Source organism: Streptomyces thermovulgaris, from assembly GCF_002155915.1.
GTDB lineage: Bacteria > Actinomycetota > Actinomycetes > Streptomycetales > Streptomycetaceae > Streptomyces > Streptomyces thermovulgaris.
In genome coordinates, this window is record NZ_MUME01000009.1 from 1 (window position 1) to 54,311 (window position 54,311).

At 70.2% G+C, this 54,311-nt stretch carries 41 protein-coding genes and 1 tRNA gene; 22 read left to right on the forward strand and 20 right to left on the reverse strand.

Going from position 1 to position 54,311, the window contains the following annotated elements; translation table 11 throughout:
* Nucleotides 1–122: 122 nt before the first annotated feature.
* The 4 genes from CCN35_RS00600 to CCN35_RS00615 all read left to right on the forward strand — a co-directional run bounded on the left by CCN35_RS00600 (nucleotide 123) and on the right by CCN35_RS00615 (nucleotide 3,086).
* The gene (locus tag CCN35_RS00600) at nucleotides 123–467 is read left to right on the forward strand and encodes a hypothetical protein (RefSeq protein ID WP_067397438.1); all 345 of its coding nucleotides are present in this window, start codon (nucleotides 123–125) and stop codon (nucleotides 465–467) included.
* Between the two features lie 58 nt (nucleotides 468–525).
* Nucleotides 526–600, forward strand: a tRNA-Val gene (locus tag CCN35_RS00605).
* Between the two features lie 205 nt (nucleotides 601–805).
* Nucleotides 806–1,576, forward strand: a complete 771-nt coding sequence (locus tag CCN35_RS00610; RefSeq protein WP_067397466.1) for a DUF4097 family beta strand repeat-containing protein — start codon at nucleotides 806–808, stop codon at nucleotides 1,574–1,576.
* Nucleotides 1,577–1,610: 34 nt separating this feature from the next.
* Nucleotides 1,611–3,086: a hypothetical protein gene (locus CCN35_RS00615; protein ID WP_067397437.1), complete on the forward strand. Its 1,476-nt coding sequence runs from the start codon at nucleotides 1,611–1,613 to the stop codon at nucleotides 3,084–3,086.
* A 63-nt stretch (nucleotides 3,087–3,149) separates the two neighbouring features.
* Here CCN35_RS00615 and CCN35_RS29085 read toward each other — a convergent pair whose 3' ends face one another.
* From CCN35_RS29085 to CCN35_RS00630, 3 genes are all read right to left on the reverse strand, one after another.
* Entirely contained in the window at nucleotides 3,150–4,403 is a 1,254-nt protein-coding gene (locus CCN35_RS29085) for an amidase domain-containing protein (RefSeq protein WP_067397436.1), read from the reverse strand.
* Between the two features lie 200 nt (nucleotides 4,404–4,603).
* On the reverse strand, nucleotides 4,604–5,905 hold the full coding sequence (locus CCN35_RS00625) for a polysaccharide deacetylase family protein (protein WP_086791158.1): 1,302 nt from the start codon (nucleotides 5,903–5,905) through the stop codon (nucleotides 4,604–4,606).
* A 56-nt stretch (nucleotides 5,906–5,961) separates the two neighbouring features.
* Nucleotides 5,962–8,280 carry a transglycosylase domain-containing protein gene (locus CCN35_RS00630; protein WP_425444271.1) on the reverse strand — a complete coding sequence of 773 codons (2,319 nt, stop codon included), beginning with the start codon at nucleotides 8,278–8,280 and terminating at the stop codon, nucleotides 5,962–5,964.
* Between CCN35_RS00630 and CCN35_RS29090 the strand changes: the two genes are divergently transcribed.
* The gene (locus tag CCN35_RS29090; RefSeq protein WP_160161956.1) at nucleotides 8,216–8,371 is read left to right on the forward strand and encodes a hypothetical protein; all 156 of its coding nucleotides are present in this window, start codon (nucleotides 8,216–8,218) and stop codon (nucleotides 8,369–8,371) included. The two genes, CCN35_RS00630 and CCN35_RS29090, sit on opposite strands and share 65 nt — an antisense overlap.
* A gap of 348 nt (nucleotides 8,372–8,719) precedes the next feature.
* Nucleotides 8,720–8,941: an FmdB family zinc ribbon protein gene (locus CCN35_RS00635; RefSeq protein ID WP_067397434.1), complete on the forward strand. Its 222-nt coding sequence runs from the start codon at nucleotides 8,720–8,722 to the stop codon at nucleotides 8,939–8,941.
* 64 nt (nucleotides 8,942–9,005) lie between these two features.
* On the opposite strand, the gene CCN35_RS00640 is transcribed toward CCN35_RS00635, so the two are convergent.
* From CCN35_RS00640 to CCN35_RS00650, 3 genes are read right to left on the reverse strand one after another with little or no spacing between them, the layout of a single operon-like run.
* The gene (locus tag CCN35_RS00640; RefSeq protein WP_086791162.1) at nucleotides 9,006–9,839 is read right to left on the reverse strand and encodes an HAD family hydrolase; all 834 of its coding nucleotides are present in this window, start codon (nucleotides 9,837–9,839) and stop codon (nucleotides 9,006–9,008) included.
* Nucleotides 9,839–12,322, reverse strand: coding sequence for a phosphoribosyltransferase (locus CCN35_RS00645; protein WP_086791164.1), 2,484 nt, complete (start codon nucleotides 12,320–12,322; stop codon nucleotides 9,839–9,841). The genes CCN35_RS00640 and CCN35_RS00645 overlap by 1 nt, the downstream gene beginning before the upstream one ends.
* A 37-nt stretch (nucleotides 12,323–12,359) precedes the next feature.
* On the reverse strand, nucleotides 12,360–13,526 hold the full coding sequence (locus CCN35_RS00650; RefSeq protein ID WP_067397431.1) for an HpcH/HpaI aldolase/citrate lyase family protein: 1,167 nt from the start codon (nucleotides 13,524–13,526) through the stop codon (nucleotides 12,360–12,362).
* A 172-nt stretch (nucleotides 13,527–13,698) separates the two neighbouring features.
* Here CCN35_RS00650 and CCN35_RS00655 point away from each other — a divergent pair, with 172 nt between their 5' ends.
* Entirely contained in the window at nucleotides 13,699–14,592 is an 894-nt protein-coding gene (locus CCN35_RS00655; RefSeq protein ID WP_067397430.1) for a TerD family protein, read from the forward strand.
* Between the two features lie 69 nt (nucleotides 14,593–14,661).
* Here CCN35_RS00655 and CCN35_RS00660 read toward each other — a convergent pair whose 3' ends face one another.
* The 6 genes from CCN35_RS00660 to CCN35_RS00685 all read right to left on the reverse strand — a co-directional run bounded on the left by CCN35_RS00660 (nucleotide 14,662) and on the right by CCN35_RS00685 (nucleotide 19,281).
* Nucleotides 14,662–15,399, reverse strand: coding sequence for a TerD family protein (locus CCN35_RS00660; RefSeq protein ID WP_067397429.1), 738 nt, complete (start codon nucleotides 15,397–15,399; stop codon nucleotides 14,662–14,664).
* A 156-nt stretch (nucleotides 15,400–15,555) separates the two neighbouring features.
* The gene (locus CCN35_RS00665; protein ID WP_067397428.1) at nucleotides 15,556–16,701 is read right to left on the reverse strand and encodes a DUF475 domain-containing protein; all 1,146 of its coding nucleotides are present in this window, start codon (nucleotides 16,699–16,701) and stop codon (nucleotides 15,556–15,558) included.
* Nucleotides 16,702–16,752: 51 nt separating this feature from the next.
* A complete protein-coding gene (locus CCN35_RS00670) occupies nucleotides 16,753–17,331 on the reverse strand; it encodes a TerD family protein (RefSeq protein ID WP_086791166.1) in 579 nt (192 codons plus the stop codon).
* Nucleotides 17,332–17,452: 121 nt separating this feature from the next.
* Nucleotides 17,453–18,028: a TerD family protein gene (locus CCN35_RS00675; RefSeq protein ID WP_086791168.1), complete on the reverse strand. Its 576-nt coding sequence runs from the start codon at nucleotides 18,026–18,028 to the stop codon at nucleotides 17,453–17,455.
* A gap of 136 nt (nucleotides 18,029–18,164) precedes the next feature.
* Complete coding sequence (locus CCN35_RS00680; RefSeq protein ID WP_086791170.1) at nucleotides 18,165–18,623, reverse strand: peroxiredoxin; 459 nt, start codon at nucleotides 18,621–18,623, stop codon at nucleotides 18,165–18,167.
* A gap of 220 nt (nucleotides 18,624–18,843) precedes the next feature.
* The gene (locus CCN35_RS00685) at nucleotides 18,844–19,281 is read right to left on the reverse strand and encodes a DUF3052 domain-containing protein (RefSeq protein WP_067397424.1); all 438 of its coding nucleotides are present in this window, start codon (nucleotides 19,279–19,281) and stop codon (nucleotides 18,844–18,846) included.
* 457 nt (nucleotides 19,282–19,738) lie between these two features.
* Between CCN35_RS00685 and aceE the strand changes: the two genes are divergently transcribed.
* On the forward strand, nucleotides 19,739–22,486 hold the full coding sequence (gene aceE / locus CCN35_RS00690; RefSeq protein WP_086791172.1) for a pyruvate dehydrogenase (acetyl-transferring), homodimeric type: 2,748 nt from the start codon (nucleotides 19,739–19,741) through the stop codon (nucleotides 22,484–22,486).
* Between the two features lie 415 nt (nucleotides 22,487–22,901).
* On the opposite strand, the gene CCN35_RS00695 is transcribed toward aceE, so the two are convergent.
* Entirely contained in the window at nucleotides 22,902–24,521 is a 1,620-nt protein-coding gene (locus tag CCN35_RS00695) for an MFS transporter (protein ID WP_067397422.1), read from the reverse strand.
* Between the two features lie 129 nt (nucleotides 24,522–24,650).
* Here CCN35_RS00695 and CCN35_RS00700 point away from each other — a divergent pair, with 129 nt between their 5' ends.
* The 3 genes from CCN35_RS00700 (at nucleotide 24,651) to CCN35_RS00710 (ending at nucleotide 27,589) form a co-directional block, all read left to right on the forward strand.
* The gene (locus tag CCN35_RS00700) at nucleotides 24,651–25,334 is read left to right on the forward strand and encodes a TetR family transcriptional regulator (protein WP_067397421.1); all 684 of its coding nucleotides are present in this window, start codon (nucleotides 24,651–24,653) and stop codon (nucleotides 25,332–25,334) included.
* Between the two features lie 109 nt (nucleotides 25,335–25,443).
* Complete coding sequence (locus tag CCN35_RS00705; protein WP_067397420.1) at nucleotides 25,444–26,661, forward strand: alpha/beta hydrolase; 1,218 nt, start codon at nucleotides 25,444–25,446, stop codon at nucleotides 26,659–26,661.
* A 67-nt stretch (nucleotides 26,662–26,728) separates the two neighbouring features.
* A complete protein-coding gene (locus tag CCN35_RS00710) occupies nucleotides 26,729–27,589 on the forward strand; it encodes a DUF4429 domain-containing protein (RefSeq protein ID WP_086791174.1) in 861 nt (286 codons plus the stop codon).
* Nucleotides 27,590–27,617: 28 nt separating this feature from the next.
* Here the strand turns inward: CCN35_RS00710 and CCN35_RS00715 are convergent, their stop codons facing one another.
* Together CCN35_RS00715 and CCN35_RS00720 are read right to left on the reverse strand one after the other, a co-directional pair.
* The gene (locus tag CCN35_RS00715) at nucleotides 27,618–28,634 is read right to left on the reverse strand and encodes an aldo/keto reductase (RefSeq protein ID WP_067397418.1); all 1,017 of its coding nucleotides are present in this window, start codon (nucleotides 28,632–28,634) and stop codon (nucleotides 27,618–27,620) included.
* The gene (locus tag CCN35_RS00720) at nucleotides 28,631–29,158 is read right to left on the reverse strand and encodes a MerR family transcriptional regulator (RefSeq protein ID WP_086791176.1); all 528 of its coding nucleotides are present in this window, start codon (nucleotides 29,156–29,158) and stop codon (nucleotides 28,631–28,633) included. Before CCN35_RS00720 ends, CCN35_RS00715 begins: the two co-directional genes overlap by 4 nt.
* Nucleotides 29,159–29,261: 103 nt before the next feature.
* Between CCN35_RS00720 and CCN35_RS00725 the strand changes: the two genes are divergently transcribed.
* Complete coding sequence (locus tag CCN35_RS00725; RefSeq protein WP_086791178.1) at nucleotides 29,262–29,732, forward strand: GNAT family N-acetyltransferase; 471 nt, start codon at nucleotides 29,262–29,264, stop codon at nucleotides 29,730–29,732.
* 18 nt (nucleotides 29,733–29,750) lie between these two features.
* Nucleotides 29,751–30,569: a serine hydrolase domain-containing protein gene (locus CCN35_RS00730; protein ID WP_067397417.1), complete on the forward strand. Its 819-nt coding sequence runs from the start codon at nucleotides 29,751–29,753 to the stop codon at nucleotides 30,567–30,569.
* 167 nt (nucleotides 30,570–30,736) lie between these two features.
* Here the strand turns inward: CCN35_RS00730 and CCN35_RS00735 are convergent, their stop codons facing one another.
* Nucleotides 30,737–31,399: a pirin family protein gene (locus tag CCN35_RS00735; protein WP_067397416.1), complete on the reverse strand. Its 663-nt coding sequence runs from the start codon at nucleotides 31,397–31,399 to the stop codon at nucleotides 30,737–30,739.
* Nucleotides 31,400–31,495: 96 nt separating this feature from the next.
* On the opposite strand from CCN35_RS00735, the gene CCN35_RS00740 reads away from it, so the two are divergent.
* The 5 genes from CCN35_RS00740 (at nucleotide 31,496) to fabF (ending at nucleotide 36,488) form a co-directional block, all read left to right on the forward strand.
* Entirely contained in the window at nucleotides 31,496–32,701 is a 1,206-nt protein-coding gene (locus CCN35_RS00740; RefSeq protein ID WP_067397415.1) for a PucR family transcriptional regulator, read from the forward strand.
* A gap of 89 nt (nucleotides 32,702–32,790) precedes the next feature.
* The gene (locus CCN35_RS00745; RefSeq protein ID WP_086791180.1) at nucleotides 32,791–33,702 is read left to right on the forward strand and encodes an ACP S-malonyltransferase; all 912 of its coding nucleotides are present in this window, start codon (nucleotides 32,791–32,793) and stop codon (nucleotides 33,700–33,702) included.
* Between the two features lie 23 nt (nucleotides 33,703–33,725).
* Nucleotides 33,726–34,757 (forward strand): ketoacyl-ACP synthase III, encoded by a 1,032-nt coding sequence (locus CCN35_RS00750; protein WP_067397413.1) that lies wholly within the window; start codon nucleotides 33,726–33,728, stop codon nucleotides 34,755–34,757.
* Nucleotides 34,758–34,858: 101 nt separating this feature from the next.
* On the forward strand, nucleotides 34,859–35,107 hold the full coding sequence (locus CCN35_RS00755; protein ID WP_067397412.1) for an acyl carrier protein: 249 nt from the start codon (nucleotides 34,859–34,861) through the stop codon (nucleotides 35,105–35,107).
* A 109-nt stretch (nucleotides 35,108–35,216) separates the two neighbouring features.
* Complete coding sequence (gene fabF / locus CCN35_RS00760) at nucleotides 35,217–36,488, forward strand: beta-ketoacyl-ACP synthase II (protein ID WP_067397411.1); 1,272 nt, start codon at nucleotides 35,217–35,219, stop codon at nucleotides 36,486–36,488.
* 261 nt (nucleotides 36,489–36,749) lie between these two features.
* On the opposite strand, the gene CCN35_RS00765 is transcribed toward fabF, so the two are convergent.
* Nucleotides 36,750–37,244, reverse strand: a complete 495-nt coding sequence (locus tag CCN35_RS00765) for a DUF3145 domain-containing protein (protein ID WP_067397410.1) — start codon at nucleotides 37,242–37,244, stop codon at nucleotides 36,750–36,752.
* A gap of 254 nt (nucleotides 37,245–37,498) precedes the next feature.
* Between CCN35_RS00765 and CCN35_RS00770 the strand changes: the two genes are divergently transcribed.
* Nucleotides 37,499–38,395 carry an SGNH/GDSL hydrolase family protein gene (locus tag CCN35_RS00770; RefSeq protein ID WP_067397409.1) on the forward strand — a complete coding sequence of 299 codons (897 nt, stop codon included), beginning with the start codon at nucleotides 37,499–37,501 and terminating at the stop codon, nucleotides 38,393–38,395.
* Between the two features lie 8 nt (nucleotides 38,396–38,403).
* Nucleotides 38,404–39,402 (forward strand): aldose epimerase family protein, encoded by a 999-nt coding sequence (locus CCN35_RS00775; protein WP_067397408.1) that lies wholly within the window; start codon nucleotides 38,404–38,406, stop codon nucleotides 39,400–39,402.
* Nucleotides 39,403–39,571: 169 nt separating this feature from the next.
* Here the strand turns inward: CCN35_RS00775 and CCN35_RS00780 are convergent, their stop codons facing one another.
* Nucleotides 39,572–40,366, reverse strand: coding sequence for an EI24 domain-containing protein (locus tag CCN35_RS00780; protein WP_067397407.1), 795 nt, complete (start codon nucleotides 40,364–40,366; stop codon nucleotides 39,572–39,574).
* A gap of 152 nt (nucleotides 40,367–40,518) precedes the next feature.
* Between CCN35_RS00780 and CCN35_RS00785 the strand changes: the two genes are divergently transcribed.
* Nucleotides 40,519–41,676 (forward strand): serine hydrolase domain-containing protein, encoded by a 1,158-nt coding sequence (locus tag CCN35_RS00785; protein ID WP_067397406.1) that lies wholly within the window; start codon nucleotides 40,519–40,521, stop codon nucleotides 41,674–41,676.
* Nucleotides 41,677–41,721: 45 nt separating this feature from the next.
* Here the strand turns inward: CCN35_RS00785 and CCN35_RS00790 are convergent, their stop codons facing one another.
* Nucleotides 41,722–44,898: a DNRLRE domain-containing protein gene (locus tag CCN35_RS00790; RefSeq protein ID WP_067397405.1), complete on the reverse strand. Its 3,177-nt coding sequence runs from the start codon at nucleotides 44,896–44,898 to the stop codon at nucleotides 41,722–41,724.
* Between the two features lie 598 nt (nucleotides 44,899–45,496).
* On the opposite strand from CCN35_RS00790, the gene CCN35_RS00795 reads away from it, so the two are divergent.
* Nucleotides 45,497–53,242 carry a ricin-type beta-trefoil lectin domain protein gene (locus tag CCN35_RS00795; protein WP_086791182.1) on the forward strand — a complete coding sequence of 2,582 codons (7,746 nt, stop codon included), beginning with the start codon at nucleotides 45,497–45,499 and terminating at the stop codon, nucleotides 53,240–53,242.
* A gap of 85 nt (nucleotides 53,243–53,327) precedes the next feature.
* On the opposite strand, the gene CCN35_RS00800 is transcribed toward CCN35_RS00795, so the two are convergent.
* A complete protein-coding gene (locus CCN35_RS00800; RefSeq protein WP_143631338.1) occupies nucleotides 53,328–54,023 on the reverse strand; it encodes a hypothetical protein in 696 nt (231 codons plus the stop codon).
* Nucleotides 54,024–54,311: the final 288 nt, after the last annotated feature.

Sequence of the window (54,311 nt, forward strand, 5' to 3'; positions counted from 1 at the left end):
TTCGCTCACTGTGCGTAGCGGACCGCCCCCGGCGGCCCGCTACGCACAGTGAGCGAATTTCGAACACATGATCCCATCGCAACAAGTCGCGACTCGGATTCGAACAGGCATAGCATTGTGCCGTGGCTGAGTCCTATGACTTCCCGAGTGACCTCCTGGACGCTCAGGAGGAGTTGCATCAGGTCCGAGCCGAACTGTCCGCCCTGCTCAAGCGGCTGCCCTGGTCGGTCGAGCCGCTGGACGGGTTCAGCGACGACGCCGGCTGGCGCAAGGTGGAGCGCCCGGCCTCGCCGGGGTGGACCGACGACGAACAGGCCGAGGTCGAGAAGCTCCGGCGGCGCGAGCGCGAACTCGCGGTGTTCATCACCACCCACCGCTACTGGTCGGAGCTGTCCGGCCCGGACAGCGTCAAGGCCCGCAGCCGGCTGAAGCACGTCCACGAGCCCCGGCGCGAGGAGGAGGCCTGACGCACGTGACGGGTTTGTGCGGCACTCCCCCCGACAAGGTAGGCTGTCGACTCGCCGCGGGTGCGTAGCTCAGGGGTAGAGCGCCTGCCTTACAAGCAGGATGTCGGCGGTTCGAAACCGTCCGCGCCCACCAGTGCGGAAACCTCAGCGAAAGCCCGGGCCGACGGGTGTCCCCGCCGGCCCGGGCTTTCGTCGTGTCAGAAGACCGCGGGGGCGGGGGTTTTCCCCACCCCGACCTCGGTGGTGCTCCGGATTCAGCGGACCGGCGCTTCCTCGTACGGTCGTCGTGAAGCCGCAGGGGCTCACCGTCCGTAACCCCAGGGGAGATGGAGATCGTCATGTCCCGTACCGTTCCTGTCCGTGCCGCCGCTCTCGGTGGTGCCGTCGCCGTCCTGCTCGCCACGGTCACCGCCTGCGGCAGCTCCGCGGAGGAGGACAGGAGCCCCGAACACCGTTCCTTCGCCCTGCGCGGGCACACCCTGACCATCGACGCCGACGACTCGGCGCTGGAGGTCGTCGCCGGGTCGCAGCAGGCGGGCAGCATCCGGGTCACGCAGTGGTTCACGGGGTCGGTGCTGCTGGGCGAGGACCCCCGGGCGACCTGGGACATGCGGGACGGCAACCGGCTGGTGCTGCGGGTGCGGTGCCGCGGGCTCTTCCCCGACTGCGACGCCAGGCACCGCGTCGAGGTCCCGCACGGGGTCACCGTGAAGGTCGAGGACGAGAACGGCCGGGTGCGGGCCCGCGGGTTCAAGGACGCGCTGGACATCCGGACGCGCAACGGCTCCGTGCACGTCACCGACACCAGCGGTCCCCTGGAGCTGCACTCCGACAACGGCTCGGTGCGGGCGGAGGTGTCCTCGCGGCGGGTGCGGGCCGGCACCCTGAACGGGGCGGTCCGCCTGCGCCTGGACGCCGTACCGGACAAGGTGGGCGCGACCTCCGAGAACGGCTCCGTCGGCATCACGCTGCCGCGCGCCGCGTACCGGGTGACGACGAGGAGCGACAACGGCCCCGTGGACGTCTCCGTGCCGCGCGACGACTCCAGCCCCCACACGGTGTCCGCGACCACCAGCAACGGAAGGATCACGGTTCGTACGACGGGCTGACCGCCCCCTGTGCCCGCGGTCCGTGAATGGGACAATGGTCCCAGGGACCGCGATCACAGCACGGGAGAGGGATGTGACGGCGACACCGGCGACACCCGCACAGCCGCACTCGCCGCCTGCACGGCCCCGGGGCACCCGTCCGGCCTGCGAACCCTCCCGCTTCGTCCCCGTCCGGGCCGCGCGCACCCTCCGGGCCGCGCACGACGTCCTCCTCCTGACGGGCCTGCCCGTGCTCGCCGCGTTCGCGCTGCCCGCCGTCTTCGCCGGCGGCGGGACCCGGCGCTGGTTCGGCGGGCGGGCCGAGACCCAGCGGGCCCAGGCGCAGGCCGCCAAGGACGCCGCCGCAGCCGCCTTCTACGAGCTGGACACCGCCCAGCGGGACCTGCGGATCTCCGTCGAGACGATCACGGCCGTCGACGACTCCCCCGCCGCCCGCCGCGCGGTCGCCGGCTTCGAGGCGCTCAGCCGGCGTGTCGACGAGGCCAGTCACCGCTACATCCAGGCGGTCGACGCGCAGGACCTGGACCGGGACGACCTGGACGCCTCCACCGCCGACCGGGCGCGCATCGCCCTGACGGCCGCCAAGGACGAACTGTGCGACGTCAAGCGGGAGCTGGATCGATTTGCCCGCAGTCTCGGCCCGCTGCTCGACAAGGCCGAGACCCAGCTGGCCCGGGTGGCCCCCGCGGTGGAGCGCGCCCGGCAGGCCCTGGGCGCCGCGGCCGCCGCACTGGACGGTGCGCGGGCCTCGGGGCTCAGGGCGGACGACCTGGCCGCCCGGCTCGCCGCGCTCTCCCCCGACCTGACCAAGCTGAACCAGGGCGCGGGACAGCACGGTGTGCGGCAGACGCTGGAGCGCGCCGAGCGGGTCACACGGGAGGCGGAGGCGATCCGGGCGGAGGCCGCACGGCTGCCGGAGAGGGCCGCCGAGATCGACCGCCGGCTGGTGTCGCTGCGCACCCGCGCCCAGGCGCTGCACACCCGCACCGAACAGGTGGAGCCGCAGCTCAGCGAGTTGCGGCGGCGGTTCGCGCTCGCCTGCTGGCAGGACCTGCAACGGGTGCCGGAGCAGGCCGCCGACCATGTCCGGCAGGCGGAGCTGCGGCTGAAGGAGGCACAGGCCGCACGGGAGGAGCAGCGCTGGCCGGACGCGACCGCGCTGCTGTCGACGGTACGGGCGCTGCTGAACAGCGCCGACGAGGCGGTCTCGGCCGTCGGGGACCGGCTGCGGCGGCTGAACGAGGTGCGGAAGGATCCGCAGGCGGAGATCGAGAGGACCCGGTTCGCGATCCGGGACGCGCAGCGGCTGGCCATGGCGGGCCGTACGACGCCGGACCCGCGGCACGCCGGCCCGCTGGACGCGTCGGTGGCCCGGCTGGAGCGCGCGGCCGCCACGCTGACCGGCCACCACCCGGACTACTGGCACTTCCTGACGGAGACCGAGGCGATCCGGCGGACGGTCGCCGATGTGGTCGCCCTGATACGCGAGGAGCGGGGAGCCGGCCGCTGAGGACCGGCTCCCCGCTCCCACGGGGTGTCCGCGCCGCCGCTCAGGTGCGGCGGACGCCACCGCTCAGGTGCGGTAGGCGTAGTAGTACGCGTTCGGGTACGACGCGATGATGCTCGCCACCGACCGGTTGTAGGTGTTGGTCGAGTGGTACGACAGATACGGCACGCCCTGCGGACTGCGGTACGTGACGATCATCGTGTGGTCCTTGGCCCCGTCCCGGTTGAAGTCCATCTGCAGCACGTCGCCGAGGTCCATCTGGTAGACGTTGTCGAGGCTGCTGACCCGACCGGAGTGCAGGGCGAACCAGGAGAACTCGTTGACCCCGATGAACGAGTGCGACTGGATCTCGGAGTTGCCGAACCACTTGGTGTAGTCGTACACGTAGCCCGGAACGTGCTTCCAGCCGCCCGCCTTCAGGGCCTGGCTGACGAAGTTGGTGCAGTCACCGCCGGCACCCGCCCCGTCGAAGCTCGGGTACTCGGGGTTGTAGTTGTTCCAGTGCTTCGTCGCGTAGTCCACCATGGCCTTGTAGTCGTAGCCGGAGGCGGAGAAGTTCTTCGGCGCGGCGGGCGGGTTCGGGGTGATGGCCGCACGGGGCGCCGCCGGCGGGTTGCCGCTGTTGGGCGTGGTCGCCGTGGTCGACGGAGCCGGAGCCGAGGTGGACGGGGCCGGCGCCGTGGTCGACGGAGCCGGAGCCGAGGTGGACGGGGCCGGCGCCGTGGTCGACGGAGCCGGAGCCGAGGTGGACGGAGCCGGCGCCGAGGTCGTCGGAACCGCGGTGGGCTCCGGGACGACGGGCGGGGGCTCGATCTGGTTGACCGCCACACCGTCGTCGGTGTTGCGGATGTCGGTCAGCTGCCAGTTGCCCTTGCGGTCGGCCTTGAACGTCAGCTCGTGGTGGGCCTGGAAGCCGGTGGTCTTCGGCTCGTTGCCGCGGATCTTGCGGTACGTCAGGGTCGTGGTCTCGGTGACGGAGACCTTGGCGGTGCGGCCCTTCACCTGCGTGGCGTTCAGCTTGACGCTGGTCTTGGCCGAGCTGTACTTCTCCCCCAGCCTGGCGAGCCGGGCCTTGCGTCCGCGCAGCTCGGACAGAGCGGAGCTCTCCTCGCGCGACTGCGCGTCGGACAGCCGGACCTTGCCGGAGAAGCCGGACGTCCGGCGGCGGTCCTTGTCCCCGTCCTTGCCGTCCACCAGCGCCTGCGTGCGGTCGGTCAGCACCGCGGTGGCCAGCTTCTGGAAGGTGGCCCTGGTGGCCGCGTCCACCGTGGGGTCGTCGGTGATGGCGGCGCCCGCGCTCCAGCTGGGCACCAGCGCCACACCGGCGACCACAGAAGCGGCAGCGGCCGAGACTATGGCGACGCGACGCCGTTTATGGCTCAGTCTTCTTGATTTCAATGATGTTCCCCTCTACGCCGGTACATCTACCGGGCGACCGCATCTTCGCATGGCGTGTGTGGCCCTTGTGAAGGGGGTAGTACAAGACTCTTTGTCCTGTCAGGGATTGGCCCGCCGGGGCGTCACTTGATCACCGTCGACCAGTCGGGCGACTGGGCCGGGTCGAGCGAGCGCAGCCGCTGCAGGTTCTCGGGCTTCTGGACGTCCAGCCAGTCGGCGAGCTCCTTGAAGGACACGCACTTGACGTCCTTTTTGGTGCATACGCTCTGAACGACCCGGTCCACGGCCTTCATATAGATACCGCCGTTCCACTGCTCGAAGTGGTTGCCGATGAACAGCGGGGCCCGGCTGCCGTAGTAGACCCGGTTGAAGCCGGCCATGTAGGTGTTGACGGTCTCCTCCTCCCACTGCGGGTACTTGGCCGGATCGCCCTTGGTGTCCCCGTCCGACTGGTTGTAGAGGAAGTTGAAGTCCATGGACAGGCCCTGGTACTTGCCGTTCTCGTACGGAAGCATCTGCAGCGGGAAGTCCCAGATGCCGTTCTTCTTCGTCGGCCAGATCTGGAAGTCACCGGGCGAACTGGCGTCGTAGCGCCAGTTGTAGTCCTTGGCGGCCTTCAGCAGGTTGGGCTGTCCCTCCAGGCAGGGCGCGCGTCCGCCGACGACCTCCTTGCGGATGTCGAAGGGCAGCGGCGGGATGTCGGTGAAACCGGTGTTGGTCTTCCATTTCTCCACGAGGGAGAAGAACTGGTCGATCTCCTGCTTCCACTCCTCCACGCTCCAGTCGCCGCCGCCCTTGGGGCCGCAGAAGTGGCCGTTGAAGTGGGTGCCGATCTCGTGGCCGTCCTCGTAGGCCTTGCGGAGCTGCTCCAGGGTGGTGCGTATGTGGTGCTCGGTGGGGTAGTCGATCGCCGCGGCGCCCCGCGGGTACTTCGGCGGGTCGTAGAGGTGCTTCTTCTCCTTGGGCAGCAGGTAGATGCCCGTGAGGAAGAAGGTCATGTGGGCGTTGTACTGCTTGGCCAGCTGCCGGTAGTGCGAGAACAGCTGATCGCTGCCCTCCAGGGCGCCGTCCCAGGAGAAGACGACGAACTGGGGCGGCTTCTCCCCGGGCTTGAGCGGCTCGGGCTTCAGCCGGCCCTTCTGCGGCCCGGTGTAGGAGGTGGAGCCGTCCCCGATGATGCGGACCTTGCCGTCCCACTCGGGTTCCTGATCGGACCGGCCCGAGGCTCCCTTGGAGTCCGAGCCGGACCTGGAGCCGTGCTGGGCACCGGTGGACGCGATCGGCTCGGCGGAGTCGGAGCGGGTCAGCGCCAGGGAGCCCGCCACCACCGAGGCGACCACCAGCAGGGCGGCCAGGGTCACGAACTCGGGACGAATGCTGCGACGGCGTGCACTGGCCTTGCGACGTCGACCGGTTGACTTCATGAGCGGCTCATTCTGCGAGTGAGGTTCGGTGGGCGGGAGCGGCCGGGGAGCCGGGATCAGCCGAGCGGCCCCACGGCCTCGGCCCAGATGGTGTACGGAACACTGTCCTCGCGCGTTCCGGCGAGCCCCTTCAGGGGCAGCGGTTCGAGGCTCTTGGCCAGGTCCATGCGGTAGACCACGACGGCCGTGGACACCGACTCGACGGTACCGACGTACCAGGCGGCGGTGTCGTCCTGGGTGGTGCCGATCTTGCCCACCACCGAGTCCGCGGCGGGTGCCGCGGTGGGGTGGGCGGTGCGGAAGGCGTCGCCGAGCGCCTGGGTGACCTCGTCGGCCACCTCCGTGCGCATCGCACGCCGCGTGGCCGGGGCGTCGAGCTTCACGGTGGCGCCGTTGCGGGTGATCCGGCGCACCGAGTACGGCTCGGTGTGCATGCCGCGGGCGGCGAAGGTGGCGTAGCCGTTGGCCATGCGGATCGCGCTCGGAGTGGTGGAGGTGCCCGTGGACAGGGAGGGCACCTGCGGGCCCAGGCTGGAGGGAAGCAGTCCGGCCGCCTGGGCGGTCTGCTTCACCTTGTCCAGGCCGGTGTCCATGCCGAGCTGCATGAACGGGGTGTTGACGGAGTTCGCGAGGGCCTTGCGCAGCGTGATCTGCCCCCAGGACTTGCCGTCGTCGTTGCGGGAGGTCACCTTGCGGCCGCTGCGGTCCCAGTAGGGGCCCTCGGGAGTGGTGACGGGGATGTCGTCGTCGCCGTTGTAGACGGTCTGCGGGGTGACCGGCTGCCGGGGGACGTCGCGCTGCTTGATCACGCCGTGCTCGAGCCCGGCCGCGTAGACGAACGGCTGGAAGGCCGAACCGGCGGGCACGGTGGTGGCATTGGACTCGTTGAAGCCCTGTTTGCGGTGGTCGGGACCGCCGTAGACGGCGAGGATCCGGCCGTCGGCGGCGACGGACGCGGCGCCGTAGTGCACGGTCCTGGCCGGACCGGGGGCGGTCTTCTGCGCCTTCTTGCGGGCCTTGGTGACCGCCTTGGTGAGCTTGTCCTCCAGCGCGCGGTCGAAGGTCGTGTAGATCTGGTAGCCGCCCAGGTCGAAGTCCTTGTCGGAGATGTGCGCGGCCTTCTTGGCGTACTGGGCGGCCAGTTCGACCAGGTAGTCGCTCTGCTTGCCGGTGGCGTAGAGCGGGTTGCGCTCGAGCGGCTCGGGGAAGGTCCGGTACTTGGCGCGCTCGGCCTTCGACAGCTTGCCGATCTTGACCATGCGGTCGAGGATCCAGCTCCAGCGCTCCACCGCGCGGTCGTGGTTGGCCTTGCTGAGGGTGGGGTCGTACAGGCCGGCCCCCTTGAGCAGGGAGGCGAGGAAGGCGGCCTCGCTCGCGTTCAGGTCGTCGACCTCCTTGCCGTAGTAGGCCTGGGCGGCGCGCTGGATGCCGTAGGTGCCGCGGCCGAACCAGCTGGTGTTGAGGTAGCCCTCGAGGATCTTGTCCTTGCTCATCTGGTTGTCCAGCTTGAGCGCGATCATCGCCTCGGTGAACTTGCGGCCGAGGGTCCGGTCCTGCGACAGGTAGACGTTCTTGACGTACTGCTGGGTGATGGTGGAGCCGCCCTGGGTGTCCCCCCTGCCGAGCGTGCGCCACACGGCCCGGGTGATGCCCTTGAAGGAGATGCCGGGGTCGGTGTAGAAGCTCTCGTTCTCGGCCGCGAGCACCGCCCAGCGGACGTCCTCGGGTATGTCCTCCAGCGGCATGGCCTGCCGCTGCACCCAGCCGGTACGGGCCATGGGGGTGCCGTCGGCCCAGAAGTAGACGTTGTCCTGCTGAGTGGCGTAGCTGTTCAGGTTCTGGGGGACGTCGGTCGCGGCGTAGGCGACGGCGAAGAAGACGGTGGACAGGCCGAAGGCCGAGAGCACGGCACCGAGCCACTGGCGCCCGGAGGGCAGCCAGCGGCGCCAGCCCACGCGGTCCGGACGCGGATAGGCGGGCTTGAGCCTGCGGGCGTACGGCGCGACCGCCGCGACGAGGGGGGCCAGACGCTCGGCGAGCGGGGAGCGGGCGCGCGGCTTGCGACGGGCGGCGCGCCGGGAGGACGCTCTTCTCGGGCTGCCCGATTCCGCTGATTCCGCCGGTTCCGCCGGTTCCGCCGATTCCACCGATTCCGTCGAGGCGGCGGAATTGACGGAATCATCCGAATCAGTCGAATCGGCTGAACCGGACGGGACGGCCGATTCGGGTGAAAGGGCGCGCAACTGCATGGTCTCGTGCGCCTGCCGGCCGGCCGCGCTCCGTTCTCGGAGAGCGTCGACCTTCAGCTGCATGGTTTCGTCCGCCGCGCGCGCCGTGTCGGCCTTTGCCCGCGCCTTTTTGTCCGATGCGCGCAGGGCGTCGACCTTCAATTGCATGGTTTCGTCCGGCTTGCGCGGTGCGCCCGCCGCCGAGGAAGCCTCGGAGGAAGCGGCCTCGCCCGATTGATGCGCTGCGCCGGTCCCCTTCTGCGCGGCCGCATTCTGTTTCCGGAGGGAGTCGACCTTCAGCTGCATGGTCTCGTCCGCACGGCGACCTTCCTCCGGAAGGCCTTCCCCCTGCCCTGCCCTGGTCACGACCGCGTCTCCCTCCGCACTCCGTGTTGCTCGCGCGGGTCGGCACAGCTACCGCAGTCGCGGCTGCCATCCCCCGTGGTCCACAGCCGCCACGCGGCCCTCGCGGCACTACAAAATTATCAGCCGTCTTTTCAATTCCTCCGCACAAGATCCGGACAGAAACCCAGACATAAGAAACACGGAGTCCTGTGCATCCGGTCACTCCCGTTAATCTGGACACATGCCTCGTTACGAGTACCGCTGCCGGAGCTGCGGCGACACCTTCGAACTGAGCCGTCCGATGGCGGAGTCGTCCGCCCCGGCGACCTGCCCCGCCGGTCACGAGGACACCGTCAAGCTGCTGTCCACGGTCGCCGTGGGCGGCTCGGCCGCCGCGCCGTCGTCCGCACCGCGGACCGGCTCGGGCGGCGGCGGGTGCTGCGGCGGGGGCTGCTGCGGCTGACGTCTTCGGCGCGGGCCCGCTCCGGACAGGCCGAACCTGCCGGGGCGGGCCCGACGGCATCCGCCTACCGGGCCTTTCGTACCGCCCCGAGGAACTCACGGGCGATCCTCTCCCCGGCGAGCACACCGCGTTCGGGCAGGGCGACGACCCCGGGGGCCGTCCATCCGGTGTCGGCCAGTTCGCCGTGACCGGGCCGCCAGCCGCGGTCCACGGCCAGCAGCAGCTCGGCGTCCAGCAGCGAGTCACCGGCCCCGAGGACGAGGCCGGCGCCGGTGCGACGGGCCACCTCGCGCACCGCCGCGCCCTTGGTGAGCGGCCCCGGCACGACATAGAGCTTGCGGCCCTGCAGGGAGACCGTCCAGCCGCGGCTCCCCGCCCATGCGGTGAGCTCCTTCACCCAGCCGTGGGGCAGCAGTTCGCGTTCGACGACGAGGTAGACGAACAGGTCCTCGGCGACACGGTGCTTGCGCACCCAGGCCGGGTCGGCGGTCCGCAGCAGATGCTCCCGCACCTCGGCGAGCGGAGCGCACTCCACGGCCAGCCGGCCGGTGACCTGCCGGTGCCAGTCGGCGTCCGGGACGCCGTCCACCAGCAGATGCCCGCCGTTGGCACAGACGACGTACGCCGGCGCCGGGCCCGGCAGCTCGACGCGCAGATACTGCTCGGGGGTGCGGGTCGTGGCCGGCACGAAGACCGCGGTCCGGGCGAGTTCGGCCAGCAGCCGGGCCGCCGTCTCGGTCATGTAGGACAGCGGCTCGCCCTCGTACGTCTCCACGCACAGCAGCCGCGGCGGGGGCTCCTGCCGCGCGGGCGGGGAGGCGTCCGGCGAGGACAGCGCCAGGGCGGCGGAGGAGTAGATGAGCGTACGGTCCAGGTCGCTCGCCACCAGCACCGGCATCAGCGGCTCACCGCCCTGCCGTCGGCGCCGGTCGCCCCGCGGGTGTAGCGGGGGTGGATCAGCCCCACGCAGCGGTACGGCAGTTCGTCGACCTCCTCGACCGGGACCCCTCTCTGCTCGGCCAGCAGGCGCACATGGTCCAGGTCGGGGCCCGCGTCGGCCCGTGCCAGGACCTTCCACGGGACACGGCGCAGCAGCACGCGCGTGGTCTCGCCGACGCCCGGCTTGACGAGGTTCACGTCGTGGATGCCGTACTCCTCGCTGATCCGCTCGACGGCCGCCCAGCCCGCCCAGGTGGGGGTGCGGTCGGCGGACAGCAGCTCCTTGGAGGCGGTGTCGACGGCGTCGGCGACCTCGGCGAAGCGGGAGGAGACGGTGTCGAGGAAGAGGTTCGAGACGTCGGAGCCGGCGAGCTCGCGGTAGAACTTCGCGCCGTGGTAGTCGTGCGGGCCGACCAGGTCCGCGCGCAGGACGGTCCGTGAGACCAGGCCGGAGACGGTGGAGTTGAGGCAGGCGGAGGGGATGAGGAAGTCCTCCCGGGTGCCGTAGGTGCGCACGCACGAGCCGGGGTCGGCCAGCACCGCGATCTCCGGGTCGAACCCGACGATGCCCTCCTTCTCCTCGAACTCACTTATCGCCTGGGTGAGTTCGCGTGTGATGGCGCCCTTGCCGGTCCAGCCGTCGACGAAGACGACGTCGGCCGGGTCGTGGTGGGCGGCCAGCCAGCGCAGCGCATTGGCGTCGATGCCGCGGCCGCGCACGATCGACACCGCGTAGTGCGGCAGGTCCAGGCCGTGCCGGAACCGGGCCCAGCGGCGCATCAGCACCCCGATCGGTGTGCCGGCGCGGGCGAGCGAGACGAGGACGGGCCTCGGCGTCCGCTCGGCGAGGACCGTCTCGGTGACCACGCCGACGGCCTGGGCGATCCGCACGGCGGAGGTCTTCAGGGCCGCGTGGAACAGCTCCTGGTACCGCTCGCTCGGCTGGTACTCCACCGGCAGCGACTCCGCGTAGTGCGCGCCGCCGCTCTGGATCGCCTCCTCGCGTTCCTCGGTCGGCGCCTCCAGCGCCACGTCCGACAGGTCCTGCAGCAGCCAGCCGACCTCGTCGGGCGCGTACGAGGAGAAGGCGGGGCCGCGGAGGGGCTCGGGCAGCATCGAGGACCTTGACCTTTCGGGGACGTACGAGGGCACGACCGCGAGCAGGACGTGCGGGACGTGCGCGGCGAGCCGGGCCAGCAGACCGGTGGGCGCGTGCAGTTCGGGGGTGTCGGCCACGGAGTCGACGACGGCGACCACGGTGTCGAAGCCGCCGCCGGCCACGTTGTAGGCGTAGCGCTCGCCGGGGCCGTCGGCCGGGTCGTCGTGCGCGTCGAAGACCAGCCGGGTGCGGATCGCGTAGCCGGGGTCGTCCACGGCCAGCACGGGCGAGCGGGTGGTGGAGGAGTAGCGCACCTCGGCCGCCACGGTCCGCTCGAGCTCCCGGGCCAGCCTGAGCGGTGCGTACATCAGCTCCTCGAACCCGAGCACCAGCACCCGCCGCGCCCCGTCGGGCAGCGCCTCGGCCACCCGGGCGGCCATGGCGGGCAGCGCCTGCTCCAGCCGCTGCCGGTGAGCGGGCGTGAAACCGTGCCGCCCTCCGTCCGGAAGCCCCCGCGGCCAGCCCAGCTCGACCCGGCCGACCCGGCCCCGGGCGCGCTCCTTCGGCGCCTCGGCGGCACCGCGCGGCCCGGCGGCCTTCCCCGGACGTTCCTCGGCCGCTCCGGCCTCGTGGCGGGCGACCAGTCGCCGGCCCCTCTCCAGGACGTCCGCCGGAAGACGGACCGTGCCCGAGGCGGTGGCGATCAGGTCGACGCGGGCGCCGATCTCCCGGGCGAAGGCGTCCAGGCGGGCGGCGTCGGAGGGGGCGCGCATGTCGACCAGGGCGGCCACGACGTACCGCCGCCGCGGATGGCGGGCGTGCAGGGCGCGGATGGTGTTCAGGACCGTGTTGCCGGTGGAGAACTCGTCGTCCACCAGGACCAGCGGCCCGGGGGAGGCCAGCAGGCCCGGGTCCTCGGGCAGCAGGAGGTGGGAGGTGGCGTGCGAGTGGGACTCCTCGAAGCCGCCCGCCGGGGCGATGCCGGGGACGGGGCGGCGCGTGGAGTGGAGGTACGGCGCGGTGCCCAGGCCGTCGGCGACCGCGTGGCCGAGTCCGGTCGCGGTCTCCGCGTAGCCGAGGACCACGGCTCTCTCCGCCTCCTCGCGGCCCAGCAGGTCCCGTATCCGCCGGCCGAGGACGAGCCCGTGGTCGTACACCACCGACGGCGACTGCGGCACGTGCTTGCCCAGCACGTGGGACACCAGCAGATGCGCCCGCTTGGGGTTGCGGCGCAGGGCGAGTCCCAGCAGGTCCGTCAGCCCGTCGTCGCCCACGAGTTCGACCCCGAGCCGCTCGGCGACCCAGGTGCCGGACCAGACCCCGTCGTTCACTGGCGTGTTCATGCGTTCCTTGTGCGAGCCCTCGCGGTGAGCGGTGCGGTCAGTCGGGAATGGCGGCGGCGAGCAGTTCCACGAAGCCGACGTCCTCCCGGGCGACGCCGAAGACCTCGGCGCGCAGCAGGGTCCGCTCGGCCCATGCGCGGTGCGGCTTCACCTCGTTCATCTTGTTCGTGTACGCCGATCTCAGCACGCCCCCGCCGCAGCGCTCCGGCCGCAGGATGTCCACCGCGTCGCTGAACTCCTCGTGGCTGACCACCGACAGCGCGTGCACCGGCAGGGTGTGGGAGGGATGGATGCAGGTCTTGCCGAGCAGTCCGTTGGCGTGGTCCAGGGAGATCTCCCGCAGCAGCCCGTCCATCGCGTGCTCGATCAGCTTCGCGCGCAGATCGGCCGCCCGCACCTCCAGGAAGGGGCTCTGCCGCAGCTGCGGCTTGAACATGCGCTCCTGTGTCCGGAAGTACTCCCACACCGGCCCGGTCACCGTGAAGCCGGTGCCGTCGGCCCGCCCCAGCATGTTCACCACGTCGGCGATCACGGAGGCGACGACCTGGACGTCGTAGGCCGTCATGTCGGGGGCCCTGCGCAGCCCGTAGGAGGAGCAGAAGTCCGTCACGCCGAGACGCAGCGCGAGCACCCGGTCCCGGTACTTGTCGACCACGCGGAAGATCCCCTCCAGGGTCTCCACCCGCGACTCCCGGTACAGCAGCTCGGGCGACTCCAGGACCGGCATCGCGAACAGCCGCCGTCCGCTCGCCGCCTCGGCGGCCTCCAGCGCCTCCAGGAACGGCAGGCCCCGCTCCCCGGTGAACTTCGGCAGGACGAACCCGGACAGCAGCCGCACCGCGGGGCCGAGCCGCCGCACCAGGTCCGGTATCTGCTCGGGGAAGCGGACCCGGACGAACAGCAGGGGAAGGTCACCGGCGGGCTCCCCGGCCAGCGCGGTGAGCTGCCGGATCAGGTTCTCCTCGCCGCACTCCACCTCCGCGTCGTCGATCGAGTCCTCCAGGCACAGCACCATCGAGACCACACCGCGTCCGGCCTGCTTGACGATGTCCTGGGCCAGCCGCGGCCGGGTGGCCGGGCTGTAGAGCGTGCCGCCCAGGGCCGCGGAGAGCAGCCGGGCCGGGGAGTCTGCGGTGAACTCGCACGGTTCCTGATGGAAAAGGCGCCGCCGCACCTCAGGGGCAAGATGCCCGAAATGACGCATGTGGCTCCCCGTTGCGATATCGATGGTCTGCGAAAGAAAACTGTCAAAGGTGGCCGATAATAGTACGTACGATCCCGCGTCTACGGTTCCTACCTGGGGTGAACTTCCCGTTGCCCCCTTGTGTACGTGGCCCGCGTTGTCGTGATCAGGACGGAGAAGGCAGGATGGCCGCATGACGCACGCGATGCTGAAGGGGTCGAACGTCCCGGTGGAGGCCGGCACGGTACGGGCCGTGGTGCGCTGGGCGCCCGGGCAGGAGCTCCCGGACGTGGACGCCTCGGCACTGCTCCTGGGTCCCGACGACCGGGTGCGCTCCGACGAGGACTTCGTCTTCTACAACCAGCCCCGGCATCCCTCCGGGGCGGTGTGGCGGCTCGGCAAGAAGCGGGTCGCCGACGGTCTGACGGACAGCATCCAGACCGATCTCACCGGCGTCGATCCGGAGGTCAACCGGATCCTGCTGGTCGCCTCGGCGGACGGCGTCACCTTCGACCGCGTACACGCCCTGCGCATCCTGCTGTACGACGCGGCGGTCCCCGAGGGCGAGCCGCTGGCGTATTTCGACGTCAAGCCGGAGACCGGTCAGGAGACCGCGTTGATCTGCGGCGAGCTGTACCGGCGGGGGGACGGCTGGAAGTTCCGGGCACTCGGTGAGGGCTACACCGACGGCCTGAAGGGCCTTGCGACCGACTTCGGCATCTCGGTGGACGAGTCGGAGGAGGCGCAGCCGGCCTCGCAGCCGCTGCCTCCCGAGCAGCCCGCACCGGCGGCCCCGACGGCGACCGTGGCTCCGCCGCCCACGGCGGCACCGGCGGCCCCGGCGACGCCGCCCACGGCTCCGCCGCCGCCCCCGACGGCTCCTCCCTCGGCTCCCACGGCCCCGGTGCCCGCGGTGGGGGTTCCGGCGGCTCCCGCGGCGGGGTACGGGTACCCGTACCCGACCAGTCAGCCGGCCTACGGCTACCCTCCGGCGCCGCCGGCCCCGGCGGCCGGGTACGGGTATCCGCCCGTGCCCGACCCGGAGTTCCGGCTGCCGCCGCAGGGGCCGCAGTTCATCGGACGGTGAGGGGGCGCCCGCCCGGGGCGCCCCTGCCCCGAGGGGCAGGGGCGGACGCGTCCGCCCGCGGCCGGGGCGTCACCGGCCGGTCCTGGACTTGTAGGCCCTGCCCCACTGGAGCCCCCAGCCGTAGAGGTGGTCCAGCTCCGACTGGAAGCCGTAGACGAACCTCACCTCGCGGTGGACGATCACCTCGCCCTTGACGTTCTCGAGGAGCACGACCGCGCAGGACCGGGCCTGCGGCTGGCGCTCGTCCAGGCCGATCTCGATCCGGGGGCCGCTGCTCGGGTACAGCGTGACGACCGCCTGGGTGCGGTCGAAGGCCGGGGTCTGGTCGTAGATGTAGACGAAGACCAGCAGCCGCTTGATGGCGTCCCACTGGTCGAGGTTGATGTAGAGGGTCTCACCCGACCCCGATCCGAACCGGTCGTCGCCGCTGAGCTTGACGTACGGCGGTGCGTTCACGTCGCCCAGGAAGTTGCCGAGGGGCTGCACGACCCCCTTGGTGCCGTCGGCCAGCTCGTACATGCAGCCGAGGTCGAGGTCGACGTCGACCATGCTCTGGCCGTGCCCGAGCACCTCCGGCGGCTTGAGCGCCTTGAGGGGGTGCCGCAGCAGGCTCTGGCGGGCGGGGCCGCCGATGTCGGAGGTCCGCATCCGCCAGGACAGGTTGATGCGCAGATGCCCGGTGGCCGCGCCCTGCTTGGTCAGTGAGATCCGGGAACGCCGTTTGGTCAGCTCGATCGCGGTGGTCGCCGCGTTGCCCGAGTCGAACTGGTTCGCGCGGCCCCCCAGCAGGCCGTCGAAGAGCCCCATGTCCCGTAACCACCCCCTGGGGCCGCTCATCGGCCCCGTCCACGCGCATACGTCGGCGGGGCGGCCCCGAGGACCCGGCTCACGACGCCGTCGTCCACGTCGGACCGCCCCGCCCAGAAGCGTTCCTCACCGCGGGGGCCGTCACACCCCCGGCGGTCACGCCTGCGACGAGACCGCGGCCTTCTCGCCCGGGCCCGCCGCCTCCTCGGCCGCCGCCAGCGCGCGGTTGCGGCGCACGGAGGACCAGAAGGACCAGGCGATCAGCACCACGCCGATCAGGCCGGTGATGATCTCGTGGATCTGGTACTGAATGGTGATCATGAGGATCACGGCCAGCGCGCCGATCGCGTAGTGCGCCCCGTGCTCCAGGTAGACGTACTCGTCGAGGGTGCCCTGGCGGACCAGGTAGACCGTGAGCGAACGGACGTACATGGCGCCGATGCCCAGGCCGAGGGCCATCATGATGATGTCGTTGGTGATGGCGAAGGCGCCGATCACGCCGTCGAAGGAGAACGACGCGTCCAGGACCTCCAGGTAGAGGAACAGGAAGAACGCGGCCTTGCCGGCCAGGGCCACGGCCGAACGTTTCCTGCCGGTGCGCGCGGCCTCCTCCTCCGCCTCGTGCTCGCGCTCCTCCTCTTCCTCGAGCTTGTTCTCGAAGTAGCCGGAAAGACCGCCGACGACCATGTACGTGATCAGGCCGGCGACACCGGCGATCAGCACCGTCTCCGTCTTGTCGGCGTGACCGCCGCCGTGCTGGTGGGCCTGGGTGGCGACGGTGAAGGAGCTGATCAGCAGGACCACCAGGGCGATGCAGGCCGACAGCATGTCGACCTTGCCCAGCTTGGCCAGCGGCCGCTCGATCCAGTGCAGCCACTTGATCTCCCGGTCCTCGAAGATGAAGTCCAGGAAGATCATCAACAGGAACATGCCGCCGAAGGCGGCGATCGCCGGATGGGCGTCGGTCACCAGCTCCTGGTAGCGGTCCTTGTCGGTGAGCGCGAGATCGACGGCCTCGAGGGGCCCCATGCCGGCGCTGACGGCGACGATCACGACCGGGAAGACCAGCCGCATGCCGAAGACCGCGATGAGAATGCCGATCGTGAGGAAGATCTTCTGCCAGAAGGCATTCATCTTCTTCAGGATCCCGGCGTTGACGACCGCGTTGTCGAAGGACAGCGAGATCTCGAGGACGGACAGGATCGCCACGACGCCGAAGGCGACCCATCCCCCGTAGAAGAACGCGGCGACCAGGCCGAGCGCGGTGACCGCGAACGACCACCCGAAGGTTTTCAGAACCACTGGTTACCCAATCCGTACGTGTACGGGTCTCCCCCGCGCCGCACTACGGCTTCACGAAACATTGACTCCGAAGTCTAGAGCGATTCCCCGCAGCCCCGACGCGTACCCCTGTCCCACGGCCCGGAACTTCCATTCGCCCCGGTAGCGGTAGAGCTCGCCGAAGATCATGGCGGTCTCGGTGGAGGCGTCCTCGCTCAGGTCGTAGCGGGCGAGTTCCTGGCCGTCGGTCTGGTTGACGACCCGGATGAAGGCATTGGAGACCTGGCCGAAGGACTGGCCCCGCTCGTCGGCCAGGTGGATCGAGACGGGAAAAACGATCTTTTCGCACTGCGGCGGCACCTTGCCGAGGTCCACGAGGATCACCTCGTCGTCGCCCTCGCCCTCACCGGTGAGATTGTCACCGGTGTGCTCCACCGACCCGTCCGGGCTCCTGAGATTGTTGTAGAAGACGAACCACTCGTCGCCCAGCACCCGGTTGTTGCCGGCGCACAGCAGGGCGCTGGCATCGAGGTCGAAGGGTGCTCCGGTGGTGGAGCGCGCGTCCCAGCCGAGCCCCACCATGACATGGGTCAGGTTGGGTGCGGCCTTGGAGAGGGAGACATTGCCCCCCTTGGCGAGCGTGACGCCCATGTGCGGATCCTCCCCGTGACGGTGCCGGTGTGGTTGTCCTGCACGTCCGGCGCCGCGCTGAAACGCGCGGCGCCGGATGTACGGGATCGCGATCGGGATTTCCGGTGGTCCGGACCCGTGCTCAGACGTTCACACCGAAGTCCTGGGCGATGCCGCGCAGACCCGAGGCGTAGCCCTGGCCGATGGCGCGGAACTTCCACTCCGCGCCGTGGCGGTAGAGCTCGCCGAAGATCATGGCGGTCTCGGTGGAGGCGTCCTCGCTCAGGTCGTAGCGGGCGATCTCCGCACCGCCCGCCTGGTTCACCACGCGGATGTAGGCGTTGCGGACCTGTCCGAAGGACTGCTGGCGGTTCTCGGCGTCGTAGATCGACACCGGGAAGACGATCTTCTCGACGTCGGCCGGGACGGCAGCGAGGTTCACCTTGATCACCTCGTCGTCGCCCTCGCCCTCACCGGTGAGGTTGTCACCGGTGTGCTCGACCGAGCCGTCGGGGCTCTTGAGGTTGTTGAAGAAGACGAAGTGCTGGTCGCTGACGACCTTGCCGGAGCTGTTCAGCAGCAGCGCACTGGCGTCGAGGTCGAAGTCGGCGCCCGTCGTGGTGCGGGCGTCCCAGCCCAGGCCGACGAGGACCGCGGTCAGGCCCGGGGCCTCCTTCGTCAGCGATACGTTGCCGCCCTTGCTGAGGCTGACTCCCACGAGTCCTCCATTGGTTGTCCGGGGGCGGGGAGCCCCGTCGTGCATCGGATGTCGGGTCAACGACTCGATCGTAGTGACGGGTTCCCGGCCCATGCAGACCTTCAGGACGTCGAGTCGCCGGTGTCGGGTTCCCGGATCACAGGGCCTCGAGCGCCTTGACGTAGTCGTTCAGGTCACGGGCGTCCGGCAGGTCGTTGACCACGGTCCAGCGCACGACGCCCTCCTTGTCGATGATGAAGGTGCCGCGCAGGGCGCAGCCCTTGTTCCCGTCGAAGACGCCGTAGGCGCGGGACGTGTCGCCGTGCGGCCAGAAGTCGCTCAGCAGCGGGTACTCCAGGTTCTCCTGCTCGGCGAAGACACGCAGGGTGTGGATGGAGTCGTTGGAGACGGCCAGCAGCTGGGTGTCGTCGTTGACGAACTTCGGCAGGTTGTCGCGCAGCGCGCACAGCTCACCGGTGCACACGCCGGTGAAGGCGAACGGGTAGAAGAGCAGCACCACGTTCTTCTCGCCGCGGAAGTCGGACAGCCTCACGGTGCGGCCGTGGTTGTCCTTGAGCTCGAAGTCGGGTGCCTTGTCGCCGACCTGGATCGCCATCGTCCTGCTTTTCCCTTCGGTGGACTGTTCGGGTGGAACCACCCTACGCAGTGATCACCTCGGGCCGTCGGACGGGCCGGGCACGGGCCGGCCCGTCCGGCGCTCGGACGAAGAGCCGTCGGGCCGGCGAAAGGGGATTCTCCGGGGCGCGCGGCCCCCGGGCCGGCCGCGCCGGCCGAGGTCACCGCACGGTCGCCGAGCGGTCGCCGAAGGGGAACGGTCACCGCTTCGACTTCGCCGCCTTCGGCGTCACCAGACGGCTGCCGCTCCAGTCCTTGCCCACGCTGACGCTCTTGCTCGCCGTCAGGCCCGCCGTGGTCGCGGCTTCGGAGATGTCGCTCGGCTCCACGTACCCCGCACGGCCGGTCTTCGGCGTGAGAAGCAGGATCGCACCACCTTCTTCGATGTACGTGGTGGCGTCCACCAACGCATCCGTCAGGTCGCCGTCCTCGTCGCGGAACCACAGCACCACGGCGTCGGCCACGTCGTCGTAGTCCTCGTCCACGAGCTCGCCGCCGATCGCGTCCTCGATGGCGTCACGGAGCTCCTGGTCGACGTCGTCGTCGTAGCCGATCTCCTGGACCACCTGCCCGGGCCGGAACCCCAGCCTGACGGCCGGGTTCGTCCGCTCCTCCGCGTGGTCCGCGGTCGCGCTCACGGGTTGCCTCCTGATGATGTTGCGATATAGGTCTTCTAGCCACGCGCGTGCGCGAAGCATTGGCCGTAGTCCACACGGGCGGGCCGGATCGCGCAAGTACCCAACGGTTCGGACCGTCGAAACGGTGACGATCCCGGCGGTGTCGCCGCAACTCCTGACACGGTATCGCGGTCGGCGGTGACACACACCACACCCTTCTGCCCGGTTTGCGCGTCCGGGAACCGGGCGCGGGCAGGAGACGCACGGGGGCGCTTTTGTTACCTCGGGGTAGAGATGACGCCCGGCTCCCGCGAGGTACACGATGGGGAACGATGCGGGCGCGGGCAGGCGAACCGGCCCGAACCCGGGAAAAATCCAGAACAGCTCCAGAACAGCCCCTAGAACACCTTTTCGAACACCCCAGACATGTCAGCAGCACGTCCCAGGTATGTCAGCCCTCTGACAGGTGAGGAACACCGTGGCTTCCGGACCCGATCGAAACCCGATCATCATCGGCGGTCTTCCGAGTCAGGTTCCTGACTTCGACCCCGAGGAGACCCAGGAGTGGCTCGACTCTCTCGACGCCGCCATCAAGGAGCGGGGCCGGGAGAGGGCCCGCTACCTCATGCTCCGGCTGATCGAGCGCGCCCGCGAGAAGCGCGTGGCCGTGCCCGAGATGCGCAGCACGGACTACGTCAACACCATCCCCACCAAGAACGAGCCGTTCTTCCCCGGCAATGAGGAGATCGAACGCAGGATCCTCAACGCCACCCGCTGGAACGCGGCGGTGATGGTCTCCCGCGCCCAGCGCCCGGGCATCAGCGTCGGCGGCCACATCGCCACCTTCGCCTCCTCCGCCTCTCTCTACGACGTCGGCTTCAACCACTTCTTCCGCGGCAAGGACGACGGCCGCGGCGGCGACCAGATCTTCTTCCAGGGACACGCCTCACCGGGCATCTACGCGCGCGCGTACCTGCTGGACCGGCTCACCGAGGAGCATCTGGACGGCTTCCGCCAGGAGAAGTCCAAGGCGCCCTACGGACTGCCCAGCTATCCCCATCCGCGCTCGATGCCGGACTTCTGGGAGTTCCCGACCGTCTCCATGGGCCTCGGGCCGATCAGCGCGATCTACCAGGCCCGGATGAACCGCTACCTGCACGCGCGCGGGATCGCGGACACCTCCGAGTCGCATGTGTGGGCGTTCCTCGGCGACGGCGAGATGGACGAGCCGGAGTCGATCGGCCAGCTGTCCCTCGCCGCCCGTGAGGGCCTGGACAACCTGACCTTCGTGGTCAACTGCAATCTGCAGCGCCTGGACGGCCCGGTGCGGGGCAACGGCAAGATCATCCAGGAGCTGGAGTCGATCTTCCGCGGCGCCGGCTGGAACGTGATCAAGCTGATCTGGGACCGCTCCTGGGACCCGCTGCTGGCCCAGGACCGCGACGGCGTGCTGGTCAACAAGATGAACACCACGCCGGACGGCCAGTTCCAGACCTACGCCACCGAGTCCGGCGCGTACATCCGCGAGCACTTCTTCGGCGACGACCACCGGCTGCGCAAGATGGTCGAGAACATGACCGACCACCAGATCCTGATGCTGGGGCGCGGCGGTCACGACCACCGCAAGATCTACGCGGCGTACAAGGCGGCCCTGGAGCACAAGGGCCAGCCGACGGTGATCCTGGCCAAGACGATCAAGGGCTGGACGCTCGGCCCGAACTTCGAGGGCCGCAACGCCACCCACCAGATGAAGAAGCTGACGGTCGCCGACCTCAAGCACTTCCGCGACCGTCTGCACCTGCCGATCCCCGACAAGGCGCTGGAGTCCGGCCTGCCGCCGTACTACCACCCGGGCCGCGACAGCGAGGAGATCCAGTACATGCACGACCGCCGCAGGAGCTGCGGCGGCTATGTGCCGACCCGGATCGTGCGCTCCAAGCCCCTGCGCCTGCCGGACGACAAGACGTACGCGTCCGTGAAGAAGGGCTCGGGCCAGCAGCCCATCGCCACCACCATGGCCTTCGTCCGGCTGCTGAAGGACCTCATCCGGGACAAGGAGATCGGCCGGCGGTTCGTACTGATCGCGCCCGACGAGTACCGCACCTTCGGCATGGACTCCTTCTTCCCGAGCGCGAAGATCTACAACCCGCTGGGCCAGCAGTACGAGTCGGTGGACCGGGATCTGCTGCTCGCCTACAAGGAGTCGCCGACCGGGCAGATGCTGCACGACGGCATCTCCGAGGCCGGCTGCGTGGCCTCGCTGATCGCGGCGGGCTCCGCGTACGCCACGCACGGCGAACCGCTGATCCCGGTGTACGTCTTCTACTCGATGTTCGGCTTCCAGCGCACCGGCGACCAGTTCTGGCAGATGGCCGACCAGATGGCGCGCGGTTTCGTCCTGGGAGCGACCGCCGGCCGCACGACCCTGACCGGCGAGGGGTTGCAGCACGCCGACGGCCACTCGCATCTGCTCGCCTCGACCAACCCGGCGTGCGTGGCGTACGACCCGGCGTACGCGTACGAGATCGCGCACATCGTGCAGGAGGGGCTGCGCCGGATGTACGGCGGCGACGAGCAGCACCCGCACGGCGAGGACGTCTTCTACTACCTCACCGTCTACAACGAGCCGATCCCGCAGCCGGCCGAGCCGGCGGACGTGGACGTCGAGGGCATCCTCAAGGGCCTGCACCGGATCGGCCGGGGCACCGCGGGCGAGATCCCGGCGCAGATCCTGGCGTCGGGCGTGGCGGTCCCGTGGGCGCTCGAGGCGCAGCAGATCCTCGCCCGGGAGTGGAACGTCAGGGCCGACGTCTGGTCGGCGACCTCCTGGAACGAGCTGCGGCGCGAGGCCGTGGCGTGCGAGGAGCACAACCTGCTGCACCCGGAGGAGGAGCAGCGGGTGCCGTGGGTGACGCGGAAGCTGAGCGGGGCCGAGGGGCCGTTCGTGGCCGTCTCCGACTGGATGCGCTCGGTGCCGGACCAGATCGCCCGCTGGGTGCCGGGGACCTACCAGTCGCTGGGCACCGACGGCTTCGGCTTCTCCGACACCCGGGGAGCGGCCCGGCGGTTCTTCCACGTCGACGCGCAGTCGATCGTGGTGGCCGTGCTGACGGAGCTGGCCCGCGAGGGCAAGGTCGACCGGTCGGTGCTGAAGCAGGCCATCGACCGCTACCGGCTCCTCGATGTGACGGCGGTCGTTCCGGGGACGGCGGGCGGGGACGCGTAGGCGCCGCGGCTCCTTCCCGAAGACTCGGTCCCCGCGGACTTCTCCGCCCCGCCCGGGTGTCCCCGCCGCATCCGGGCCGGGGCCCGCCGTGCCCAAAACGGCCGTGCGCCCCGGGGCACGGCCCGGACGTGCGGTCCGGCCGGACGGCCCGGGGCGCCCGCGCGCTGTGCACCCGGGGCCCGCCGTCGTCGGCCTCCGTCCCGTCACCGGGCCGGAGCCGCCCCGGGTGCGGGGCTCGGGCGCCCCGGTTCCGTACCGGGAAGCCGCCCGCGCGCTGCCCCCCTCCAGCAGCGCGCGGCAGCCGCCCGTCCCCCGTTTTCATTCCCTGCGGAGGACTTGACCCACTGTCACCTGTGGTATGCACCGAAGGCGAGGGATCTTCGCCACGCTCACTCTGATGGGCGAATTCCGCCGGTCAGATGTGGCCGATTCCCGCGCCCGCCTCCGCGTTCTCCCCGCGCTTGGTGAGCAGTGCCACCAGAACGGCCACGGCCGCGATGCCGGCGGCGATGAGGGAGGCGAGGCTCATGCCGGAGATGAAGGTGTCGTGCGCGACGGAGGCGACCTTCGCGACGATCTCCTCGGGCGTTCCCTCCGGCATCGGCGGCACCACACCGACCTGGACCGCCTCGGAGGCCCCCTCCAGCTGAGCGGGAGTGAGCGGCGGAAGTCCCGCCTTCTCCCAGTTGTCCCCCAGGGTGTTGTTCACCCGGGAGGCCATCACGGCGCCCAGCACGGCCGTACCGAGGCTGCCGCCGATCTGCATGGCGGACTGCTGCAGCCCGCCGGCCACACCGGACAGCTCCAGGGGTGCGTTGCCGACGATGACCTCGGTGGCACCGACCATGACGGGGGCCAGACCGATGCCGAGCACGACGAACCAGAGCGACATGATCCCGCTGCCCGTGTCCACCTCCAGCGTGGACAGGCCGTACATGGCGAGCGCGGTGGCGGCCATGCCGCCGGCCAGCGGAATGCGCGGGCCCAGCTTGGTGATCATGAATCCCGCGAGCGGGGAGCCGACGATCATCGCGCCGGTGAGCGGGAGAAGGTGCATGCCCGCCTCGACCGGGGTCATCCGGTGCACGTTCTGCAGATAGAAGGTGATGAAGAACAGGCCGCCCATGAACGCGATGGCCATCAGGACCATGAGGGCCACGCCCGCGGACAGCGGTACCGAGCGGAACAGCGTCAGCGGGATCAGCGGTTCCCTCACCTTCTTCTCCCAGAGGGCGAAGCCGCCGAAGCCGATGAGCGACAGGACGATGAACAGCCATGTCGCCCTGTCGCCCCAGCCCCACTCCGGTGCCTTGATCAGGGCCCAGACCAGGAAGAACACGGCGACTGTGAGCAGGGCGATGCCGAGGAGGTCGAAGGAGCGCGGCGCGTTCTCGGCACGGTGGTCGAGCAGGATCAGCACCCCCAGGGCCACGGCGAGGACGCCGACGGGCACGTTGATGAAGAACACCGACTGCCAGTTGACGTGCTCGACGAGGACCCCGCCGAGGATCGGGCCGCCGGCGGTGGAGGCACCGATGACCATGCCCCAGATGCCGAGGGCCATGTTGAGCTTCTCGGCCGGGAAGGTGGCCCGCAGCAGACCGAGCGCGGCCGGCATCAGCAGCGCGCCGAACAGTCCCTGGAAGACCCGGAAGACGATGACCATGGCGATGGTGCCGGACAGTCCGATCGCCCCGGAGGCGGCGGCGAAGCCGGCCACCCCGACGAGGAAGGTCTGCCGGTGCCCGAAGCGGTCACCGAGCTTGCCCGCGGTGATCAGGGAGACCGCGAGGGCGAGAAAGTAGGAGTTGGTGATCCACTGGACGTCCGCGAGATTGGCGTTCAGGTCCTCGGCGATGGCCGGGTTGGCGATGGCCACGATGGTGCCGTCGAGGGCCACCATCATGACGCCCACGGCGACGGTGATCAGGGTGGCCCACGGGCGTCCGCGCAGTCCTCGGGACGGCGCGGGACCCGCCGGAGATGCCGGAACGCTGTCTTCCGCTCCGGTCGATTCGATGGTCTGACTAGTCATAATTTGAAGCTAATGACAGTCACTGACAATCGACAAACGCTTTCATCCGTCAGTAACTGACTGATCACTCCCCTGTAGTCTGAGCGGGGGAACCGGTGAGCAGTGCGGGGAAAGGGGCCGGGGAGCTCCATGAGGACGGCGGAGACCGCCGGGAAGGCGTCACGGACGCTGTCGTCGCGTCCGGGGCTGCGCGAGCGCAAGAAACAGCGCACCAGGGACGCGCTGCTGCGGTCCGCCCTCGAGCTGTTCACCACCCAGGGATACGAACGCACGACGGTCGACGAGATCGCCGAGGCCGTCGACGTCTCCCCGCGCACCTTCTTCCGCTACTTCGGCGGCAAGGAGGACGCCGCCCTCGCCGTGCACGGGATGGCGGAGGAGCACTTCGTCGCATCGCTGCGCGCCCGCCCGCCCGAGGAGCCCCCGCTGGAGGCGCTGCGCCGGGCGGTGCTGGAGAGCTGGGACACCATCAGCGACGCCGTGGTGGCCGTCGTCCCCGTGGAGCTGTTCCTGCGCATGTTCCGGGTGATCGAGTCGACGCCGGTCCTGCTGGCCGCGTATCTGCGCCGCTCGGCGGAGACCGAGGAGCAGATCGCGCGCCTGCTCGCCGAGCGCGAGGGCCTGGACGTGGACGCCGATCCCCGGCCGCGGCTGGCGGTGGCCGTCTTCGGCGCGGTGATGCGGGTGACGACCCGTCAGTGGAGCGCGGACGAGAACGGCGGCCTGGAGGCGATACGGGAACTCGCCGCCGCACATCTCGACCAGGTGGGGCCGGCGCTCACCGGGAACTGGCGTACACCCGCCCGGTCCTGAGCAGGCGTACGGACGGCGCACGGTCCAGGACGCCCCCGCGCGATCCCAAACGTGATTCCTGCCACTCGGCCGTCCCGAGACCGTCTCGTTCTCCTAATGTGTCCTCCCAGTGATTTCCTTCGAGACCTCCCCCCACCTCACCGTCTGGCGTGCCCTGCTCGCGCTGGCCGTGGTCTTCGTGATGCTGGCCACCACCGGCTGGAGCGCCGTGCGCGGCCACCGCGCGACCACCGCCCTGCAGGCGTCCCTGTCCGCATGGGAGAACGGCCGGCTGCACGGCCACCGGCTGCCCGCCCCGGACTCGTCCCCCGCCCGGCTGAGCCGCTTCTTCGCCTCGCTCAGCGCGCAGGACCGCAGCCGGCTCGCCCGCCGCTATCCGCTCGCGGTCGGCAATATGAACGGCGCTCCGGTCAAGCTGCGTTACCAGGCCAACCGCATCGCGCTCCGCCAGGCGCGCGAGGCCGAGCTGAGGCGCATGCGCGACAGCCGGCTCACCCCGGCCGGGCTGCAGGAGGCCGGCCGCCGTGTGCACCGCTACACGATGCTGATGGCGAAGGACCGGCAGATCCTCGCCTTCGACCCCGAGGGCACCGGCCGCGTCGCCGAGGTCTTCGGCGATCTGCGCACGGCGGAGCGGATCTCCGTCGTCGTCCCCGGCGTCGACACCGATCTGCTCACCTTCCAGAGGACCTACCGGCCGTACTCGGCACCGCACGGCATGGCGAAGGCGCTGTACTCGGCCGAGCGCACGGCGGCCCCCGGCATGCGCACGGCCGTGATCGCCTGGGCCGACTACACCGCGCCCAGCGGGATCGGCATGGACGCGGCCACGGCGATGCGCGCCAAGGAGGGCGCCGTCCGGCTGAACAGGCTGCTGCACGGGCTGCCCGGCGTCTCCCCCGTGGCGCTGTTCTGCCACAGCTACGGCTCGGTGGTGTGCGGCCTCGCCGCGCGCGGGCTGCCGCACCGGGTGTCCGACATAGCGGTGGCCGCCAGCCCCGGCATGCGGGTGGACAAGGTCTCCCAACTGCGCACCTCCGCCCGGGTGTGGGCGATGCGGGACGCCACCGACTGGATCCGGGACGTGCCCTACCTGGAGTTCGGCGGGCTCGGCCACGGCGCCGACCCGGTCTCCCCGGCGTTCGGGGCACGGGTGCTGTCGGCACGGGGCGCGAAGGGCCACGCCGGCTATTTCGAGCCGGGCACCGACAGCCTGACCAACCTCGCCGGGATCGGGGTCGGCGCCTACGACTCGGTGCGGTGCGCCCATGGCGACGACAGGTGCCGGGCGGATTTGTCCGGTGCATCGGCGGCCGGACGCGCTTGAGGACAGCAGGAAGTGCGGTCCGTGCGGGGAGGGACGAAGCGGCCCGCACCCCCCTACGATGAGCCGTATGGGTGACGTACTGGCCGGATTTCACGCTGCCTGGGAGTTCGAGTCCGACTCCGTGCTCATCCGCTACGAACGGGGGATTCGAACGCCAAAGCTCTTCCAGGTCCTCGGCACCCGCCGGATTCCGCTGGCGGCGCTCGAGGGCGTGACGCTCACCGCGGGCAGACGCGGCACGGTGGTCCTGCGCGCCGAGCCCAGGCCCGGCGCCGATCCGCTGATGGAGGCGGCCGACGGGCAGCTCAAGGAGAACCACGACCCGTACCGCCTGGTGCTGCCGGCCGAACGGGAGACGCTCGCCGAGTACTACGCCGACGAGCTGCGCGCGCGTCTCACCGAGAGCGGTCCGGCCGACCGCCACCTGGTGGCGCCGCCCGCGGCACCGCTCCAGTTCAAGGCATACGACGGGAAGGCGTCCTTCGACGGGACGACGGTGAGCTTCCGCTGGTTCTGGACGGGGGCGTCCTCGGCCAAGTGGAAGGCCGGCGACCAGAGGTTCTCCGTGGCCGAACTGGGCGGGGTGGAGTGGCGCTCGCCGGAGCTGTTCGAGGGACATCTGCGGCTGCTGCCCCGTGACGCCGACGCCGCCGCACGGCCGGCGCAGCCGGACCAGGACCCGGCCTCGGTGGTGTTCGGCCTCGGCTACGGCGCGGTCCACGAGTCCCTGCCGTTCGCGGCGGCCGTCCTGGCCGCGATCCGGTCGGCGAGCCCCCCGGCCCCGGTCACGGCCGCGGTCACGGCTCCGCGCCGCGACCCCGCGGACATCGCGGAACGCATCCGCCGTCTGGGAGAGCTCCACCAGGCGGGGCTGGTGACGGACGAGGAGTTCTCGGTGAAGAAGGCGGAACTGCTCGCCGAGCTGTGACCGGGGCGGCGCGGGCCGGGCGGTTCTCCTACTCCCGTCCCGCCGAGGTCAGCGACATGTCGGGATACCGGTCGCCGACCACCCGCCCGGCGATCGGCTCCAGCAAGGACAGCTCCTCCTCGGTCAGGACGATCCGCGTCGCCGCCACGTTCTCCTCCACCCGGCTCGGCCTGCGCGTGCCCGGAATCTGGACGACCGGCAGCCCGTGCACGGAGGCCCGCTGCTGCACCCAGGCCAGCGCGATCTGCGCGAGCGAGGCCCCGTGGGCGGAGGCGACCGCACGGATCGGCTCCAGCAGCGCCGCGTTGGCGGCCGCGTTCTCCCCCCGGTAGCGGGGCATGGTGCGCCGGAAGTCGTCGCCGGTCAGCTCCTTCTCCGCGTGGACGAAGCCCCCGGTCAAAAACCCTCGCCCCAGCGGTGAGTACGGCACCAGCGCCACTCCCAGCTCGGCCGCCGCCGGCACCACGTGCGCCTCGATGTCCCGGCTGAACAGCGACCACTCCGACTGCACGGCGGCGATCGGGTGCACGGCGTGCGCGGCCCGCAGTTCCTCGGCGGTGACCTCGCTCAGCCCCAGGTGCTTGACCTTCCCCTCGCGCACCAGGTCGGCCATGATCCCGACGGTCTCCTCGATCGGGACGTTCACGTCGCGCCGGTGCATGTAGTAGAGGTCGATCACGTCGACGTCCAGGCGCTTCAGGCTCGCCTCGACGGCCTGCCGGATGTACGGCGGGTCGTTCCGGATGATCCGCCTGGTCGGGTCGTCCGGCGGGACCACCAGCCCGAACTTGGTGGCGATCACGACCTCGTCCCGGTGCGCCTTGAGGAACGGTGCGAGGAACCGCTCGTTCTCGCCGTTCCCGTAGGCGTCCGCGGTGTCGTAGAGCGTGACGCCCAGTTCCAGGGCCCGCTCCAGGGTGGCACGGGACTCCTCGGCGTCCGAGGGGCCGTAGGCGAAGCTCATGCCCATGCAGCCGAGGCCCTGGATGCCGACCTCGGGTCCGCTCTCGCCCAGCCGTACCGTCGGAATCCTGCTGTCGGTCATCGCGTCGCGTTCCTCTTCTCTTTTTCCTTCTCTTCGTGGTGACGTACGGCGTCCGCGCAGGAACCGATCTTGCGGTCCAGTACCGCGAGCGTGTCCTGGAGTTCGCCGATCCGGGCCAGGACGTCCCGGCGGGTCGCCTGGAGCAGCGCGTACCGCTCGGCGTAGGTGCTCTCGCCCTCGCGCACCAGCTCCGCGTACCTGACCATGTCGGCGACCGGCATCCCGGTCAGCCGCAGCTTGCCGACGAGGTCCAGCCAGTCCAGGTCGCGGTTGGTGTAGCGGCGCTGCCCGGTGTGCGAACGGTCGACGTGGGCCAACAGGCCGATCCGCTCGTACCAGCGCAGGGTGTGGGCCGTCAGACCGGTGAGAGCGGCGACCTCGCTGATGGTGTAGCTGTCCTGCCCGTCGGGGCGCGGGAGCCGCGGTGGTCTGAAGCAGAGGCCGGTACGGGCGGGGGCCTGCTCGGTCTCCTCGGTGGTCACGGTCTCCTCGGTGGTCACGGCCGTGCTCTGCGTCGCCGTCATGGCCTTCACGCTAGGAAGTTGGAGTGCACTCCAAGCAAGCCGAATCCGGGAGGTGGCCGAAAAGCAGGGGTGCGGGGCGGGCGCGGTGGCTACCGTGCAGGCCATGGGTCTCGTACGACGTGCGGAGTCCGAGGACGCCGAGGAAGTGCTGCGGCTGCGCCAGGTGATGCTCGACTCGGTGCCCGGTGCGGACACCTCCACGCACTGGCAGACCGATGCCCTGCCCGCCCTGCGCGCGAAGCTGGCCGAGAAGGACGGGGACTTCGTGGCGTACGTCGTGGACCACCCGGAGCGGCCGGGGGCGCTGGCCGCTGTGGCGGCGGGCACGATCGAGTACCGGATCGGCTGGCCGGGCAATCCCCTCGGCGCGGTCGGGTACGTCTTCAGCGTCGCGACGGACCCCGGCGCCCGCCGCCGCGGGTATGCGCGCGCGTGCATGGAGACGCTGCTCGACTGGTTCCGCAAGCGCGGCGCCGACCGGGTGCGGCTCACCGCGTCCGCCGAGGGCGCACCGCTGTACGCCTCCCTCGGCTTCCGGCCCAAGCCCGACCCGCTGCTGGAGCTGCACCTGTGAGCGCTTAGGCTCGATGCCATGTCGTTGAAGAGTCTGGCGTCGATCGAGAACTGGCCGGTCCCCACCGCCGCGGCGGGCGTGGTCCGCGCGGACGGCACGGTCCTGGGCACCCACGGACCCACCGACCGGCGTTTCCCCCTCGCCTCGGTCACCAAGCCACTGGCGGCCTACGCCGTGCTCGTGGCGTACGAGGAGGGCGCGATCGACCTGGACGAGCCGGCCGGCCCGCCCGGCGCGACCGTCCGCCATCTGCTCGCCCACACCTCGGGCCTGGCCTTCGACGAGCACCGGGTGGTGGCCCCGCCCGGCGAGCGGCGGCTGTACTCCAACGCCGGCATCGAACAGCTCGGCGACCATGTGGCGAAGGCGACGGACATCCCGTTCGCGGAGTACCTGCGCCAGGCGGTCCTGGAGCCGCTGGGCATGACCCGGACGACCCTGGACGGCTCCCCGGCCAAGGACGCGGTCTCGACGGTCGACGACCTGCTCCGCTTCGCCGCCGAGGTCCAGGCCCCGCGCCTGCTGGACCCCCGCACGGTCGCCGAGGCGATGACGGTCCAGTTCCCCGGCACCAAGGGCGTCCTGCCGGGCTACGGCCACCAGAACCCCAACGACTGGGGTCTCGGCTTCGAGATCCGCGGCTCCAAGTCCCCTCACTGGACCGGTGCTTCCTCCTCCCCCCGCACCTTCGGCCACTTCGGCCAGTCGGGCACGTTCCTGTGGATCGACCCGGACGCGAGGGCGGCCTGCGTGGCACTGACGGACCGCGCGTTCGGCCCGTGGGCGGTCGAGGCATGGCCGCCGTTCACGGACGGGGTCCTGGCGGAGCTGCGCTGAGACCGCCGGCCGGGCATGCGCACCGCCCGTGTCCCCGCCCCGCCGGGCGGACGGTGACGCCCCGGCAGCGGCTTCCGGCCGCCCCTCGAGCCGGACGGACGTACCGGCCGGCGCGCCGCGACAGCCTCACGGGCAAACCGGACAACCCGGTCGCGGGACCGGCCCGTTCACCCGGCCCGCATCTCCCACATCAGCAGCTCCGCGGCCGTCACGCCCACCGCCTCCAGGCCCTGGGCGCCGGTGATCCGCGCCGCGTCCCCCGGGCCCAACCGGTCCTCGCCCAGGCGCACTTCGCCCCGTACGACATGGATGTACACATATGCCGCATCCGGTACCGCCGTCCGCTCCCCCGCCGCCGGACGGCGGACATGGAGCCGGGCACCGGCCTCGGGGACGTCGTACGGGGCGGAGTCGCCGACACCGCGGACGAGTTCGTAGCGGGGGGCGCCGCCGGGCCGCAGCGGGGTGAGCCACATCTGGACGAAGGTCACCGGCGCGCCGGTGCCGTTGCGTTCCACGTGGCGGACGCCGTCCGCCGCGCTCAGGTGCTGGAGGTCGCCGGGGCGGACCACTGTCTCGTGGCCCGTGGAGTCGCGGTGGGTCAGTTCGCCCTCGACGACCCAGGTGACGATCTCCGTGTGGCTGTGCGGATGCTCGTCGAAGCCCGCACCGGGGGCCAGTCGCTCCTCGTTGCAGGCGATGAGGGCGCCGAAGCGAAGATTGTCCGGATCGTAGTGGGGGCCGAAGGAGAAGGCGTGCCAGGAGGTGATCCCGGCCGCCGCGTCACCGCCCCGGTAACGCTCTGCCGCGCGCCGTACTTCCGTCGTCACACGAACCACCGTAGCCCCCGGCCCCGAAGCCCCGAGGAGGCCCCAGTGGCGACCCGGCGGCACGCGCACGCATCCGGATGAGGCAGGCTTGTCACCGTGCCCGAACCCGAATCCCACCAGAGCCGCGCCGCAGACCACCGTGTCCATCCGCACGCCGCGACCCTGAAACGGCTGGAGAAGTCCTCCGGATCGCTGGCCGCACAGGCCATCGCCCGCATGGACGAGACGCTGCCGTGGTACCGGGCGATGCCGCCGGAGAACCGTTCCTGGATCGGACTGGTGGCCCAGGCGGGCATCGCCGCCTTCACCGAGTGGTTCCGGCGGCCCGACGCGCCCCAGGCCATCTCCACCGATGTGTTCGGGACCGCACCGCGCGAGCTGACCCGGGCGATCACGCTGCGGCAGACCGTGGAGATGGTGCGCACCACGATCGAGGTCATGGAGTCCGCCATCGACGAGGTGGCGGCACCCGGGGACGAGGCCGTGCTGCGCGAGGCACTGCTCGTGTACGCGCGCGAGATCGCCTTCGCCACCGCCCAGGTGTACGCCCAGGCCGCCGAGGCGCGCGGCGCCTGGGACGCCCGGCTGGAGTCCCTGGTCGTCAATGCCGTGCTCAGCGGGGAGGCCGACGAGGGCGCGGTGTCCCGGGCCGCCGCCCTGGGATGGAACGCGCCCGAGCATGTGTGCGTGGTGCTCGGGACCGCGCCCGACGGGGACTCCGAGCTGACCGTCGAGGCCATCCGGCGGGCCGCCCGGCACGCCAAGCTCCAGGTGCTCACCGGGGTGCTCGGGAACCGGCTGGTGGTGATCGCGGGCGGGAGCGACAATCCGCTGGCGGTGGCCAAGTCGCTGATCGGCCCCTTCGCCCCCGGGCCCGTGGTCGCCGGCCCGGTCGTGCCCGACCTGCTCACCGCCACCCGGTCCGCCCAGGCCGCCGCGGCCGGGCTGAAGGCGTGCTCCGCCTGGCAGGACGCGCCGCGGCCGGTGCTGGCCGACGACCTGCTGCCGGAGCGCGCCATCGCCGGCGATCCGAGTGCGCGCGAGCAGTTGGTAGAGGAGATCTACAGACCGCTGAAGGAGGCCGGATCGGCCCTGCTGGAAACCCTCAGCGTCTATCTGGAACAGGCGAGCAGTCTCGAAGGCGCGGCGAGAATGCTCTTCGTTCACCCGAACACCGTGCGCTACCGGCTCCGACGTGTGACTGACGTCACCGGCTGGTCGCCCTCCGATGTACGATCCGCGTTCACACTACGAATCGCGCTGATCCTGGGGCGTCTGGCTGATGGAGATCCCCAGGCCTAGGCTTTTGTCGGGGGTCCACAAAACCCCTCCGTGTTCTTCGTCCCTGTCCTCACGGGCGGCTCCGGCCGTCCCCAAGAGAGAGTGTGAGAGTGCTCGTACTCGTCGCTCCTGGCCAAGGCGCCCAGACGCCCGGCTTCCTGACTCCCTGGCTCGAACTGCCCGGTGCCACCGACCGTGTGAACGCCTGGTCGGACGCCATCGGACTGGACCTCGTCCACTACGGGACGCAGGCCGACGCGGACGCGATCCGCGACACCGCGGTGGCCCAGCCGCTGCTGGTGGCCGCCGGCCTGCTGTCGGCCTCGGCACTGGGTGACATCAACGCGGACGTGGTCGCGGGCCACAGCGTCGGTGAGATCACCGCCGCGGCGTTCGCGGGCGTCCTGGACGACATCTCCGCCCTGACCCTGGTGCGCAAGCGGGGCCAGGCCATGGCCGAGGCCGCCGCGATCACCCGGACCGGCATGTCGGCGCTGCTCGGCGGCGACCCGGAGGTGTCCGTCGCGCATCTGAAGAAGCTGGGCCTGACCCCGGCGAACGTCAACGGCGCGGGCCAGATCGTGGCCGCCGGCACCCTGGAGCAGCTGGCCGCGCTGAACGAGGACAAGCCCGAGGGTGTGCGCAGGATCGTCCCGCTGCAGGTGGCCGGTGCCTTCCACACGCACCACATGGCCCCCGCGGTCGACAAGCTGGCCGAGGCCGCCAAGGCGCTCACCCCCACCGACCCGAAGGTCATCTACGTCTCCAACAAGGACGGCCGGGCCGTGCACAGCGGCGCCGAGATCGTCGAGCGGCTGGTCGGCCAGGTCGCCAACCCCGTCCGCTGGGATCTGTGCATGGAGACCTTCAAGGAGCTCGGCGTCACCGCCCTGATCGAGGTGTGCCCCGGCGGCACGCTGACCGGTCTGGCCAAGCGCGCGCTGCCCGGCGTGAAGACGCTGGCGCTGAAGACCCCCGACGACCTCGACGCGGCCCGCGAGCTCATCTCCGAGCACGCCTGACGATCCCTGAGGAGCCGACGATCATGCCGAAGATCAAACCCGCCAAGGGCGCCCCGTACGCGCGCATTCTGGGCGTAGGCGGCTACCGGCCCACGCGCGTGGTGCCCAACGAGGTGATCCTCGAGAAGATCGACTCGTCCGACGAGTGGATCCGCTCGCGCTCCGGCATCGAGACCCGGCACTGGGCGTCGCCCGAGGAGACCGTCGCGGCGATGTCGATCGAGGCCTCCGGCAAGGCGATCGCGAGCGCCGGGATCGACGCCTCGCAGATCGGCGCCGTGATCGTCTCGACCGTCTCGCACTTCAGCCAGACCCCGGCCATCGCCACCGAGATCGCCGACAAGCTGGGCACGGACAAGGCGGCCGCCTTCGACATCTCGGCGGGCTGCGCCGGTTTCGGCTACGGCCTCACCCTGGCCAAGGGCATGATCGTCGAGGGATCGGCGGAGTACGTCCTCGTCATCGGCGTGGAGCGGCTCAGCGACCTGACCGACCTGGAGGACCGGGCCACGGCCTTCCTGTTCGGCGACGGCGCCGGCGCGGTCGTGGTCGGTCCCTCCGAGGAGCCCGGGATCGGTCCGACCATCTGGGGCTCGGAGGGCGACAAGGCCCAGACGATCAAGCAGACCGTGCCCTGGGACCGCTTCCGCAAGGCCGACGCGGCCGACCTTCCCCGGGACAGCGAGGGCAACGTCAAGTTCCCCGCGATCACGCAGGAGGGCCAGGCGGTGTTCCGCTGGGCCGTGTTCGAGATGGCGAAGGTCGCCCAGCAGGCGCTGGACGCGGCCGGGATCACCCCGGACGAACTGGACGTCTTCATCCCGCACCAGGCCAATGTGCGGATCATCGACTCGATGGTGAAGACCCTCAAACTGCCGGAGCGTGTCACGGTCGCCCGTGACATCCGCACCACCGGCAACACCTCGGCCGCCTCGATTCCGCTCGCGATGGAGCGGCTTCTGGCGACCGGCGAGGCGAAGAGCGGCGACACCGCGCTCGTCATCGGCTTCGGGGCGGGTCTCGTCTACGCCGCGACGGTCGTTACCCTCCCCTAGGCACTCCGTGCCGGATCATGTTTCCGGCATGGGAGCCGCATCACCTGCCGCTGCCGCGGTGGGCGCCACACCCTCTGGAATAGTTGCGAAGGAGCGCCGACATGGCCGCCACTCAGGAAGAGATCGTCGCCGGTCTCGCGGAGATCGTGAACGAGATCGCCGGGATCCCGGTCGAGGACGTCCAGCTGGACAAGTCCTTCACCGACGACCTGGACGTCGACTCGCTGTCCATGGTCGAGGTCGTCGTCGCCGCCGAGGAGCGCTTCGACGTCAAGATCCCCGACGAGGACGTCAAGAACCTCAAGACGGTCCGCGACGCGACCGAGTACATCCTCAAGCACCAGAGCTGATCGACCGATCACAGCTCTGGGCTGACTGCCCCGCCACCCGGCGGTGGCGCCGTTGTCCCCCGCGCGAGCGGGGGTGGTCCTCCTCGAATCCGCTGGAGAAAGAATTCCCGTGAGCTCGACCAATCGCACCGTGGTCGTCACCGGTATCGGCGCAACCACACCGCTGGGTGGCGACGCAGCCTCGACCTGGGAGGGACTGGTCGCCGGCAAGTCCGGTGTGAAGCCCCTGACCCAGGACTGGGCGGCCGCCCAAGCCGTCCGGATCGCGGCCCCGGTGGCCGTGGAACCGACCGAGATCCTTCCTCGGCCGCAGGCACGCCGTCTGGACCGTTCCGCGCAGTTCGCGCTGATCGCCGCCCAGGAGGCCTGGAAGGACGCCGGTTTCACCGGCAAGGCGGGCGAGGGCGCCCCCGTCGACCCGGACCGGCTCGGCACGGTCGTCGCCTCCGGCATCGGCGGTGTGACGACCCTGCTGGAGCAGTACGACGTGCTGAAGGAGAAGGGCGTACGCCGTGTCTCCCCGCACACCGTCCCCATGCTGATGCCGAACAGCCCCTCGGCCAACGTGGGCCTGTTCGTGGGTGCCCGCGCCGGTGTGCACACGCCGGTCTCCGCGTGCGCCTCGGGTGCCGAGGCCATCGGCTACGCCATTGAGATGATCCGCACCGGCCGCGCCGACGTCGTCGTCGCCGGCGGTACGGAGGCGGCGATCCACCCGCTGCCCATCGCCGCGTTCGGCAACATGATGGCGATGTCCAAGAACAACGAGAACCCCCAGGGCGCCTCGCGTCCCTACGACATCGACCGGGACGGCTTCGTCCTCGGCGAGGGCGCGGGGGTGCTCGTCCTGGAGTCCGCCGAGCACGCCGCCCAGCGCGGCGCCCGTGTCTACGCGGAGGCGGTCGGGCAGGGCATCTCCGCCGACTCCCACGACATCGTCCAGCCGGAGCCGGAGGGCCGCGGCATCGCGCACGCCCTGCAGAACCTGCTGGAGCGCACCGACCTGGACCCGGCCGAGGTCGTGCACGTCAACGCGCACGCCACGTCCACGCCGGCCGGTGACATCGCCGAGCTGAAGGCCCTGCGCAAGGTCTTCGGCGACCACGCCGACCACATCGCGGTCTCCGCGACCAAGTCGATGATCGGTCACCTGCTCGGCGGCGCGGGCGGCGTGGAGTCGGTGGCGACGGTGCTGGCCCTGTACCACCGGGTGGCCCCGCCGACGATCAACATCGACAACATCGACCCCGAGGCCGAGGCGAACGCGGACGTGGTCCGCGGAGAGGCGCGCAAGCTGCCCGCGGAGGGCAGGATCGCCGCGCTGAACGACTCGTTCGGCTTCGGCGGGCACAACGTGGTCCTGGCGTTCCGGACGGTCTGAGCAGCCGTTTTCGCACACGGCAAGGGCCCCCACCGGCCGGTGGGGGCCCTTGTCGTTCGGGCATCCGGGTCCGCTCGGGATCCGGCTCGGGAATCCGGGGGAACGGAGGGTCCGAAGAGGTGAATCGATCCGAGGAGGCACAACGCCGCTCCGGGGAGACCGGGAGTCCGGGGAGAGGCCGAAGAAGGCCCGGACGAGGCACGGAGGGACCGGGAGGCCGGGTGTCCGGGAAGTCCGGGGCCCGGCGGGGCCGGGAGGCCGTCAGACCACCTGGTGGAGCCAGCGGACCGGAGCTCCCTCACCCGCATAGCGGAACGGCTCCAGCTCGTCGTCCCAGGGCTTGCCCAGCAGCTTGGCGATCTCCGCCTCCAGGTCGGTCTCGCCCCGCTGGGAACGCAGAAGGGCGGCGCGCAGACGGTCCTCGGGGATGAGGATGTCGCCGTGGATGCCGGTGACGGCGTGGAAGATGCCGAGGTCGGGGGTGCAGCTGTAGCGCTCTCCCTCGGCGGTCGGGCAGGGCTCGGCGGTCACCTCGAAACGCAGCAGCTGCCAGCCGCGCAGGGCGGAGGCGAGCTTGGAGGCGGTACCGACCTGTCCCTGCCAGGAGAACTCCGAGCGCCAGGTGCCGGGTGAGGCGGGCTGCCGGATCCAGTCCAGGCTGACGCGCGTGCCGAGCACACCGGCGATGGCCCACTCGACGTGCGGGCACAGCGCGCGCGGCGCGGAGTGCACATACAGAACTCCACGTGTCGTCACCGGGACCTCCGGGCAGAGCGGGACAGGGGTGGGGGCGGACATGAGGTGGCGCTGAAGGCCACGTCGAGGGCGAGGCTACCCTGCAAACGCGCAAGGAGGGTGACGTACCGTCGGTCCCGGCGGCAGGAAACACCCTCCATTCACCCGGGGGGACGCTTGTACGGGTACGAGCCGCCCACTCGAGTGGGGGCGGGAACCCTCGCGCGTTCTCATGGAGAGAAGCACTGCAGGACGACCGAGGGGAGCACCAGGGCATGCGGAAGCGACGTCACCGTACCCGGGCCGCTCACGCCGTGGTGGCAGCGGCCGTGCTGACCACCGCGGGCTGCTACGCCGTCGGTGACGACGCCTCCGGGGCGGGCACCGCCGGCAGGGCCTCTCGTCCGACCGCCACGCCGTCACCCGAATGGAACCCCCGCCCGAGGTCGATAGCCGCGGTCGGCGATTCGATCACCCGTGGCTTCGACGCGTGCATGGTGCTGACGGACTGCCTGGAGGCGTCCTGGGCGACGGGCACCGACCCGGAGGTCAACAGCCTGGCGCTGCGGCTGCTGGGGGAGAAGGGAACGGCCGAGCGCAGCTGGAACTATGCGGAGACCGGGTCCCGGATGGCGGACCTGAACGACCAGATGGCACGGGCCGTGCGCAGGAAGCCGGAGCTGGTGGCGGTGATGGCCGGCGCCAACGACGCCTGCCGGGAGTCGACGGCCGCGATGACGCCGGTGGCGGACTTCCGGGCCCAGTTCCAGGCCGCGATGAACACCCTGCGCCGGGCACTGCCGACGACGCAGGTGTACGTCGCCAGCGTGCCGAATCTGAAGCGGCTGTGGTCCGAGGGCCGTACCAACCCCCTGGGCAAGCAGATCTGGAAGCTCGGCCTGTGCCCGTCGATGCTGGGCGACGCGGACGCGCTGGACGCGGCGGCCGTCAAGCGGCGCGACACGGTGCAGGAGCGGGTGCGGGCGTACAACGCGGTGCTGGAGGAGGTCTGCGCGAAGGACCGCCTCTGCCGCTTCGACGGCAATGCGGTCTTCAACTATCAGTTCAGCACCCGGCAGCTGAGCCGCTGGGACTGGTTCCACCCGAGCCGGGACGGGCAGGCGCGCCTGGCCGAGATCGCCTACCGGACCGTCACCGCGAAGAATCCGTGATCACAAAAATGGTCCAGGGTTTCCAGGATTTCCCCAGGAGAGAACCTTTCGGCACGCTTTCCGACGGCTCCGCCGTGGAGCGCTGGACGCTGGAGCGGGCCGGGGTGCGGGTGCGCGTGCTGTCGTACGGCGGGATCGTGCAGTCGGTGGAGGTGCCGGACCGGGACGGGCGCACGGCGGACGTGGTGCTGGGCTTTCCCGGGCTGGAGGGCTATCTGGCCCATCCGGAGCCGTTCCTGGGCGCGTTGATCGGGCGGTACGCCAACCGGATCGCCCGGGGCCGCTTCCCGCTGGACGGGCACACGTACGCGCTCGAACGGAACGAGGGGACGAACTCGCTGCACGGCGGCCCCCGGGGCTTCGACAAACGGCTGTGGCGGACGGAACCGGTCGAGCACGGTGTACGCCTCACCCGGGTCAGCCCGCACGGCGAGGAGGGCTTCCCGGGCCGGCTGGAGGTCACGGCGACGTACACCCTGGACGCGTCGGGCGCCCTGCACATCGCGTACACCGCGGTCACGGACGCGCCCACGGTGGTCAACCTGACCAACCACACGTACTGGAACCTGAGCGGCTCCCAGGACGCCGGCGGCCATGAACTGCGGCTGGCGGCCTCCCGTTACACCCCGGTCGACGCGGATCTGATCCCCACCGGCGCCCTGGCGGAGGTGGCGGGGACCCGCCTCGACTTCCGCCGGCTCCGCACGGTGGGCCCGGGGTACGACCACAATCTGGTGCTGGACAAGGGCGTCACAAACACCCCGGTGGAGGTGGCCGAACTGCACGACCCGGCATCGGGCCGCGTTCTGACGGTGGCGACGACCGAGCCGGGCCTCCAGCTGTACACCGCCGACCACCTCGGCGCCCCCTTCGGCCCGGGCGCCGGGATCGCCCTGGAGACCCAGCACTTCCCGGACTCCCCCAACCGTCCGGAGTTCCCGAGCACCGAGCTGCGTCCGGGGGAGGTCTTCCGCTCGGAGACGGTCTACGGCTTCTCGGTGCGCTGACCGCACCGGAGCACGGGCCCCGCGGCCGGAGGGCGCACAAGCCCCGGCCCAGGGTCAGGGTCCCGGACCGGGGCTGCTCATGGGCAGCACTGTCCCGGTCCGACGCTAACCGCGGCGGCGGCGCGAGCGGCCGGCGTTCCATCAGCCCGCCGCAACCTCGTACAAACTTTCACATGTCCCCGCCGCCGACGGCGGGCTCCGGGACGGGCGTGCCGCCCGTCTCCTCGCCCAGCAGCTCACGCGTGAGCAGGGTGGCGCCCGCGACCGCGCCCGGCATGAGGAACACCGCCACGAACGGCACCAGGAAGGCCAGGCCGAGCGGCGTGCCGAAGCCCCACACCAGCGGCTTGCGGGCGCGCAGCAGCTCCAGGCGGCCGCGGAGCTCGACGCCGCGGCGCTGAAGGGCGACGGCGGTCAGCTCCTCGGTGAGGAAGAACCCGGTGACGAAGAACCCGATCACCGGCACCACCGTCTGGCCGACGAAGGGCAGGAACCCCAGCACGAAGAGCAGAAGGCCCCACAGCCCGGCGCGGACCAGGATGCGCAGGCTGTCCCGGGCCGAGATCCACAGCTCCTTCCAGAGCGGCAGACCGGACTCGGGCGCCGTGCCGTCGGGGGAGGCGTCCCGGTCGACGTCCTCGGACAGGCTCTCGTAGAAGGGCTGGCCGATCAGGAGGGTCACCGCGGTGAAGGTGAGCACGGCGAGCAGCAGGCCGAGGGCGAACAGCACGGCGGTCAGCAGGCCGCGGAAGAGCCCGAGCCAGGGGCTCGGCCAGTCGTCGGCGAAGGGGGTCGCCCAGCTGACGAGGTCCCCGCCCCACAGGGCGAGCGCGATCAGCGCCGCCGTGTACAGCACCAGGGTGATCAGCCCGGGCAGCAGGCCGAAGCCGTACGCCTTCCGGTGCTGGGCCATCCACCGCTGGCCCTTCAGGAGATATCCGAAACCCACCCCTAGATCACGCATGGGAAAACCTTATCGAGGGCCCTGCCGGGGCTCTCACGGCCCACCCCGGCCGCACCCGGCCGCCGTTGAGTCGAACAGGCCCGCACCGCCGTACCGCTCTGCGGGAACTACTGTGTCCCCCCGGTGAACGGCAGTCAGGTCGAGGAGGGCGGATGACCCAGGAGATCCACGGCACCGTCGCCGACGGCTACGAGCCGGTGCGCGAGGAGTTCGCCGCGTTCGTGCGGTCGGAGCTTCCGGACTACGAGGGGCAGGTGTGCGCGTACGTCCACGGCCGGCGCGTGGTCGACCTGTGGGCCGGACCGGGCGGCGACGCGCTGTACGCGGTGCACTCGTCGACCAAGGGCGCCGCCCATCTCGTGGTCGCACTGCTCGTGCAGGACGGCACGCTGGAGCTGGACCGCCCGGTGACGTACTACTGGCCGGAGTTCGCGGCCGAGGGCAAGGGAGCGCTGACCGTGCGCGACCTGCTCGCCCACCGCGCGGGCGTGGTCGGCACCGACACCGGTTTCACCACCGCCGAGCTGGCCGACGACCGCGCACTGGCCGAACGCCTCGCCGACCAGCGGCCGTTCTGGCAGCCCGGCACCGCGTTCGGCTACCACGCCCTGGTCATCGGCGCGCTCACCGGCGAGATCGTACGGCGCGCGACGGGCCGTACGATCCAGCAGCTGTACGAGGAGCGCGTCCGCGCACCCTACGGCCTGGACTTCCACCTGGGCCTGCCCGCCGCCCAGGAGCCCCGCTACCGCCCCGTCCAGCCCATGGCGCCCACCCCCAAGCAGCAGGCCCACCTCGACACCCTGTACGAGGGCCCGCACAGCCTCGCCTCCATCGCCCTCAACCGCCAGGGCCCCGAACCGACCGATCTGCAGACCCTCCCCAACGACCCCCTGATCCGCGCCAAGGGCCCGGCCTCCGTCGGCGGCGTGGCCTCGGCACGCGGCCTCGCGGGCCTGTACGCGGCGATGATCAGCGAGGTGGACGGGAAGACGCCCCTGCTCAAGCCGGACACGGTGGCGGAGTTCGGCCGGATCCACTCCACCGGGTACGACCTGGTGCAGCGCGCCCACCGATCGTTCGGCCTCGGCTTCCAGGCGACCGCCGACGTTTGGCATCCCTTCCTCGGCGCGGGCACGATCGGCCACAGCGGCGCGGCCGGGTCCCAGGCCTTCGCCGACCCGACGATCGGCCTCGCCTACGGCTACACCCGCCGCCGCTTCGCCTTCCCGGGCGGCGCGGCCCCGGAGAACGACCGCCTGGTAAGGGCGGTGCACAAGGCGGCCCTGGCAGCGCGGGACACGGGCTGAGCCCGGGGCGCGGGCACCGGGCTCAGCCGGGAATGGGGTCCGTCCTCAGCCGAAGGCCTTGATCTCTCTCCAGTCCACTGTCAGGACGATCTTCACGGGCGGGTTGGTGTTCGTCCTGGACGGATGGTAGATCCGTGTCCGGCCGTCGGCGCCGAAGACGGCCCAGATGTCGGGGGTGCCGTCGCCGTTGACGTCCGGGATGCCGAGCGCGACGCGGACATTGGACTCGGTCCAGCTGGTGCCGTAGGAGACGTCCCCGTTGAGGGAGTTGGCAGCGACCTTGAGCGAGTCGAGGTCGACGCTGCCGCTGACCGGTCCGGGCTTGCCGTGGCGGACGTACATGTTGCCGTTGTCCAGGTTGCGCCACAGCAGGTCGGGAGTGCTGTCGCCGTTGATGTCGGCGACGTTGACGATGTCGCGGCGGGCCCAGGCGCTGCCGTTCATCAGCGTCGCCGTCCGGAAGGTGGCACCGGTGTAGCCGGACAGCGCCCAGAACTCGGTGCCGGCCCGCAGGACCAGGTCCGGCAGCTTGTCGCCGGTGATGTCGCCGACGGCCTTGATCTGTGTCCAGGTCGAGGGCGCCGGGGCATTGGCGGGCAGGCGGACCCTGATCCGCTCGTCGACGTCGTAGCTGCCGTAGCCGTCACCGGGGTAGAGCCAGAAGGTGCCGTCCGGAGCCACGGCGAAGAGATCGGTCGTACCGTCGCCCGGGTAGGCGTCGTCGTAGTGCGTGATCAGCGCGGCCTTGCCGGTGGCAGGGTCGTACCAGTGGTTCTCCGGATGCAGCTTCCTGTCCGAGGTGTACGCGGCGCCCAGGCACCCGTACAGCTCCCCGTCCTCGTTTCCGACGCAGTTCATCAGCCTGCCGCCGGCGTCGACGATCAGCAGGTCGGCGATGCCGTCGCCGCCGGTGTCACCGGGGGCGTCGGCCATGTCGCGCGGCGGGACGTAGAACGCGTAGTCCGAGCGTGCGCTCTTGTTGCCGTACTGGTCGAGGGCGTAGACGTTCAGCCAGACGGGGCCGGCGTGCGGTGGCTTCAGGTGGGTGATGGTGGCGCTGCCGTTGGCGTCGGCCGTCACGTCCTTGTAGTTCAGTCCCTCGAAGGCCCACTGGAACTTCGCCGCGCCCGGCGAGGTGAACGTGACCGAGCCGGTCCCGCCGAACTTGACCTTCGCCCAGGTCCGACCGTCGGAGGTGGCCTGCGGGAAGTCGTCGCTCTCGATCGTGGGCTGGGGCGGGGCGGAGGCGTCGATGGTGATCCGGCACGGCTCGGGACCCGGCGGGAAGGTGTCGGAGTGCAGGTCGCCGGAGTCCTCGGAGCGCACGTCCCACGAGTAGGTGGTCTTGTCCTCCAGCGGGAAGGTGGCGGGGATGGTGAGCGTGGCGGTTCCGCTGGAGTTCGGGGTGACCAGGGTGCCGGACGGGACGGTGCCGCCGGTCTTCCAGAAGCGGAAGCGCAGCTTGCTGAGGTTGCCGTCGGGGTCCTTGCCGGTCGCCGACAGCACGATGTTGGTCTTGCCGACGGTCACGCCCTTGCCCGGGCCGGGCACGCAGGCACCACCGGGCGAGGAGGTGACCTTGGTGGGATCGCTCGGCGGACGGTTGTAGACCACCTCCAGCGTCGCGGAGGTGGCGCGGAACTTGCGCCAGGTGTATGCGTCCGACTCGCTGGTCGCGCGCATGCCGAAGGTGATGTTCGCCCAGCCCTTGGTCGCGCCCTCCTGGGCCGCGGCCTTCACGTTGAAAGCCTCGTAGGCGTCGGGGCAGGAGCCGCTGGACCAGCCGTGCGCGAACGACTTGCGCTGCAGTTCCTTGGACCAGCTCGGCTGCTTCTTCCATGTCGTTCCCGACGAGATGGCGCCCGTCAGCCAGAACTGGAACTCACGCTTGTCGCAGGACCACGCGTGGTTGTTGAGCACCTTGAAGGTCGCCGAGGTGACCGTGGCGCCCTTCAGACTGCTGGAGAAGCCCATGCGCCAGAAGGAACGGGCGGTGCCGCCGGTTTGGGACTCGTAACCGACACGGGCGTCGGAGGTTCCGGAGCCGAAGTTGGTGCCGTTCCAGAAGCTGGTGTTCGGGTACGGCTTGTACGCCGTCGTCCACGCCTGCCAGCCGCTGTTGAGCGTCGGGTCGACGAAGACCGGGAAGCGGGCGTCCTTGTCGGTGAGCAGACCGCTCTCGGCGACCTTCAGGTCGAGCCGGGCCGTCCCGGTCCTGTCGCCCTCCAGGTGCATCGGTATCGGGGCCTGGTGTGCGCCCGGCTCGATGCCGCTCAGGCCGGACAGCTTCAGCACGTCGGCCGGCGTGGCGACCGAGGTGCGCGGCGCGGACCGCTCTTCGGGAAGCTCGGGGTCACGGCCGCTGGAGTCCCAGGCGAAGGGAGTCGGGACGGAGCCGATCTCGTCGCCGTCCTGGTCGAGTACGAGGACACGGCCGCCGTCCTTGTCGATCCGGAACACGGCCGTCTTCGAACGCAGCCCGTACGACACGGTCTCCAGCGCCTTGTTCCGCGCGGCTTCCCGGTCCTTGACGATCAGCAGCTGTGCGAAGCCGCCCTCCTCACGGGCGACGAGCAGCAGGTCGACGCCGGGCAGTACCTCCGGGTAGAGGGCCCGGGGGCCGTCGAGCACCGGTTCGGGCAGCGTGCCGGGCCAGGTGTAGGCGACGGTGTGGCCGTCGATCTCCACTTCGGCCAGCACCGTCTCCTTCACCGCCGACTTGTCGGCCAGCGGCAGGCGGGCGTACGAGCGGCCGGCGCGGACGGTCCTGCCGGGCGTACCACCGGCGAATCGCACCGGCACCGGGGGATTGACCGGATGGACACCGAGGCCGTCGGCGGCGTTCTTCGTCCGCCGCAGCCGGTTGTCGACCGGTGCCCACTTCCCCTCGGCGTTCTTCGCCCGCTGGGGGAGGGCGGAGATCCGGGTGCGCATCGTCCCGTCCGGCTGCACCCAGGTCAGTGAGGTGGCGGTGGTCGCCGTGTCGACGAGCACCTGCCGACGGGTGCGCCTGGCCTCGGCCCGGGCGGCGGCCTCGTCACGCGGACCGGTGAACGCCTGCTTGGCACCTGTCGCCTTGCGCGCTTGTGAAGTTGATGGTGCGTCGGACTGCCACCAGGGCAGCAGAGCGGCGGTCAGAGCGGTCAGCACAAGGCCGAGCGTGAGGGTCAGCCGTGTGCGCGTGCGCACGAACGGGCTGAGAAAACGAGGCGGCGCGGACACGGCGGCGGTCTACTCCCGTGTGGGGCAAGCGGACTGCGGACAGCACAGACGGCCCCGGACCGCAGGCCGCGGGGCATGGTCGCGCACACGATCACACGATCTGCACCACTGGTCCAGATGTGAAGATTTTATAAAGCTGTGATGTGCGTCCGAGGGACGTCGCGCCATCGGCCGACGGCATCTCATATGCGGCTTTTGATCACCCGCTCCATCCGATTGGATGGAGGTTTCCCCTCGAACTCCTGATTGGTCATCAGTAGTGGCGACCTGACACGACATCAGGCGTGAGACAACTCACAAACAGCCGTCTGCGGGCCCATCCCGTCGATCTTGAAAGGTGTAGTGCACATGACGGAGAGTGCACGCACGCACGAGCCCGAGCGGGGACGTGTGCCTTCGTTTGCATCGCCTGGGGTGGGAGTCGACGCGTATGCGTGCTCAAGGTCCGCTGTCATGGCTGGGGCGGGGACGCCTGACCCTGACAGAGTCACAACGCCGGCGTCGTCGGCATCGCCGCACGGCCGTGATCCTGTTGCTGGCCTCGACACTGACGGTGACCTCCCTCGGCGAACAGGCGCTGGCGGTACCCGGCCCCGGCATGAGCCGCGAGAAGTCGATCGCACAGGTCGATCTGCCCGACCTGCCGGAGAGCACCGCGGTCGAAGGCGACGAGGAGGCCGAGAAGAGCCTGACCACCGCGCCCGAGGTCCCCGTCGACCCGTACACGCCGACCGCCGTCACCCCCTGGACGGAGAGCAGCGGCACCGCGACGCTGACCCCGGACACCGAGCCCGGCACCACCGTCCCGGTCTCCAACGGCCTGCCGATCGCGCTCGGCGTGCCCGAGGACACCGATCCGGCCGCGATCGCGGGTGAGTGGGAGGTCGACCTGGCCTCACCGGCCGCCTCCCAGGAAGCGGGCGTCGCAGGCCTGATCATGCGGGTCACCCCGCCGGCCACCGCCGACCCCGAGGCGCAGGTCGCGCTGGCCGTCGACACCACCGGCTTCGCCGACCTCTACGGCCCCCAGGCCGCCGACCGCTTCGGCCTGGTCCTGCTGCCCGAGTGCGTCCTGACCTCGCCCGACAGCGGCGACTGCGCGCCCGAGGGCGGCACGCAAACCATGTCGGGCAAGGCGGACCCCGACACCGCCGAGCGGCTGAGCAGCACGGTGGAGGTGGTGCCGGCGAAGGAGGCGCCCACCCGGACCACCGCCGCGAAGAACGCACCCACCCGCAAGATCCTGTCCGGCTCGGTGCCGGTGGCCAACCTGCTCGGCGACGAGCCGGCCTCGAAGACGACCGGCGCCTCCGTCCGTACCGCCGCCCTGCAGGCGGTGGACGCCTCCGGTCCGCAGGTCGTCGGCGCCATGGACACCGGCGCGTCCGCCGCCGGTGACTTCACCGCGACGCCGCTGCTGTCCTCGGGCTCCTGGTCGGCCGGCGCCTCCTCGGGCGCCTTCACCTACGCGTACCAGATCCAGGTACCGGAGACCGCCGGCGGCCTGATGCCCAAGGTGGCGCTGAGCTACTCCTCGCAGACGGTCGACGGCCGCACCTCCGCCACCAACAACCAGGCCTCGTGGATCGGCGACGGCTGGGACTACAACCCGGGTTCCATCACCCGTACCTACGCCAACTGCCGCGAGGACTCCAAGAAGGCCGGGTCGAACAACGCCACGCACCGCACGGCCGACCTGTGCTGGGGCTCGAACAACGCGACCCTGTCCCTCGGCGGCACGACCACCGAGCTGGTGTGGGACAAGGACAAGGGCAAGTGGTTCACCGCCAACGGCGACGGCTCCAGGATCGAGCAGATCAAGGACAACAAGAGCGGCAACGGTGCCCGGAACGGCGAGTACTGGGTCGTCACCACTCGTGACGGCACCCGCTACTACTTCGGTCTGCACAAGCTGCCGAACTGGAAGGAAGGCGACCCGGTCACCAACTCCGTCCTGACCGTGCCGGTGTACGGCAACCATCCCGGTGAGGACTGCTACAAGGCCGGCGACTGGGCCGGCTCGTGGTGCACCCAGGCCTGGCGCTGGGGACTCGACTACGTCGAGGACGTCCACGGCAACGCCATGTCCCTGTGGTGGAAGCGCGACAAGAACTACTACGCCCGCAACTTCAACTTCAAGGCGCCGGTCGCCTACGACCGCGACGGCTACCTGTCCCACATCGACTACGGGCAGCGCAGGGACACCCTCTTCTCCAAGGAGGCTCCGGCCCGCATCAGCTTCCAGGTCGGCGAGCGCTGCTTCGACGAGGGCAGCCTGACCTGCTCGGAGGAGAACTTCACCCACAAGGACCCGGGCAGGTACCGCATCTGGTACGACACCCCGGCCGACCTGCGGTGCGAGGCCGGCAAGAAGTGCTGGAACGCCGGCCCGTCGTTCTGGTCCCGCAAGCGCCTGGTCTCGATCACCACCTCGGCACAGCGGTTCAAGGACAACTCCGCGCGCCAGGTGGTGGACAAGTACACGCTCACGCAGAGCTTCCCGGTCCTGAGGACCGGCCCGAACACCGCCCTGTGGCTGGAGTCGATCCAGCGGACCGGGTACGCCCGCGGCGGCAGCACGGACGAGAGCGTCACCCTCAACCCGGTGCGCTTCGAGCCCAACGCGGAGGACATGCCCAACCGGGTCATGCGGCCCAATGACCCGCGTCCCGGTTTCTCCCGGCTGCGCATCGCCCGTGTCATCAACGAGTACGGCGGCGAGACCGTCGTCACCTACAAGCAGCCCACCGGTGACTGCGCCACCGGAACCGGTCTGCCGGGCAAGAAGGACACGGCGGCGCTGAAGTCCAACTCCCGCCTGTGCTACCCGTCGTTCTGGCACCCGGACCCCGAGGTCGAGGACATCGACTGGTTCCACAAGTACGTGGTGGAGTCCATCGAGGAACTCCCCAACGTCGACGGCGCGCTCGGCACCAAGACGACGTACTCGTACAAGGACCCCGGGTGGAAGCTCGCCGAGAACGAGTTCACCAAGAAGTCCACGCGCACCTACTCGCAGTTCGCCGGGTTCGCGCAGACCACGGTGATCACGGGTGAGGACGACCCGGCCATCGGCAGCAAGAAGTCCAAGGCCGTCACCCGCTTCTTCCGCGGCCTGGGCGACGACGTCTCGGTCAAGGACATCACCGGCGCCGAGATCGCCAAGGACCACAAGGCATTCGCCGGCCGTATCGCCGAGGAGCTCACCTACGCGAACGCGAACGACGCGGACACCGACTGGCTGTCCCGCAGCGTCACCGTTCCGGCCGTCACCGAGCTGGGCAAGCGCGACCGCGACGACGGCCTGAGCCCGCTGTACGCCTGGCGTGTCACGGAGCCGGTGGAGATCGCGTACACCAAGTCCTCCGGCACCGGTGACGACACCCGCCGCGAGCGGGTCGTGAGGACCGAGACGACCTATGAGCCGACGTACGGCCTGCCCACCCAGGTGCAGTCCTTCGGCGACACCGGAAAGACCGGGGACGAGTCCTGCACCAGGCTGGAATACGTCCACCACACCGGCAAGCACCTCATCGGTCTGACCAAGCAGGTGCTGGTCTCGCCGACCCTGTGCGCGCAGGCCGACTTCACCGACCTGAGCAGCCTGAGCGGCGCCACCCGCACCGCGTACGACGGCGGCTCCTACGGTGCCGCGCTCTCCGACTCCACACGCGGTCTGGCCACCCAGACCTGGTCGCTGAACGGCGACGGCACCGGCTTCCAGACCGACGGGACCACCGACTTTGACGCCCTCGGCCGTGTGATCCGGCAGACCGACCCGGACGGCAAGTCCTCCACCATCACCTACACCCCGTCGTCCGGGCAGGTCTTCTCGGTCACGGAGACCAACGCCCTCGGCCACTCCCAGACGCAGGAGCTGGAGCCGGGCCGTTCGACCACCCTCAAGACGACCGACCCCAACGGCCATGTGAGCGAGGCGAAGTACGACCCGCTGGGCCGTCTCGTCGAGGCCTGGGCCCCGGGCCGCACCCCGTCGAGCTCGTCCGTGCCGGACTTCAGGGCCGTCTACACAATCCCGACGTACGACCCGGAGAATCCGGACCGCAAACCGCCGTACGTCACCACCTACACACGCGGGCACGAGAACCGCGTGGAGACCTCCGTCACCCTCTACGACGGACTCGGCCGCGAGCGGCAGACACAGGAGGAGGCCGACGGCGGCGGGCACCTGATCACCGACACGCTGTACAACAGCTCCGGTGAGGTCTGGCAGACCAACAACGCCTACCTGACCTACGAGGCCGAGCCGGGTGTGCTGTTCACCCCGGTCTCCGACACGGCCGTCCCCAACATCACCCGTTACCAGTACGACGGACTCGGCCGCGTGGTCGAGGAGATGCCCGTCCTCAAGGTCGTGGACGAGGAGACCAAGGAGGCCAGGTCCGAACCGGTCCCGGAGCGGGCCACCCGCTACGAGTACGGCGAGGACTGGTCGAAGGTCGTCCACCCGGACGGAGCCTCCTCCTACCGGGTCTTCACCGACGCGCTCGGCCGCACCTCCCGCGTGGACACCTTCAACCCGGACGCGCCCGGCGGCTTCACGTCGATGCGGTACACCTACGACTCCCACGGCCGGCTCGTGAAGGCGGTCAACTCCGCCGACACGGCCCACCCGTGGACCTGGACGTACGACCACCGCGGCCGGATGAAGAGCGCCACCGACCCGGACTCGGGCACCACGACGACCAAGTACGACCACCGTGACCGCCCGCTGACCACCACCAACGCCCGGGGCATCACCGTCTGGAACGGCTACGACGCACTGTCACGGCCGACCCAGCAGCGTCTGAAGGACGCGAACGGCACGCTGCTGGCCGAGTTCACCTACGACACGGCCCCCGGCGGCAGGGGCTTGCCCGCCACCGCCACCCGCTACACCGACGGCCAGGCGTACGTCCAGAAGGTCAACGGCTACACCAAGGACTACCAGCCGACCTCCACCACGCTGAACCTGCCGTGGGAACTGGCCGCCACGTGGGGGCTGGAGACCTCCTACACGTACGAGTACACCTACACCGACACGGGCATGCTGAAGGAGGCCTCCCTGCCGGCGGTCGGCAGGTTCGCCGCCGAGAAGCTCGTCGTCCGCTACAACAAGGACGGCCTGCCCCTCTCCATCTCCGGCAAGGACTGGTACGGCGCCGAGACGGTCTACTCCCCCTACGGCCAGGTGCTGCGCTCGACCCTGGGCGCGCAGCCGTACCGGGTGTGGACGCAGAACCTGTACGACGAGTCGAGCGGTGAGCTGCAGGACCAGTCCGTCTACCGCGAGCAGTCCGGGGACAAGACCCTGGTCGGCGGGAACCTCGTCTCCCGGCGGTCCTACACCTACGACCCGGCGGGCAACGTCACCTCGATCCGGGAGCACGCGGACGGGATCGCGGAACGGCAGTGCTTCACCTACGACCCGCTGGGCCAGCTGAAGTCGGCCTGGACGGCCAAGGACCACACCGAGACCGGGTGCAGCGGTCCGAGGAAGAGCGACGGCACGCTGAACGTGTCGGCCGGCGAGGACAACTCCGGCTACTGGCAGGAGTACGAGTACGACCTGCTCGGCAACCGCAAGAAGCTGATCGAGAAGGACCTCACCGGCGACACCGGCAAGGACGCCACGACCACCTACTCCTACGGCAAGGCCGACGGCACCCAGCCGCACACGCTGACCAAGGTGTCGAAGACCTACACCACCCCGCAGGGAGCGCAGGTCAAGGCCGAGGCGGAGCGCCTGTACGAGCTGACGGGCGAGACCAAGTCGGTCACGTCCCTCCAGAACGGTGACAAGCAGGAACTGACCTGGACGTACGACGGCCAGGTCGACCGGATCAGCGGTCAGGGCGCGAACGGCAGGACCCCGTACGTGGGCCTGGCGGACAAGTGCCTGGACCTGAAGTCGGGCCGGGCCGTGGCCGGGCAGCCGATCCAGCTGCACTCCTGCACCACCTCGGTGGCGCAGAGCTGGCGCTTCACCCCCACACCGGGGACGGCGCAGACCGACCGCGACCGGGGCACCCTGGACGTCTACGGCGACTGGTGCGTGCAGCCGGCCGCCAACACGGCCGGGTCGGCGGTGCAGTTGCAGAAGTGCGACGGCTCGCCCGACCAGGAGCTGAAGCGGAACACCTCCGGTCAGCTGACCCACCTCGCCTCGGGCCTGTGCCTGGCGGTGAAGGACGCCAACTCGGCGAACTCCACCCCGATCGTGCTGGCCGCCTGTGACAGCACGAAGTCCGCGCAGGTGTGGGCGCCGCAGAACGACACCCGTCACATCTACGGCCCCGACGGCTCCCGCCTGCTGACGATCAAGGGCAAGCAGGCCACCCTGCACCTGGGCGAGGCCGAGGTCACCGTCCAGCAGGGCGGCGTCCTGGTCAACACCCAGCGCACCTACGCGGCCCCGGGCGGCGCGGTGATGCGCTACGCGAACGGCACGGGCAGCGAGTCCCTGGTCGCCCTGACCGGCGACCACCAGGGCAGCACCTATGCCGAGGTCGCCATGAGCGACGGGATGTCGGTGCGGATCCGCAAGCAGGACCCGTTCGGCAACCAGCGCGGGGCGAGCACGACCGGCGCCAACCTGCAGACCCACACCGGGTTCCTGGGCGCCACCCGTGACGACGCCTCCGGCTACCAGCCGCTGGGCGCCCGCCTGTACGACCCGGTCGTCGGCCGCTTCCTGTCCGTCGACCCGCTCCTGGACCTCAACGACGTCCTGCAGTCCAACGGCTACGCCTACGCGCACAACAACCCGGTGACGATGTCCGACCCGACGGGTCTGGCCATCACCCTGACCGCCTCGGAGCGGGCCGCCGCTCTGGCGGGCGCGGGACTGTCGGCGGCACAGGTCGCCCAGGCCCAGGCCACCATGAACAAGTCCTTGACCTCGGTGATCCTCTCGGTCGCCTGGGCGACCCTGAAGGACTTCATCGGCATCAACGACGCCCTCGCCTGCTTCGGCGGCGACATGTGGTCCTGCGGCAGCCTGATCATCGGGGCGATCCCGTGGAGCAAGCTCGGCAAGATCCCCTCCGTCCTGAAGGCCGTCAACCGCACGATCAGCGCCATCAAGGCCTTCCACGCAGCGAAGAAGGCGGCCGCGCTGGTCCTGAAGACCGCGAAGGCAGCCGAGGCCGCGGCGCTGAAGGCGAAGAAGGCCGCCATCGAGAAGGCCAAGAAGGAAGCCGCCCAACGAGCCAAGAAGAAGGCCGCCGAACAGGCGAAGAGAACCACCGACAAGGCCGTCAGTCTGACGAAGAAAACGGGCAACCCGGTCCAGAAGCAGGCTCAGGCCAGGTCAGCCCCGAAGTCGTCGTCCGTGGCCGGCACCAGCAAGAGCTCCGGAAGCGGGGGCGGCAGCAAGAGCACCGGCTCCAAGCCCGGCGGCAGCTCGGGCGGCTCCTCCCGCAACAGCGGCGGCTCCAGCGGCAGCGGGGGGTCCGGGAAGGCCGAGGGCGACCCGGGATGCAACAGCTTCGTCCCCGGCACCAAGGTCCTGATGGCCGACGGCTCCACCAAGCCGATCGAGAAGGTCAAGACCGGCGACAAGGTCATCGCGACCGACCCGAAGACCGGCGAGAAGCGGGTCGAGACGGTCACCGCCGAGATCAAGGGCCAAGGTCTCAAGCACCTGGTCAAGATCACCATCGACACCGACGGCAAGAAGGGCACCAAGACCGCCCAGATCACCGCGACCGACGGCCACCCCTTCTGGGTCCCCGAACTCGGCGAATGGATCGACGCCACCGACCTCAAGTCCGGCCAGTGGCTCCAAACCAGCGCCGGCACCTACGTCCAGATCACCGCAATCCAGCGCTGGACGAGCCCCGGATCCACCGTCCACAACCTCACCGTCAGCAACCTCCACACGTACTACGTGCTGGCGGCGACGACCCCGGTTCTCACCCACAACACCAGCGGACAGGCGTGCGAGGTGTGGACCTCCCAACAGACGCACCTAACCTCAGGTGTGCTGGATATCCAGGTCGACCAGATTCCTCTGGGCAGCGGGGAGAATGCCGGAGGGTTCCTCAGCAGAGACAACAACGCGGCTCTAGGGGTCAACGGGGTCGTCGACTGGCGCTCTATCCCAGGCATGACGAAGGAGAACTACCACCACGTCGAGATGCAGGCCGCAGCCTACATGCGACTAAACAACATCCGGTTGGGCCGCCTGTACATCAACTACAAAAGCGGTGCCTGCGGCTACTGCGACGGACGCTGGTACCACGGCGGGGTCAACATCGAGGACGCCCTGCCCCATGGTGCGCAGCTCTGGGTCACCGTGGCTGGAGGAAGGACGGTCCGCTATGTCGGAAACCGTAGTTGAGCCTGAGTGACCTAGCGTGGCAGCCTGTCGGTGGAGCATCTACACGCTCCACCGGCAGACGTGTTTTCGGCGCAGGTTTTGGGTTTTAGAAGGGGGGCTCCACAAATGGGGTGGGACGTGGCCGTACGAGAATGTACGGTTCAAGGTTGGCGCGGTATTTCAGGAGGTCGGTGCCGGGAGCTGCGGCGACGGTGAACATCCAGCTCTCCTGGCCGGGCGGGGCGTAGCCGACCGGTGGTGAACCCACCCTGGCCAGCGCATCGCTGCTGCACAGCCAGCGGGTCGACAATGACTCGTTGACCGCAGGCGAGAAAGGCAGAACGGTGAACCAGTTCAGTACACCGGACTCGAGCACCTCGGTTGGCGCCACAGCGGAGAACTTGGTCTCTGTTCCCAGCAGCGCCTCATGGACAGTGCGATGCAGCAGGAACCGCTCGAGATTCTCGCCAGTAGGTCTCCAGTAGTCGGAGGTATTCGTGCGGTCGAAGACCTGGAGGTCCGCCGATTCCGGGTTCACAGCCCAGTAGAAGCCCTGCTGGTTCTCGATCCAGAAAACCAGCATTCCGTCGGCGTCCCTTTTCAGGTCTTCCGGTTTCACCGGATAGTCCTGGAATGTGACCGGCACGCCGACCGAAGCGGCCGCTTTGTGCCATTCAATCAGTTCAGGGGGAATATTACCGAAATTCGGGAAAGCGGGTTCCGAGGATTCGTCGGATGTGCCGTACCAGCGCCGGAGAAAACGCCGGACGCTGTCGCTTCGGGGATGCAAAAGTTCTTCCACACCGAAATCGTACAACCAAACCCTGTCCATTGATGCGGCCGATCGCTGTAGCCCGGCGGCAAGGTTGTCCCTATTGCTTGTCCAAGATGGAGCACGCGCATGCAGGACTTGTCCTGCGGTGCCGCCCCAGCCTAAAACGCGCCCGTAGTCCTCCGGGCCGGAAGCGCGGTTGTCGTTGTGCGCCCGGATGACCGTATTCAGCCCCTGTACTAAGGGCTGTCCCGTAAATGATCTACGGCATGCCGGTTGACCAGCGTCGTTTTTCCGGTCACCCGGCGAGGGCGAGGT

What these genes read in the sequence shown, in the direction of transcription:
- CCN35_RS00610 (WP_067397466.1), top strand. Translation starts at nt 806, where the DNA reads ATGTCCCGTACCGTTCCTGTCCGTGCCGCCGCTCTCGGTGGTGCCGTC.
- CCN35_RS00615 (WP_067397437.1), top strand. Translation starts at nt 1,611, where the DNA reads ATGGTCCCAGGGACCGCGATCACAGCACGGGAGAGGGATGTGACGGCG.
- CCN35_RS00625 (WP_086791158.1), bottom strand. Translation starts at nt 5,905, where the DNA reads ATGAAGTCAACCGGTCGACGTCGCAAGGCCAGTGCACGCCGTCGCAGC.
- CCN35_RS29090 (WP_160161956.1), top strand. Translation starts at nt 8,216, where the DNA reads ATGGTTTCGTCCGCCGCGCGCGCCGTGTCGGCCTTTGCCCGCGCCTTT.
- CCN35_RS00635 (WP_067397434.1), top strand. Translation starts at nt 8,720, where the DNA reads ATGCCTCGTTACGAGTACCGCTGCCGGAGCTGCGGCGACACCTTCGAA.
- CCN35_RS00640 (WP_086791162.1), bottom strand. Translation starts at nt 9,839, where the DNA reads ATGCCGGTGCTGGTGGCGAGCGACCTGGACCGTACGCTCATCTACTCC.
- CCN35_RS00645 (WP_086791164.1), bottom strand. Translation starts at nt 12,322, where the DNA reads ATGAACACGCCAGTGAACGACGGGGTCTGGTCCGGCACCTGGGTCGCC.
- CCN35_RS00650 (WP_067397431.1), bottom strand. Translation starts at nt 13,526, where the DNA reads ATGCGTCATTTCGGGCATCTTGCCCCTGAGGTGCGGCGGCGCCTTTTC.
- CCN35_RS00655 (WP_067397430.1), top strand. Translation starts at nt 13,699, where the DNA reads ATGACGCACGCGATGCTGAAGGGGTCGAACGTCCCGGTGGAGGCCGGC.
- CCN35_RS00660 (WP_067397429.1), bottom strand. Translation starts at nt 15,399, where the DNA reads ATGGGGCTCTTCGACGGCCTGCTGGGGGGCCGCGCGAACCAGTTCGAC.
- CCN35_RS00670 (WP_086791166.1), bottom strand. Translation starts at nt 17,331, where the DNA reads ATGGGCGTCACGCTCGCCAAGGGGGGCAATGTCTCCCTCTCCAAGGCC.
- CCN35_RS00680 (WP_086791170.1), bottom strand. Translation starts at nt 18,623, where the DNA reads ATGGCGATCCAGGTCGGCGACAAGGCACCCGACTTCGAGCTCAAGGAC.
- CCN35_RS00695 (WP_067397422.1), bottom strand. Translation starts at nt 24,521, where the DNA reads ATGACTAGTCAGACCATCGAATCGACCGGAGCGGAAGACAGCGTTCCG.
- CCN35_RS00700 (WP_067397421.1), top strand. Translation starts at nt 24,651, where the DNA reads ATGAGGACGGCGGAGACCGCCGGGAAGGCGTCACGGACGCTGTCGTCG.
- CCN35_RS00710 (WP_086791174.1), top strand. Translation starts at nt 26,729, where the DNA reads ATGGGTGACGTACTGGCCGGATTTCACGCTGCCTGGGAGTTCGAGTCC.
- CCN35_RS00715 (WP_067397418.1), bottom strand. Translation starts at nt 28,634, where the DNA reads ATGACCGACAGCAGGATTCCGACGGTACGGCTGGGCGAGAGCGGACCC.
- CCN35_RS00720 (WP_086791176.1), bottom strand. Translation starts at nt 29,158, where the DNA reads ATGACGGCGACGCAGAGCACGGCCGTGACCACCGAGGAGACCGTGACC.
- CCN35_RS00725 (WP_086791178.1), top strand. Translation starts at nt 29,262, where the DNA reads ATGGGTCTCGTACGACGTGCGGAGTCCGAGGACGCCGAGGAAGTGCTG.
- CCN35_RS00730 (WP_067397417.1), top strand. Translation starts at nt 29,751, where the DNA reads ATGTCGTTGAAGAGTCTGGCGTCGATCGAGAACTGGCCGGTCCCCACC.
- CCN35_RS00750 (WP_067397413.1), top strand. Translation starts at nt 33,726, where the DNA reads ATGCCGAAGATCAAACCCGCCAAGGGCGCCCCGTACGCGCGCATTCTG.
- CCN35_RS00755 (WP_067397412.1), top strand. Translation starts at nt 34,859, where the DNA reads ATGGCCGCCACTCAGGAAGAGATCGTCGCCGGTCTCGCGGAGATCGTG.
- CCN35_RS00770 (WP_067397409.1), top strand. Translation starts at nt 37,499, where the DNA reads ATGCGGAAGCGACGTCACCGTACCCGGGCCGCTCACGCCGTGGTGGCA.
- CCN35_RS00775 (WP_067397408.1), top strand. Translation starts at nt 38,404, where the DNA reads ATGGTCCAGGGTTTCCAGGATTTCCCCAGGAGAGAACCTTTCGGCACG.
- CCN35_RS00780 (WP_067397407.1), bottom strand. Translation starts at nt 40,366, where the DNA reads ATGCGTGATCTAGGGGTGGGTTTCGGATATCTCCTGAAGGGCCAGCGG.
- CCN35_RS00785 (WP_067397406.1), top strand. Translation starts at nt 40,519, where the DNA reads ATGACCCAGGAGATCCACGGCACCGTCGCCGACGGCTACGAGCCGGTG.
- CCN35_RS00795 (WP_086791182.1), top strand. Translation starts at nt 45,497, where the DNA reads ATGAGCCGCGAGAAGTCGATCGCACAGGTCGATCTGCCCGACCTGCCG.